General features: G+C 72.9%; 60 protein-coding genes and 1 riboswitch (1 of these 61 only partly in view). Of the genes, 34 read left to right on the forward strand and 26 right to left on the reverse strand.

Annotation, left to right across the window (positions count from 1 at the left end; all coding sequences use genetic code 11):
* The 5 genes from GA0070616_RS14850 to GA0070616_RS14870 form a co-directional block, all read left to right on the forward strand.
* A protein-coding gene (locus GA0070616_RS14850; RefSeq protein WP_091082279.1) for a bifunctional glycosyltransferase/CDP-glycerol:glycerophosphate glycerophosphotransferase crosses the window boundary here: on the forward strand, positions 1-425 show its 3' end. It extends 1768 nt beyond the left edge of the window; the window shows 425 of its 2193 coding nt (coding positions 1769-2193); its start codon lies beyond the left edge, outside the window; it ends in the stop codon at positions 423-425.
* Positions 426-557: 132 nt separating this feature from the next.
* Positions 558-1862, forward strand: coding sequence for an ABC transporter ATP-binding protein (locus tag GA0070616_RS14855; protein WP_091090808.1), 1305 nt, complete (start codon positions 558-560; stop codon positions 1860-1862).
* A 150-nt stretch (positions 1863-2012) separates the two neighbouring features.
* The gene (locus tag GA0070616_RS14860) at positions 2013-2480 is read left to right on the forward strand and encodes a DUF4442 domain-containing protein (protein ID WP_091082282.1); all 468 of its coding nucleotides are present in this window, start codon (positions 2013-2015) and stop codon (positions 2478-2480) included.
* A 59-nt stretch (positions 2481-2539) separates the two neighbouring features.
* The gene (locus tag GA0070616_RS14865; protein WP_091082285.1) at positions 2540-3292 is read left to right on the forward strand and encodes a beta-phosphoglucomutase family hydrolase; all 753 of its coding nucleotides are present in this window, start codon (positions 2540-2542) and stop codon (positions 3290-3292) included.
* Positions 3289-5661: a glycoside hydrolase family 65 protein gene (locus tag GA0070616_RS14870; RefSeq protein WP_091082288.1), complete on the forward strand. Its 2373-nt coding sequence runs from the start codon at positions 3289-3291 to the stop codon at positions 5659-5661. Before GA0070616_RS14865 ends, GA0070616_RS14870 begins: the two co-directional genes overlap by 4 nt.
* Positions 5662-5729: 68 nt before the next feature.
* Here the strand turns inward: GA0070616_RS14870 and GA0070616_RS14875 are convergent, their stop codons facing one another.
* Positions 5730-5909: a hypothetical protein gene (locus GA0070616_RS14875; protein ID WP_091082291.1), complete on the reverse strand. Its 180-nt coding sequence runs from the start codon at positions 5907-5909 to the stop codon at positions 5730-5732.
* A gap of 195 nt (positions 5910-6104) precedes the next feature.
* Between GA0070616_RS14875 and GA0070616_RS14880 the strand changes: the two genes are divergently transcribed.
* Positions 6105-6773: a dienelactone hydrolase family protein gene (locus GA0070616_RS14880; protein ID WP_091082294.1), complete on the forward strand. Its 669-nt coding sequence runs from the start codon at positions 6105-6107 to the stop codon at positions 6771-6773.
* Between the two features lie 16 nt (positions 6774-6789).
* Here GA0070616_RS14880 and GA0070616_RS14885 read toward each other — a convergent pair whose 3' ends face one another.
* Positions 6790-7947, reverse strand: coding sequence for an AI-2E family transporter (locus GA0070616_RS14885; RefSeq protein WP_091082296.1), 1158 nt, complete (start codon positions 7945-7947; stop codon positions 6790-6792).
* A 175-nt stretch (positions 7948-8122) separates the two neighbouring features.
* Between GA0070616_RS14885 and GA0070616_RS14890 the strand changes: the two genes are divergently transcribed.
* From GA0070616_RS14890 to GA0070616_RS14935, 10 genes are all read left to right on the forward strand, one after another.
* Entirely contained in the window at positions 8123-8305 is a 183-nt protein-coding gene (locus tag GA0070616_RS14890; protein WP_091082299.1) for an antitoxin, read from the forward strand.
* Positions 8306-8487: 182 nt separating this feature from the next.
* A complete protein-coding gene (locus GA0070616_RS14895) occupies positions 8488-9693 on the forward strand; it encodes a cytochrome P450 (protein ID WP_245712774.1) in 1206 nt (401 codons plus the stop codon).
* Positions 9690-9917, forward strand: a complete 228-nt coding sequence (locus tag GA0070616_RS14900; RefSeq protein ID WP_091082302.1) for a ferredoxin — start codon at positions 9690-9692, stop codon at positions 9915-9917. Before GA0070616_RS14895 ends, GA0070616_RS14900 begins: the two co-directional genes overlap by 4 nt.
* 224 nt (positions 9918-10141) lie before the next feature.
* Entirely contained in the window at positions 10142-11398 is a 1257-nt protein-coding gene (locus GA0070616_RS14905) for a cyanophycinase (RefSeq protein ID WP_091082305.1), read from the forward strand.
* A gap of 158 nt (positions 11399-11556) precedes the next feature.
* A complete protein-coding gene (locus GA0070616_RS14910; RefSeq protein ID WP_091082309.1) occupies positions 11557-12999 on the forward strand; it encodes a pre-peptidase C-terminal domain-containing protein in 1443 nt (480 codons plus the stop codon).
* Between the two features lie 94 nt (positions 13000-13093).
* Positions 13094-14011 (forward strand): MurR/RpiR family transcriptional regulator, encoded by a 918-nt coding sequence (locus tag GA0070616_RS14915; protein WP_245712775.1) that lies wholly within the window; start codon positions 13094-13096, stop codon positions 14009-14011.
* 92 nt (positions 14012-14103) lie between these two features.
* The gene (locus GA0070616_RS14920; RefSeq protein WP_091082312.1) at positions 14104-15045 is read left to right on the forward strand and encodes a transporter substrate-binding domain-containing protein; all 942 of its coding nucleotides are present in this window, start codon (positions 14104-14106) and stop codon (positions 15043-15045) included.
* Between the two features lie 110 nt (positions 15046-15155).
* Positions 15156-16010, forward strand: a complete 855-nt coding sequence (locus tag GA0070616_RS14925; RefSeq protein WP_091082315.1) for an amino acid ABC transporter permease — start codon at positions 15156-15158, stop codon at positions 16008-16010.
* On the forward strand, positions 16007-16813 hold the full coding sequence (locus GA0070616_RS14930) for an amino acid ABC transporter ATP-binding protein (protein WP_091082318.1): 807 nt from the start codon (positions 16007-16009) through the stop codon (positions 16811-16813). Before GA0070616_RS14925 ends, GA0070616_RS14930 begins: the two co-directional genes overlap by 4 nt.
* Complete coding sequence (locus GA0070616_RS14935) at positions 16813-17985, forward strand: M20/M25/M40 family metallo-hydrolase (protein WP_091082320.1); 1173 nt, start codon at positions 16813-16815, stop codon at positions 17983-17985. Before GA0070616_RS14930 ends, GA0070616_RS14935 begins: the two co-directional genes overlap by 1 nt.
* Positions 17986-18003: 18 nt before the next feature.
* On the opposite strand, the gene GA0070616_RS14940 is transcribed toward GA0070616_RS14935, so the two are convergent.
* From GA0070616_RS14940 to GA0070616_RS14965, 6 genes are all read right to left on the reverse strand, one after another.
* The gene (locus GA0070616_RS14940) at positions 18004-18681 is read right to left on the reverse strand and encodes a C39 family peptidase (RefSeq protein WP_425412949.1); all 678 of its coding nucleotides are present in this window, start codon (positions 18679-18681) and stop codon (positions 18004-18006) included.
* A gap of 355 nt (positions 18682-19036) precedes the next feature.
* Positions 19037-19444 (reverse strand): pyridoxamine 5'-phosphate oxidase family protein, encoded by a 408-nt coding sequence (locus tag GA0070616_RS14945; RefSeq protein WP_091082325.1) that lies wholly within the window; start codon positions 19442-19444, stop codon positions 19037-19039.
* The gene (locus tag GA0070616_RS14950) at positions 19434-19745 is read right to left on the reverse strand and encodes a DUF1232 domain-containing protein (RefSeq protein WP_091082327.1); all 312 of its coding nucleotides are present in this window, start codon (positions 19743-19745) and stop codon (positions 19434-19436) included. Before GA0070616_RS14950 ends, GA0070616_RS14945 begins: the two co-directional genes overlap by 11 nt.
* Positions 19746-19923: 178 nt before the next feature.
* Positions 19924-20778, reverse strand: a complete 855-nt coding sequence (locus GA0070616_RS14955) for a hypothetical protein (RefSeq protein ID WP_091090818.1) — start codon at positions 20776-20778, stop codon at positions 19924-19926.
* A gap of 133 nt (positions 20779-20911) precedes the next feature.
* Positions 20912-21370, reverse strand: a complete 459-nt coding sequence (locus GA0070616_RS14960; protein ID WP_139128899.1) for a hypothetical protein — start codon at positions 21368-21370, stop codon at positions 20912-20914.
* 241 nt (positions 21371-21611) lie between these two features.
* A complete protein-coding gene (locus GA0070616_RS14965; RefSeq protein WP_091082332.1) occupies positions 21612-21986 on the reverse strand; it encodes a helix-turn-helix transcriptional regulator in 375 nt (124 codons plus the stop codon).
* A gap of 211 nt (positions 21987-22197) precedes the next feature.
* Here GA0070616_RS14965 and GA0070616_RS14970 point away from each other — a divergent pair, with 211 nt between their 5' ends.
* Positions 22198-22902: a carbonic anhydrase gene (locus GA0070616_RS14970; RefSeq protein ID WP_091082335.1), complete on the forward strand. Its 705-nt coding sequence runs from the start codon at positions 22198-22200 to the stop codon at positions 22900-22902.
* A 73-nt stretch (positions 22903-22975) separates the two neighbouring features.
* On the opposite strand, the gene GA0070616_RS14975 is transcribed toward GA0070616_RS14970, so the two are convergent.
* Both GA0070616_RS14975 and GA0070616_RS14980 read right to left on the reverse strand, forming a co-directional pair.
* The gene (locus tag GA0070616_RS14975) at positions 22976-23989 is read right to left on the reverse strand and encodes a coiled-coil domain-containing protein (protein ID WP_091082337.1); all 1014 of its coding nucleotides are present in this window, start codon (positions 23987-23989) and stop codon (positions 22976-22978) included.
* Between the two features lie 4 nt (positions 23990-23993).
* Positions 23994-24124, reverse strand: a riboswitch (cyclic di-AMP (ydaO/yuaA leader).
* A gap of 166 nt (positions 24125-24290) precedes the next feature.
* Positions 24291-25637, reverse strand: coding sequence for a YibE/F family protein (locus GA0070616_RS14980; protein ID WP_091082340.1), 1347 nt, complete (start codon positions 25635-25637; stop codon positions 24291-24293).
* 465 nt (positions 25638-26102) lie between these two features.
* Between GA0070616_RS14980 and GA0070616_RS14985 the strand changes: the two genes are divergently transcribed.
* The 3 genes from GA0070616_RS14985 (at position 26103) to GA0070616_RS14995 (ending at position 27581) form a co-directional block, all read left to right on the forward strand.
* Complete coding sequence (locus GA0070616_RS14985; RefSeq protein WP_175440080.1) at positions 26103-26621, forward strand: hypothetical protein; 519 nt, start codon at positions 26103-26105, stop codon at positions 26619-26621.
* A 76-nt stretch (positions 26622-26697) separates the two neighbouring features.
* Positions 26698-27333, forward strand: a complete 636-nt coding sequence (locus GA0070616_RS14990; RefSeq protein WP_091082345.1) for a DUF305 domain-containing protein — start codon at positions 26698-26700, stop codon at positions 27331-27333.
* A 74-nt stretch (positions 27334-27407) separates the two neighbouring features.
* On the forward strand, positions 27408-27581 hold the full coding sequence (locus GA0070616_RS14995) for a CsbD family protein (RefSeq protein ID WP_091082348.1): 174 nt from the start codon (positions 27408-27410) through the stop codon (positions 27579-27581).
* A gap of 158 nt (positions 27582-27739) precedes the next feature.
* On the opposite strand, the gene GA0070616_RS15000 is transcribed toward GA0070616_RS14995, so the two are convergent.
* The 5 genes from GA0070616_RS15000 to GA0070616_RS15020 all read right to left on the reverse strand — a co-directional run bounded on the left by GA0070616_RS15000 (position 27740) and on the right by GA0070616_RS15020 (position 32474).
* Positions 27740-28984, reverse strand: a complete 1245-nt coding sequence (locus GA0070616_RS15000; protein WP_091082351.1) for a DUF2786 domain-containing protein — start codon at positions 28982-28984, stop codon at positions 27740-27742.
* 30 nt (positions 28985-29014) lie between these two features.
* Positions 29015-29977 (reverse strand): anti-sigma factor RsbA family regulatory protein, encoded by a 963-nt coding sequence (locus GA0070616_RS15005; protein WP_091082354.1) that lies wholly within the window; start codon positions 29975-29977, stop codon positions 29015-29017.
* Positions 29974-30807 (reverse strand): MEDS domain-containing protein, encoded by an 834-nt coding sequence (locus GA0070616_RS15010; protein WP_245712776.1) that lies wholly within the window; start codon positions 30805-30807, stop codon positions 29974-29976. The genes GA0070616_RS15005 and GA0070616_RS15010 overlap by 4 nt, the downstream gene beginning before the upstream one ends.
* Positions 30808-30936: 129 nt before the next feature.
* Positions 30937-31197, reverse strand: a complete 261-nt coding sequence (locus GA0070616_RS15015) for a type B 50S ribosomal protein L31 (protein ID WP_091082358.1) — start codon at positions 31195-31197, stop codon at positions 30937-30939.
* Entirely contained in the window at positions 31194-32474 is a 1281-nt protein-coding gene (locus GA0070616_RS15020) for a CobW family GTP-binding protein (protein ID WP_091082361.1), read from the reverse strand. Before GA0070616_RS15020 ends, GA0070616_RS15015 begins: the two co-directional genes overlap by 4 nt.
* A 78-nt stretch (positions 32475-32552) precedes the next feature.
* On the opposite strand from GA0070616_RS15020, the gene rpmB reads away from it, so the two are divergent.
* Genes rpmB through rpsN form a run of 3 tightly spaced genes read left to right on the forward strand, consistent with a single transcriptional unit; the run spans position 32553 to position 33262 of the window.
* Positions 32553-32789, forward strand: coding sequence for a 50S ribosomal protein L28 (rpmB, locus tag GA0070616_RS15025; protein WP_091082364.1), 237 nt, complete (start codon positions 32553-32555; stop codon positions 32787-32789).
* Positions 32789-32956, forward strand: coding sequence for a 50S ribosomal protein L33 (gene rpmG / locus GA0070616_RS15030; RefSeq protein ID WP_013287204.1), 168 nt, complete (start codon positions 32789-32791; stop codon positions 32954-32956). The genes rpmB and rpmG overlap by 1 nt, the downstream gene beginning before the upstream one ends.
* Positions 32957-33262, forward strand: a complete 306-nt coding sequence (gene rpsN / locus GA0070616_RS15035) for a 30S ribosomal protein S14 (protein WP_091082367.1) — start codon at positions 32957-32959, stop codon at positions 33260-33262.
* Between the two features lie 16 nt (positions 33263-33278).
* On the opposite strand, the gene GA0070616_RS15040 is transcribed toward rpsN, so the two are convergent.
* The 7 genes from GA0070616_RS15040 to GA0070616_RS15070 all read right to left on the reverse strand — a co-directional run bounded on the left by GA0070616_RS15040 (position 33279) and on the right by GA0070616_RS15070 (position 41371).
* Entirely contained in the window at positions 33279-34106 is an 828-nt protein-coding gene (locus GA0070616_RS15040; RefSeq protein WP_091082369.1) for a zf-HC2 domain-containing protein, read from the reverse strand.
* A 63-nt stretch (positions 34107-34169) separates the two neighbouring features.
* The gene (locus GA0070616_RS15045) at positions 34170-34796 is read right to left on the reverse strand and encodes a universal stress protein (protein ID WP_091082372.1); all 627 of its coding nucleotides are present in this window, start codon (positions 34794-34796) and stop codon (positions 34170-34172) included.
* A gap of 237 nt (positions 34797-35033) precedes the next feature.
* Positions 35034-36617 (reverse strand): polyketide antibiotic transporter, encoded by a 1584-nt coding sequence (locus tag GA0070616_RS15050; RefSeq protein ID WP_091082374.1) that lies wholly within the window; start codon positions 36615-36617, stop codon positions 35034-35036.
* Positions 36614-37501 (reverse strand): ABC transporter ATP-binding protein, encoded by an 888-nt coding sequence (locus tag GA0070616_RS15055; RefSeq protein WP_217628196.1) that lies wholly within the window; start codon positions 37499-37501, stop codon positions 36614-36616. Before GA0070616_RS15055 ends, GA0070616_RS15050 begins: the two co-directional genes overlap by 4 nt.
* 94 nt (positions 37502-37595) lie before the next feature.
* Positions 37596-38276 (reverse strand): potassium channel family protein, encoded by a 681-nt coding sequence (locus GA0070616_RS15060; protein WP_175440081.1) that lies wholly within the window; start codon positions 38274-38276, stop codon positions 37596-37598.
* The gene (locus GA0070616_RS15065; RefSeq protein ID WP_245712777.1) at positions 38269-39636 is read right to left on the reverse strand and encodes a TrkH family potassium uptake protein; all 1368 of its coding nucleotides are present in this window, start codon (positions 39634-39636) and stop codon (positions 38269-38271) included. Before GA0070616_RS15065 ends, GA0070616_RS15060 begins: the two co-directional genes overlap by 8 nt.
* A 124-nt stretch (positions 39637-39760) precedes the next feature.
* Positions 39761-41371 carry a potassium/proton antiporter gene (locus tag GA0070616_RS15070; protein ID WP_091090833.1) on the reverse strand — a complete coding sequence of 537 codons (1611 nt, stop codon included), beginning with the start codon at positions 41369-41371 and terminating at the stop codon, positions 39761-39763.
* A 225-nt stretch (positions 41372-41596) separates the two neighbouring features.
* On the opposite strand from GA0070616_RS15070, the gene GA0070616_RS15075 reads away from it, so the two are divergent.
* On the forward strand, positions 41597-41932 hold the full coding sequence (locus GA0070616_RS15075; protein WP_091082377.1) for a YnfA family protein: 336 nt from the start codon (positions 41597-41599) through the stop codon (positions 41930-41932).
* Positions 41933-41966: 34 nt separating this feature from the next.
* Here the strand turns inward: GA0070616_RS15075 and GA0070616_RS15080 are convergent, their stop codons facing one another.
* Complete coding sequence (locus tag GA0070616_RS15080; protein WP_091082379.1) at positions 41967-42344, reverse strand: ArsR/SmtB family transcription factor; 378 nt, start codon at positions 42342-42344, stop codon at positions 41967-41969.
* A 228-nt stretch (positions 42345-42572) separates the two neighbouring features.
* On the opposite strand from GA0070616_RS15080, the gene GA0070616_RS15085 reads away from it, so the two are divergent.
* The 7 genes from GA0070616_RS15085 (at position 42573) to GA0070616_RS15105 (ending at position 47539) form a co-directional block, all read left to right on the forward strand.
* The gene (locus GA0070616_RS15085) at positions 42573-43070 is read left to right on the forward strand and encodes a GNAT family N-acetyltransferase (RefSeq protein ID WP_091090836.1); all 498 of its coding nucleotides are present in this window, start codon (positions 42573-42575) and stop codon (positions 43068-43070) included.
* Positions 43071-43161: 91 nt separating this feature from the next.
* On the forward strand, positions 43162-44574 hold the full coding sequence (locus tag GA0070616_RS15090) for an FAD-dependent oxidoreductase (protein ID WP_091082382.1): 1413 nt from the start codon (positions 43162-43164) through the stop codon (positions 44572-44574).
* Positions 44575-44802: 228 nt separating this feature from the next.
* Positions 44803-45222 (forward strand): lipopolysaccharide assembly protein LapA domain-containing protein, encoded by a 420-nt coding sequence (locus tag GA0070616_RS15095; RefSeq protein ID WP_175440082.1) that lies wholly within the window; start codon positions 44803-44805, stop codon positions 45220-45222.
* Entirely contained in the window at positions 45219-45776 is a 558-nt protein-coding gene (locus GA0070616_RS15100) for a DUF5994 family protein (protein WP_139128900.1), read from the forward strand. The genes GA0070616_RS15095 and GA0070616_RS15100 overlap by 4 nt, the downstream gene beginning before the upstream one ends.
* Before the next feature lie 148 nt (positions 45777-45924).
* A complete protein-coding gene (locus GA0070616_RS28145; RefSeq protein ID WP_175440083.1) occupies positions 45925-46098 on the forward strand; it encodes a hypothetical protein in 174 nt (57 codons plus the stop codon).
* A gap of 180 nt (positions 46099-46278) precedes the next feature.
* Positions 46279-46437, forward strand: a complete 159-nt coding sequence (locus GA0070616_RS28150) for a hypothetical protein (RefSeq protein WP_175440084.1) — start codon at positions 46279-46281, stop codon at positions 46435-46437.
* A gap of 28 nt (positions 46438-46465) precedes the next feature.
* Positions 46466-47539 (forward strand): fatty acid desaturase family protein, encoded by a 1074-nt coding sequence (locus tag GA0070616_RS15105; RefSeq protein ID WP_091082388.1) that lies wholly within the window; start codon positions 46466-46468, stop codon positions 47537-47539.
* A gap of 4 nt (positions 47540-47543) precedes the next feature.
* On the opposite strand, the gene GA0070616_RS15110 is transcribed toward GA0070616_RS15105, so the two are convergent.
* Positions 47544-48989 carry a D-glucuronyl C5-epimerase family protein gene (locus tag GA0070616_RS15110; protein WP_175440085.1) on the reverse strand — a complete coding sequence of 482 codons (1446 nt, stop codon included), beginning with the start codon at positions 48987-48989 and terminating at the stop codon, positions 47544-47546.
* 598 nt (positions 48990-49587) lie between these two features.
* On the opposite strand from GA0070616_RS15110, the gene GA0070616_RS15115 reads away from it, so the two are divergent.
* The 3 genes from GA0070616_RS15115 to GA0070616_RS15125 are packed head-to-tail and all read left to right on the forward strand — an operon-like array spanning position 49588 to position 52684.
* Positions 49588-50787: an ATP-grasp domain-containing protein gene (locus GA0070616_RS15115; RefSeq protein WP_091082392.1), complete on the forward strand. Its 1200-nt coding sequence runs from the start codon at positions 49588-49590 to the stop codon at positions 50785-50787.
* On the forward strand, positions 50784-52094 hold the full coding sequence (locus GA0070616_RS15120; protein ID WP_091082394.1) for an MFS transporter: 1311 nt from the start codon (positions 50784-50786) through the stop codon (positions 52092-52094). Before GA0070616_RS15115 ends, GA0070616_RS15120 begins: the two co-directional genes overlap by 4 nt.
* 53 nt (positions 52095-52147) lie before the next feature.
* Positions 52148-52684 (forward strand): YbaK/EbsC family protein, encoded by a 537-nt coding sequence (locus tag GA0070616_RS15125; RefSeq protein ID WP_091082397.1) that lies wholly within the window; start codon positions 52148-52150, stop codon positions 52682-52684.
* A gap of 48 nt (positions 52685-52732) precedes the next feature.
* On the opposite strand, the gene GA0070616_RS15130 is transcribed toward GA0070616_RS15125, so the two are convergent.
* Both GA0070616_RS15130 and GA0070616_RS15135 read right to left on the reverse strand, forming a co-directional pair.
* Complete coding sequence (locus tag GA0070616_RS15130) at positions 52733-53569, reverse strand: inositol monophosphatase family protein (protein ID WP_091090838.1); 837 nt, start codon at positions 53567-53569, stop codon at positions 52733-52735.
* A gap of 225 nt (positions 53570-53794) precedes the next feature.
* Positions 53795-54568: an SDR family NAD(P)-dependent oxidoreductase gene (locus tag GA0070616_RS15135; RefSeq protein WP_217628198.1), complete on the reverse strand. Its 774-nt coding sequence runs from the start codon at positions 54566-54568 to the stop codon at positions 53795-53797.
* Positions 54569-54741: the final 173 nt, after the last annotated feature.

A 54741-nucleotide genomic window follows, 5' to 3' on the forward strand; every position in this document is an offset into this window, starting at 1 on the left:
ACTACTTCCACGACCGGGACCGGCGGCGCCCCGCCGACCGGGACCGGATCCACGACGTCAGCGCCCACCTCCGGGTCGAGGATCTGTACCTGGCAGCGGACGTGCTGGTCACGGACTACTCGTCGGCGATGTTCGACTACGCGGTGCTGGACCGGCCGATCGTCGTCTACGCCCCCGACTGGGACGCCTACCGGCTGGCCCGGGGGGTCTACTTCGACGTGACGGCCGAGCCGCCGGGTGCGGTGGCGCGGACCTTCGCGGAGTTGCTCGACATCTTCGCGTCGGACGCGGTCGCGGACGACGGCGCGGAGCGGGCGCGTGCCCGGTTCCGGGCGCGGTTCTGCGCGCTGGACGACGGGCATGCCGCCGAGCGGGTCGTCCGGCGGGTGTTCCTTACCGACGAGGGACGATTTGCACTCGTTTGAGCTGACTGCCCGGTTCGAGGGTGTGTAATAGGTCTGTCACGAGCCGAACATGGCACGTTTACCCGATGTGCTGACCACATGATGCTGGTCACAGTCATTCGGGGTTCGGTCGAGGAGCTGGGGGAGGAGACGGTGACCACCGTCGCGCTCAAAGACGTCACGAAGGTTTTCAGAGACGGCACGCTGGCAGTTGACAAAGTTAATCTCGATGTGAACGACGGCGAGTTCATGGTGTTGCTCGGCCCGTCGGGCTGTGGCAAGTCGACCGTGCTGCGCATGGTCGCGGGGTTGGAGGACCCGACCTCGGGGGCGGTGATGCTGGACGGCGAGCTGGCCAACGACCTGCCGCCCAGGGAGCGGAAGATCGCGATGGTCTTCCAGGACTTCGCGCTCTATCCGCACATGACCGTCGGCGACAACATCGGGTTCCCGCTCAAGCTGGCGGGTGTGGAGCAGACCCCGCGCGGCGAGCGGATCGCCGACGTGGCCAGCGCCCTGGGCATCGGCGACGTGCTCGGCCGCCGGCCGAGCCAGCTCTCCGGCGGCCAGCGCCAGCGCGTGGCGATGGGCCGGGCGATCGTCCGCCGACCGGGTCTGTTCCTGATGGACGAGCCGCTGTCCAACCTCGACAGCGGCCTGCGGGCGGAGCTGCGCGCGGAGATCTCCGGGCTCACCCGCGAGCTGGGCGTCACCACCATCTACGTCACCCACGACCAGGCCGAGGCGCTGACCATGGCCGACCGGGTGGCCATCATGCGCAAGGGCGTGCTCCAGGACGTGGGCACACCCACCCAGGTGTACGGCCGACCGGCCACCCTCTACGTCGCGGCGTTCCTGGGCAGCCCCCGGATGAACCTGCTGGAGGCGTCGGTCTACGTGCACCTGGACCGGTACATCACCCTGACCCTCGGTGATCAGGCGCTCTACCTGCCCTGGGACGACATCCGCAGCAGGGCCGTGGCCCACTACCACGGTGAGCGGATCGTGGTCGGCATGCGCGCGGAGGCGCTGACCCCGGTCGCGCCGGACGCCCCGGGCGACGTGCTGCACGGTCGCATCCGCTACCTGGAGCACCACGGCCACGAGTCCCTGGCGTTCCTCGACATCGGGGCGACCGCGGTGGTGGTCGACGAGATGGGCGCGCCCGCCGAGGGTGACGTCCCGCTGGGTCAGCGTGGCCTGCGCCGGTTCGGCCAGGTCATGCAGCGGTTCGCGGGGCGTGGCGGCAACGGCGGGGAACCGACGCCCGAACCGGCCGGCCGCACCAGCGTGCTGCCCGACCCGGGGCGACACCACCGCCGTCCGGCGGAACTGGCGGTACGTCTCGCACCGTACCCGGCGGTGGCGGCGGGTCACCCCCTCGCGGTGTCGGTACGCATGGACGCGCTGCACTTCTTCGACGAGCGCGGTGACCGTATCGACGTCGGCTGGCGCTGACCGGGCAGCCCGGGTGGCCGCCGACCGGGCCCAGGTGGGTTGCTGACGGCTGCCCGCCGCGCGGCTCGGTCGGCGCCCTGCTGTGCGGCCCGTGCCTGTGCGGCCCGCGGCTGCTTGCCGAGCAAGTTACCGGCTAGTAGCGTCGGCGGTATGACCATCGACTCGCGCCAGGTGGCCGCCGGCATGCTCCGGGCGGTGCCCTTCGCCCGCACGCTCGGATTCGAGTTCGTCGAGGTGGCCCCCGAGGCCGACGGCGGGGTGCGGGCCGTCGTTCGCCTGCCCGACTCCTCCGCCACCCACAATCACGTCGGTGGCCCCCACGCGGGCGCGATGTTCACCCTCGGCGAGACCGCCTCCGGCGCGGTGGTGATGGCCGCGTTCGGGCATCTTCTCGACCGGGTCACCCCGCTGGCCGTCCGCGCCGACATCGCGTACCGGAAGCTGGCCCTGGGGCCCGTGCTCGCCACCGCCCGACTCGGTCGGCCGCCCGCCGAGGTGATCGCCGAGTTGGACGCCGGGCAGCGTCCCGAGTTCGAGGTGCCGGTGGGGATCGCCACCGAGGACGGCACCGCCACCTCGGTCATGACCGTCGTCTGGACCCTGCGCCCGAACCGCTGACACCGGACCAGCATGTCGATCGGGGTTTGCCCGGCGGGTGGTCTGGTTAGATTCGTACGATGTTGGGCCTGCCTGCGCACGTGACCGCCTGTCTCTTCGACCTGGACGGGGTACTCACCCAGACCGCCCGGGTGCACAACGTCGCCTGGACCGCGACCTTCGACGAGTACCTGCGCCGCCGCGCCGCCGCCACCGGCGAGCCGTTCCGGCCGTTCGACCCCGGCTCGGACTACCACCGGTACGTCGACGGCCGGCAACGCGCCGACGGGGTGCGCACCTTCCTCGCCTCGCGGGGCATCGTGCTGCCCGAGGGCCATCCCGACGACCCGCCCGAGGCGGACACCGTGCACGGCCTCGGCAACCGCAAGAACGTGCTGCTTCTGTCGAGCATCCGCAGCGGCGGCGTCGACGTGTACCCGGGCTCCGTCACGTACCTCAAGGCGGTCGTCGCCGCCGGACTGCGCCGCGCGGTCGTCACCGCCAGCGCCAACGGGCGCGAGGTGATCGCCGCCGCCGGGCTCGAGCCGCTGTTGGAGGCCCGGATCGACGGCCTGGTCGCCCGCGCCGAGGGCCTGCGCGGCAAGCCCGAACCCGACACCTTCCTCGCCGGGGCGAAGGTCCTCGGCGTCGACCCGGCCGAGGCCGTCGTCTTCGAGGACGCCCTTGCGGGAGTGGCTGCCGGCCGGGCCGGCGGCTTCGGGTACGTCGTCGGGGTCGACCGGGCCGGTCAGGCCGACGAGCTGCTCGCCCACGGCGCGGACATCGTGGTCACCGACCTCGCCGACCTGCTCGACACGGGACGACCCGAGTGATCCGGGAACGCGCCTATCCCGTCGACCCGTGGCACGTCCGGGAGACCCGCCTCGACATGGACGTGCTCGCCCAGTCCGAGTCGGTGTTCGCGCTGTCCAACGGGCACGTCGGGCTGCGCGGCAACCTCGACGAGGGCGAGCCGCACGGCCTGCCCGGCACCTACCTGAACTCGTTCTACGAGCTGCGTCCCCTGCCGTACGCGGAAGCCGGCTTCGGTTTCCCCGAGTCCGGGCAGACCATCGTCAACGTCACCAACGGCAAGCTGATCCGGCTGCTCGTCGACGACGAACCCCTCGACGTGCGCTACGGCGAACTGCTCGCCCACGAGCGGATCCTCGACCTGCGCGCCGGCACCCTGCACCGGGAGCTGCACTGGCGTTCTCCGGCCGGCCGTGAGGTGAAGGTGCGCAGCACCCGGCTGGTCTCCTTCCGCCAGCGGTCCGTCGCCGCGATCAACTACGAGGTCGAGGTGGCCGACGGCGACCCGCTGCGCGTCATCGTGCAGTCCGAACTGGTGGCGAACGAGACGCTGCCCCCGCAGAGCCGGGACCCGCGCGTCGCCGCCGTGCTGGAGTCGCCGTTGCAGGCCGAGGAGGAGTTGACCACCGACGACGGAGGGCTGCTCATCCACCGCACCAAGGTCTCCGGCCTGCGGTTGGCCGCCGCGATGGAACACGAGGTGCAGGGTCCGTCGCACACGATCGAGTCCGAGGGGTACGAGGACTGGGTACGCACCACCGTGGCCTGCGTACTGCAGCCCGGTCAGACCCTGCGGGTCGTCAAGTACCTCACGTACGGCTGGTCCAGCCGCCGCTCCCTGCCGGCGCTGCGCGACCAGGTCGGCGCGGCCCTCGCCGCGGCGAAACTGGACGGCTGGGAGGGGCTGCGCCGCGAGCAGCGGGAGTACCTGGACGAGTTCTGGGACGCCGCCGACGTGGTGGTCGAGGGCGACCCCGAGGTGCAGCAGGCCGTCCGGTTCGGGCTGTTCCACGTCCTGCAGGCCGGCACCCGCGCGGAACGGCGGCCCATCTCCGCCAAGGGGCTCACCGGCCCCGGGTACGACGGGCACGCCTTTTGGGACACCGAGATGTTCGTGCTGCCGGTACTCACCTACACCCACCCCACTGCGGTGCGCGACGCCCTGCACTGGCGGTACTCCACGCTCGCGCAGGCCCAGGAGCGGGCGGAGACGCTCAACCTGGCGGGCGCGGCCTTCCCGTGGCGCACCATCGAGGGGCCCGAGTCGTCGGGTTACTGGCCGGCCGGCACCGCCGCGTTCCACATCGCCGCCGACATCGCCGACGCCCTGCGCCGGTACGTCCTGGTCACCGGCGACACGCAGCTGATGCGGGACATCGGGCTGGAGCTGCTGGTGGAGACCGCCCGGCTGTGGCGGGCCATCGGGCACCACGACCGGCACGGCCGGTTCCACATCGACGGGGTGACCGGCCCCGACGAGTACACCGCCGTCAAGAACGACAACATCTACACCAACCTGATGGCCCAGCGGAACCTGCTCGCCGCCGCCGACGCCGTCCGCCACTACCGGGACGAGGCGTACCACCTGAGGGTCACCGACGAGGAGGCCGCCGAGTGGCGCGACGCCGCGGCGGCCATGCACGTCCCGTACGACGACGAGGTCGACGTGCACCAGCAGGTGGAGGGGTTCACCCGGCTCCAGGAGTGGGACTTCGCGAACACCCCTGCGGAGAAGTATCCCCTGTTGCTGCACTTCCCGTACTTCGAGCTGTACCGCAAGCAGGTGGTCAAGCAGGCCGATCTGGTGCTGGCCATGCACTGGCGGGGCGACGCCTTCACGCTCGAGGAGAAGCGCCGCAACTTCCTCTACTACGAGCGGCGCACCGTGCGGGACTCGTCGCTGTCCGCCTGCACCCAGGCGGTGCTGGCCGCTGAGGTGGGCTACCTGGAACTGGCGCACAGCTACCTGCGCGAGGCCGCGTTGATGGATCTTCACGACCTCAACGAGAACACCCGCGACGGCGTACACATGGCCTCGCTCGCCGGGGCGTGGATCGCCCTGGTCGCCGGCTTCGGTGGGCTCCGCGACCACGACGGGCTGATGACGTTCGCACCCCGGCTACCGACCCGGTTCGGTCGGCTGGAGTTCTCGTTGCAGTGGTGCGGGCTGCGGCTGCGGGTCGACGTCCACCCGCAGCACACGACGTACGCGTTGCGGCACGGCAGCGCCGGGGACGCGGTGGAGCTGCGGCACCACGGCACCCTGGTCAAGGTGGCCTGGGACGCGCCGGTGACCCTGCCGAACCCGCCCGTCGAGCCCGACATCCCCCCGGTGGAGCAGCCACCCGGCCGCGCGCCGTTGCTCCGTCCCCCCGACCTGCGCACCTGACGGCGCTGGCGGCGACCGCCGACCCGGCACAGGGTCGGCGGTCGCGTCGTCCGTCGGTGCGGCGGCGGTCAGATCGGGCGGCCCTGGGAGGGGCGGCCCGCCGCGTCCCGGGGTGCCATCGCCCGCGGATCGTCCGCGGTACGCGCCTGGGCCGCCTCGTCCGCCCAGTCCCGGTCGCGCTCGGTGTCCTGTTCCTGCCGCCCGCGTTCGGCGGTCTGCTGTCGGGAGTCTCGCTGCTGCTGCGCCATGGGCGGTCCTCGCGATCTGCTCGGGGCGCGCCGGTCGCGCCGGTCCTACGGTCGTCCGACGCCTACCCGGGGCCCCGCCCGACAAACGGCCCCGCCCGCCCGGTCGGCGCAGGAGGCCGGTCGCGTGGGGCGGGCCGGTCGGGGTATCCGGCCGGCACGGGCCGGCCGGTCGGCCGGCGTTACGGAGGTGGGGAGATGGACGTGCGCAGCAGTGCGGTGTCGATCCCGGCGGGCCAGGTCGAACTGCCCGCCGATCTGCTCGTCCCGGCGCGTCCCACCGGCGTGGTGCTCTTCGCGCACGGCAGTGGCAGTTCCCGGCACAGCCCCCGCAACGTGGCGGTGGCGCACGTGCTCAACGGAAGCGGGCTCGGCACGGTGCTGGTCGACCTGCTGACCCCGGCGGAGGACGAGGTGGATGCGGTGACCGTTGAGCTGCGCTTCGACATCGGGCTGCTCGCCGGGCGGCTCGCGGGGATCGTGGACTGGCTGGATGCCGCGCGTCCGGCGGGACCGGTGCCCGTCGGCCTGTTCGGGGCGAGCACCGGTGCCGCCGCCGCCCTGGTCGCCGCCGCCAGTCGGCCGGCGCAGGTGGGGGCGGTGGTGTCCCGGGGCGGCCGACCCGATCTCGCCGGCGCCGCGCTCGGGCAGGTGCGCGCCCCCACCCTGCTGCTCGTCGGTGGCCTCGACGATCAGGTGATCACGCTGAACGAGCAGGCCAGGGCGGAGCTTCCCGGAGCGGTCGAGCTGCGGATCGTGCCGGACGCGACGCACCTCTTCGAGGAACCGGGCGCCCTGGACCAGGTGGCCGAGCAGGCCGCCGACTGGTTCACCACCCACCTGCACCCCCACCCCGCCCCGGCGTGACCAGGACGGGAGCCGTTCAGGACGGTGAGGGAACCGGGTCGGGCGGGGTGGGCTCGGGTGGGGTGGGTGCGGTGCGGGCCTGCTCCCGCTGGCGTTGCACGGAGTCGATGACCCGCCACACCACCGCCGTGATCGGCACCGCCACGAAGGCACCCGCGATCCCCGCGATCAGCGTGCCGGCGGTGACCGCCACCAGGATCACCGCGGGATGCAGCCGCACCTGGCGTTTCATGATCAGCGGTTCGAGCAGGTTGCCCTCCATCTGCTGCACGGCGATCACGGCAGCCAGGGTGAGCAGGGCGGTGGTCGGCCCGTTCGCGGCCAGCGCCACCAGCACCGCCACCGCGCCCGTGACGGTCGCCCCGATGATCGGCACGAACGCGCCGATGAAGACGATCAGGGCTAACGGGAACGCCAGTGGCACGCCGAGCAGCACCAGGGCCAGCCCGATGCCGACCGCGTCGATCGCGGCGATCATCATCGTGCCCCGGCTGTACGAGCCGAGGGTGTGCCAGCCGGTCCGGCCCGCCTCGGCGGTCACCTCGCGGTTCGGGCCGGTCGCCCGGCGCAGCACCCAGTGCCACATGGACCGCCCGTCCTTGAGGAGGAAGAACAGCAGCACCAGGGAGAGCAACGCCGCCCCGAACCCCTCGATGACGGAGCGCGCGCTGGCGACCGGGTCCACCGAACCCTGCCCCGTCGCCTCCCGGACCCGGCTGAGCAGCCGGTCGAGCTGCTCGTCGGTCACCGGCAGGGTGGAGGTCACGAAGTCACGGGTGCGTTCCAGGCCCTGTTGCAGTTCCCGGCCCAGCTCCTCGAACTGGCTCGCGGTGAGATTCCACACCAGCGCGCCCGCCCCGGTCAGGAAACCCAGCAGCAGCAGGACGGTGAGCAGCGCCGCGAGGGCGGCCGGCAGGCGCAGGCGACGCAGCGCGAGCTGCACCGGGTCGAGCAGGGCGGTCAGGAAGATGGTCGCCGCCAGCGCCACGGCCAGCGGAGCCAGCAGCACCGCGATCTTGCCCAGCAGGTAGAGGCCAGCCACGATCACCACCAGGCAGGCGCTCCAGACCACTGCGGAGCGCACCAGCCAGGGCAGTGCCGTCCACGTCTGCCGGGGACCCGCGCCCCGGTCCGTCGTGTCGGTGGGCGTCTGCCCGGTATCGCCTGCGACCACGTCAGCCCTCCTCGATGTCGGGCGGGTCGTACCCGGTCGGCGTCCCGCCGACACCCGTTTCCACGCTAGGTGTCCGGGCACGCCCCCGTAGAGCGATCCGTCCGGCCCGTCGGAGTTTGTGCCGCTGGGGTGGGGGAACCCCAGTGCAGGTGACCCGGCACTGAGGGAGGACGTCATGAGCAACTTCATGGACAAGGCCAAGGATCTCGCCGACAAGCACGACAAGCAGGTCGACCAGGGGCTGGAGCGGGCCGGTGACATGGCCGGAAAGCGCACCGGCGGCAAGTACGACCAGCACATCGACAAGGGCGTGAACCAGGCCCAGACGCGCACCGGTGAGGGCGACCAGGTGCGCTGACACCGAGATCGTCCGTCCCGGGTCGCCCCGACGGGTGCCCGGGACCGTCCGTTGTCGACGGTCACCCCTGGTCAGCATCCGTCACTCTCGCTACCATCCGCAGTCGGGACCTGACTCTTCGTCGGTTCGATCGAGCGGCCGGCACCGCCCTTCGGCGGCGTCGTGACGAGAGGACATCATCGGTGACCGAAGCGCCCGAGGCGACGATCCCGCAGCGCTACCCGTTCAGTGATCCCGACCGGCTCATGCTCGACCCGCGCTACGCGCAGTTGCGCCGCGAAGAACCCCTGACCCGGGTCCGGATGCCGTTCGGCGAGCCGACCTGGCTGGCCACCCGCCACGCCGACGTGCGTACGGTGCTCGGCGACCCCCGGTTCAGCCGGGCGGCCGCCGTCGGGCGCGACGAACCCCGGAGCACGCCGCAGCAGCTCGACGGGGGCATCCTGTCCATGGATCCGCCGGACCACACCCGGCTGCGACGGCTGGTGGCCAAGGCGTTCACCGCCCGGCGGGTGGAGGAGCTGCGTCCGCGCACCCGGGCGCTGGCCGAGGAACTGGTCGACGGCATGCTCGCCGCCGGCCCGCCCGCCGACCTGGTCGCGCACGTCGCCACCCCACTGCCGATCCGGGTGATCTGCGAGCTGCTCGGTGTGCCCGTGGCCGACCAGGACCGCTTCCACACCTGGTCGGAGGCGATCGTCTCCACCACCTCGCTGCCACCGGAGCAGATCCAGCACTACATCGGCAGCCTGTACGCGTACATGGGCGAGCTGATCGCCCGGCGACGGGTCGAGCCGACCGACGACCTGCTCGGCGCGATGGTCCGGGCGCGGGACGCCGACGACCGGCTCAGCGAGGAGGAGGTCGTCCAGCTCGCGGCGGGGTTGCTCGCCGCCGGCCACGAGACCACCGTCACGCAGATCCCCAACATGGTGTACGTGCTGCTCAACCACCCCGACCAGTGGGACCGGTTGCGCACTGAACCGGCGCTGGTGCCCGGTGCGGTCGAGGAACTGATGCGCTTCATCCCCCTCGGCGCGGGCGCGGCCTTCGCCCGGTACGCCCTGGAGGACGTGGAGTTGGGTGGGGTGCTGGTCCGTGCCGGTGAGCCCGTGGTCGTCTCCATCCCGTCCGCCAACCGGGACGAGTCGGTGTTCGCCGAGGCCGACCGGCTCGACCTGACCCGGGCCGCCAACCCGCACCTGGGGTTCGGGCACGGTGTGCACCACTGCGTCGGCGCGCAACTGGCCCGGATGGAACTCCAGGTCGTGCTGGAGACGTTGACCGTACGGGCGCCGCGGCTTCGGCTGGCCGTGCCCGAGGCGGAGTTGACCTGGAAGAGCGGACTGCTGGTGCGGGGCCTCGTCGCGCTGCCGGTGGCCTGGTGAGCGGCGACTGGCGGGTGCACGTCGACGCCACCCGCTGCATCGGGGCCGGGATCTGCGCCGGCATCGCACCGGAGCACTTCGCCCTCGACGACGGGCTGTCCCACCCGTTGGTCGAGCGGGTCGCGCCCGACGACGTCCTGCTGGACGCCGCCGACTCCTGCCCGATGGAGGCGGTGATCGTGTCCGAGGCCGACTCGATGCGCCGGATCGCCCCGGAGGACTGAGCGCCCCGCCGGCGATGGCGCGCTGCGGCGAGGCGGTGCGCCCGCCGCGGGTTACGGCAGGTGGCGGTGTCCCGGGCTGCGGACGCAGCGACCTGCCGCAGGTCGCGGCGCCCTCAGTTGCCCTGCCGTGTGGTGGCATGCGAGGCCGACGGGCGTTGTCGGGCGTACCCGGGTGCCGTACGCTCACGTCGGCCCGCCCTCACGGTTTCCAGTGAGGAGCAGTCATGCCCTTGAACCGCCTGCTGACCTTCGGGGTCGGTGCCGTCACGGCGGTCGCGCTGAGCGTGCCCGTGGCCGCGGTCCCCGCCTCGGCGACACCGTCGCACCACCGTTCCGGCGGGAGCCTGGTGCTCGTCGGCGGCGCGCTGGCCGACGACAACGCGCAGATCTACGGCGAGATCATCCGGCTCGCCGGCGGGCCCGGCCGGGCCCGGATCGGGATCTTCACGGCGGCGGCTCCGGTGCCGTCGGAGGACCCGGACGCCGGAACCCCGGACTGCAACAACAGTGTCTGCAACGGCGACTACTACGCGGACCTCTTCGAGGGCTTCGGGGCCGCCGACGCGCAGTGGATCCCGATCGACCTGGACAACCCGGAGAAGGCCGACGATCCGGCTGTGGTGCGGCAGATCAACTCCATGACGGGCTTCTTCTTCGGCGGCGGCGACCAGTACCGGTACGTCACCACCATGACGCGGGGCAGGGCGCAACGGGACTCGGCGGCCCTGGCGGCCGTGCGGCGCAAGCTGCGGGCCGGGGCGGTGGTCGCCGGCACCAGTGCGGGCGCGCAGATCATGGCGGGCCGCGACATGATCACGGGCGGTTCGGTGGACCCCGGCCTGCGGGACGGGGCGAAGCCCGGCTACTTCGACGACGCGGGGGTGCTGGGGTACCTGCCGAAGGGCGGGTTCGGCTTCTTCCGCGACGGGCTGCTGGACACCCACTTCTCCCGCCGTGGTCGGGAGGCCCGCTCGATCCGCCTGGCGGCGGACACGGGGAACCGGCGGGTCTTCGGGCTGGACGAGAACACGGCGCTGCGGGTGACCGGTGTGGGCGCCGGACGGCAGTCGCTGGCGGTGCTCGGCCAGCGCGGCGTGACGGTGCTCGACCTGCGCCGGGCTCGGGTCACCGGCTCCGACGTGTGGGGCATCGAGGGGGTGCGGTGGACCCGTCTCACCGACGGGGACCGCTACCGCTCGGAGCGGTGGCAGCCGGTGTTCGCCCCGAACAAGCAGCGCGTGGCCGGTGCCGACGGGCCGTGCGGGGTCACGCCGTCGGAGGACGTCTTCTACAACTACGAGCTGGTCGGCCTGGCCGAGGGCCTGATCGATCACACCGGTTGCGCATCGGTGGCCGGGGTTTCCTGGGAGAACGAGCCGCAGTGGGCGGCGGAGCTGACCCGGGGGCGTGGTTTCGCGGCGTACCGGGCCGGCGGTTCGACCTCGTTCACGAACGTGGTGATCCGCATCGGCGTCGCCTGACACGGCGTGGCCGCCTGACACGGCGTGTCCCGGGCCCGGTGGCGTTGCGTCGCCGGGCCCGGTCACGTCATCAAGATGTAACAGGAGTTACGTATTGAGCAGCGAACTCAATGGATGTAACGTCTGTTTCATTGATTCGTGGCCCCTCGGAGGTGCCCATGTCCCCTTCTCGAAACTCTCTTCGCAGCCGGCTCGCGGTGGTGACGGTCGCCGCGACCGTGGCCGCTCTGGCCCCCGTCGGCACGACCGCCGCACACGCCCAGGTCATCCGTGACCGGCAGGGCAGCTCGTCCGACGTCAGCCGGGCGACGTGGTCCGGCCCCGCGTACACGTTCAACGGCTCGGGCGGCGTCGTGCCCGCCACCATGACCCAGGCGATCGACGCGATCCGGGGCGGCAGCGGCTCCATCGACGTCGCGGTGATCGCCGGGTCCGACGGCGGCACCCCCGAGTGCGACGACATCATGGACCTGTCCGGGGTGAACTCCTGCACCACGCTCACCCTGACCTCGGCCAACGACGGCAACAACAGCCAGGTCAACACGGACGTCCGCAACGCCGAGTTCGTCTACTTCGCGGGCGGGGACCAGTGCCGGTACGTGGCCTGGAAGGGCACCGCGCTGGAGGCGTCCGTCGAGTCCGTGGTGGCCAAGGGCGGCGGGGTCGGCGGCGGTAGCGCCGGGCACCACATCAACAGCGACATCGTGTACGACGCCTGCGACGGCAGCGCCACCTCCTCGATCGCCCTGAACAACCCGTACGACCGGTCGATGACCTTCACCACCGGCATGTTCCGCTGGCCGAACTACGCCAACACGATCAACGACTCGCACTTCGTGGCGCGGGACCGGATGGGCCGCACGATGGCCTTCGTGGCGCGGGCCATCAAGGACGGCCGGACCAGCGGCGGCGCGGCCTGGGGTGTCGGGGTCGAGGAGGGTGGCTCCCTCTTCGTGAACAGGAACGGCCTGGCCACGCTCAGCGGGACCAGCGCGTACGTGGTCCTCGGCGACCACCAGCCCGAAGTGGCCGTATCCCGGCAGCCGTTGACCTACTCCAACTTCAAGATCTGGCGGCTGGGCAACGGGCAGACCTACGACTTCGCCAACCGCCCCACCTGCGGGTACTACCTGCGCAGTGTGACCAACGGGGTGCCCAGCGGGAACCTCTACAGCGGCACCCCGGTCACCGACTGCTCGACCAACCCGCCGCCCCCGCCGCCCGGTGGCGGATCGAGCTACGCCGAGGTCGAGCCGAACGACTCCCGTAACTCCGCCAACGACGTGACGGGCAACAGCTACCCGCTGACCGTCACCGGTGACATGAAGAGCAGCAGCGACCGGGACTACTTCAAGGTGACCGTCGCCAGCGGACAGACGCTGACCGTGAACTGCGCGATCCCGAGCGCGTACGACGCCGACCTCTACCTGCTGAGCTCCAACGGCAGCACGGTGACCCGGTCGGTCAATGACGGTGCGGGGGTCGACGAGTCCGCGTCCCTGACCCGGACGGCGTCGGGCTCGGCAACCTACCACGTCGACGTCGAGGCGTATTCCGGCTCCGGCACTGCCGACTACTCCTGCACGGTCACCAAGTCCTGACCCGCGATCTCCGACGGAGGGAGTGGCCGCCAGTCGGGCGGCCACTCCCTCCGGGCCCGGCAGCGTCCCGCCCGGCGGCGGCTAGGCTCAGCCCGTGCCGAGCACCCGTTCCGCCGACGAGCCCGACCCGCGGTCCGCGCCGGACCCTGTCGATCCGGCCGGCATGGGGGTGGCCGCGCTGGTCCGTCGCCGGCTCGGCGAGTGCAGTCCGGCCGAGCGTCGGGTGGCGCGGGCGCTGCTCGCCTCGTACCCGGCCGCCGGTCTGGGCACCGTAGCCTCCCTCGCGGAGAAGGCCGAGGTGAGTGCCCCGACCGTGCTGCGCTTTCTGAGCCGGCTCGGCTTCGGTGGCTACCCCGAGTTCCAGTGCGCCCTGCGCGACGAGTTGGCCGAGCGGGAGACCTCGCCGCTGACCGCCTACCGGGCGGCGGAGCGCACCGGGGCTCCACCGGCCGGGGCGCTGGCCCGCGCCGTGGCGAGCCTTCCCGAGGCGGTCGCCGGCACCCTTGCCGAGGTGCCGCAGGGCGAGCTGGACGCGGCGGCCCGCCTCTTCGCTGACCAGCAGTTGCGGGTCACGGTGGCCGGCGGGCGGTTCTCGGGGCTGCTGGCCCACTACCTGGTGCTGCACCTGATGCAGGTGCGCGGCGGCAGCCGACTGCTCCCGCCGACCCCGGTCGAGCGCACGGACATGCTGGTCGACGTGGGCCGGCGGGACCTGTTCGCCCTGTTCGACTTCCGGCGGTACGAGGAGCCGACGCTGACCCTGGCCAGGGAGGTGACCGCCCGGGGGGCCCGGGTGGTGCTGTTCACCGACCGGTGGTTGTCGCCGGTGGCCGGGCTGGCCGAGGTGGTGCTGCCCAGCCGGGTCGAGTCGCCGTCCCCGTACGACAGCTTCGTGCCGGCGTTGGCGCTGGTGGAGACGCTGGTGGCGGCCGTGATCGATCGGCTGGGCCCGGTCGCCGGCGGTCGACTCAAGGCAATGGAGCAGGCCCGGCAGGAGTTCGGTACAGGCTGAGCCGTGCGTTACAGCAAACTGTAACCTCGCCGAGATCGTAACCTACGTTACAGTCCGGGGGCTGGTTCGTCTGGCCCCCGGAAGGACACCCCATGCGCATCCGTCAGCTCGCCCTGGCCGCCTCGGCCACGGCCCTGCTCGCCGTCGCCGGCTGCGGCGACACCGCCACGACCGCCGACTCCGCCGACACCCCGCCGTCGGTGACCGTCACCGTCGAGGGCGTCGGTGAGGTCACCACCGACGCCGAACTCGCCAGGCAGGTCCCCGCCGTCGTGCGGGAGCGCGGCACGATCACCGTTGCCACCAACGCCCCCTACGAGCCGTTCATCGACTTCAAGACCGAGGGCCGCACCGACGAGTTCGTCGGGCTCGACCACGACCTGTTCACCGCCGCCTCCGCGCGGCTGGGCCTCCGGGCCACCTTCACCCAGCAGCCCTTCGACGGACTCGTTCCCGGCCTCCAGGCCGCCAAGTACGACGCCATCGCCGGCGGCATCACTGACAAGAAGGAACGCCAGCAGGTCGCTACCTTCGTCGACTACTCCGCCTCCGGCACCGGCTTCCTCGTCGCCCCCGGCAACCCGCTCGGCGTGCGGACCGTGGCCGACCTGTGCGGGCGCGCCGTGGCCGTGCAGAAGGCCAGCAACCAGGCCAAAAACCTCGCCGAGTACAGCAGGACCAACTGCGCCGGCCGGGCCGTCGAGGTCAAGGAGTATCCGGAGAACCCGCAGGCGGTGCAGGCACTGATCGCCGGCAACGTCCAGGCCGTCGCCGCCACCCAGGTCAACCTCGTGGACATCGCCCCCACGCTCGGCGGCAGGGCCGAGCTGGTCACCGACCCGGCCGCCCCGAACGGCTGGCTGGCCAGCCCGAACGGCTTCGGGTTCCTCAGGAGCAACAAGGAACTGGCCGAGGCGTACCGCGCTGCCGTGCAGTCGCTCATCGACGACGGCACGTACACGAAGATCCTCGCGCGGTGGAAGCAGGAACCGATCGGCCTCGCCACCGCCACCATCGACCAGGCCATCGACTGACCCCGGCGGCGGCGACCCCCTGAACCGCGGTCGTCGGACGTCGCGTCGCACCCGTGAGGGCGGGCCCGACGGACGTCCGGCGACCGCCGCACCCCGGCAGGAGACACTCAATGACGAGCGACACCGAGACCGTACGGGTGGTGCCCGTACGCCACTACGGGCGCTGGCTGACCGCGCTACTCGTGGTCGGCCTGGCCGCCCTGTTCATCCGGGCGTTGCTGGCCAGCCCCAACCTGGAACCCGCCACGATCGGCGAGTACCTGTTCAAGGACTACATCCTCGACGGCGTGGTCACCACTCTCTGGCTGACCCTGCTGGCCATGGTGGTCGGCACCACCGGCGGGGTGCTGCTCGCCGTGATGCGGCTGTCCGCCAACCCGGTGCTACGCGGTGTCGCCTGGGCCTTCATCTGGGTCTTCCGGGGCACCCCGCTGCTCGTGCAGATCATCTTCTTCGGCTTCCTCGGGGCGTTGTTCCCCCGACTCACCCTGACCGTGCCGTTCACCGACACCGTCCTGTTCGACCAGCCCACCAGCGTCGTCGTCACCGGCACCGTCGCCGCCGTGCTGGCCCTGTCGCTCAACGAGATGGCGTACGCCGCCGAGGTGATCCGGGGCGGCATCCTCGCCGTCGACGCCGGGCAGACCGAGGCCGCCGCCGCGCTCGGCATGAGCCCCACCCTCACCCTGCGCCGGGTGGTGCTGCCCCAGGCCATGCGGGTGATCATCCCACCGATGGGCAACGAGACGATCACCATGCTCAAGTCCACCGCTCTGGTGTCCATCATCGCCGGACGCGACCTGATGACCGCGGTGCAGACCGTCTACCAGGGCAACTACAAGGTCATCCCGCTGCTGGTGGTGGCCGCCCTCTGGTACCTCGCCCTGGTCAGCCTGCTCTCGGCCGGCCAGTGGTTCGTCGAGCGGCGATTCGGCCGCGGCTTCGCCCGGGGAGGAGTCCGATGACCGCCACGCAGCAGGGCAACATACCCGCCGCACCCGCCACCAGCCCGCCCATGATCCGGGCCGAGGGGGTGACGAAGCGGTTCGGCGCCGTCGAGGTGCTCAAGGGTATCGACCTCACCGTCGCCCCCGGCGAGGTCGCCTGCCTGCTGGGCCCCTCCGGCTCCGGCAAGTCCACCTTCCTGCGCTGCATCAACCACCTGGAGCGCATCGACGGCGGTCAGCTCTGGGTCGACGGTGACCTCGTCGGCTACCGCCGGCATCGCGACCGGCTCTACGAACTCAAGGCCCGCGAGGTGGCCCGCCGCCGCCGCGACATCGGTATGGTGTTCCAGCGGTTCAACCTGTTCCCCCACCTGACCGCCCTGGGCAACGTGATCGAGGCACCGGTACGCGTGCTCGGCACGCCCCGCGACCGGGCCCGCGCCGAGGCGATCCGGCTGCTGGAGCGGGTCGGGCTGGCCGAGAAGGCGGACAGCTACCCCGGTCAGCTTTCCGGCGGCCAGCAGCAGCGGGTGGCGATCGCCCGTGCCCTGGCCATGCACCCCAAGCTGATGCTCTTCGACGAGCCCACCTCGGCACTCGACCCCGAACTGGTCGGGGACGTGCTCGACGTCATGAAGGGGCTCGCCGCCGACGGCATGACCATGGTCGTGGTCACCCACGAGATGGGCTTCGCCCGCGAGGTCGCCGACACCGTGGCCTTCCTCGACGGGGGAGTGGTCGTGGAGACCGGCCCGCCCGGCGAGGTGCTCGGTGACCCGAAGCACGAGCGCACCCGCGCCTTCCTGGACAAGGTGCTCTGATGGCCGACAGCGCGCGACTGCTCGCCGCCGCCGGCGACCGGCTGACCGCGTATAACGAGCGGCTGGCCCGGCTCGTCGGCATCGACTCCGGCTCCGGCCAGGTCGACGGGCTGCGCGAGGTCGCCGACCTGGTGCAGACCTGGTGCCTGGCCGCCGGCATGGCCGTCGAGCGGGAACCCGTCGCCGACCCCACCGGCACCCCACTGGGGGACGTGCTGGTGGCGCGCCGCCGGGGCCGGGGCACCCGCCGCGTCCTGCTCGCGGGGCACCTCGACACCGTCTTTCCGCCCGGCACCGCCGCCGCCCGGCCGTTCCGGGTGCACGACGGCCGCGCGTACGGGCCGGGGGTCAGCGACGACAAGGGCGGCGTGCTGGCCGGCCTCGCCGCCGTCGAGGTGCTGGCCGCGCTGGCTGCCGAGGAGTACGGCGAGCTGCTGCTCGTCTGCACCCCCGACGAGGAGATCGGATCCACCGGAAGCCGGCCGCTGCTGCGTGCTCTCGGCGCCGACGCCGACGTGGCGCTGTGCCTGGAGTGCGCCCGCGACAACGGCGACCTGGTCTCGGCGCGCAAGGGTGTGGCAGACCTGGAGGTGATCCTGCGCGGCCGGGCCGCGCATGCCGGAATCGAACCCGAACGTGGGGCCAACGCGCTGCTCGCCGCCGCCCGGCTGACCATCGCCTTCGACGCGCTCAACGGCCGGTGGCCCGGGGTCACCGTCAACGTGGGCGTGCTGGAGGCCGGTGGCCGCCCCAATGTGGTGGCCGACCGAGCCCGCCTGCTCGTCGACCTGCGGGCCTGGCGCATCGGCGAATACGAGGCGGCCCTCGCCGAGATCCGCCGGCTCGTCGCCGCGCCGACGGTCGCCGGGGTACGCGCCGAGTTGACCGTGCACGCCCCCACCCCGCCGTGGGAGCCGGGGCCGGCCGACCGGAGGCTGGCTGAACTGGCCGCGAAGGTGGGCGCCGGACTGGGCGTACCCGTCACACACACCGCGACCGGCGGCTGCGCCGACGCGAACCTACTGGCCGAGGTCGGTGCGGCGGTGCTGGACGGGCTCGGTCCGATCGGCGGCAACGACCACAGCCCGACGGAGTGGCTGGACCTGGACTCCGTCGTACCCCGGACCGCCCTGCTCGCCGGCCTCATCGACGCCGTCAGTCGGGCGGACTGAGCCCGGCCGGCGCGTCGATCAGGCGGAGTAGCCGCGCTCGGCGATCCAGTTGGCGACCTTCTCCAGCGTCATCCAGTACCCGCCCTTTGGGGCGGCCGGGTCGGCGATGCGCACCAGGTCACCGCCGTCGCGGTAGCCCACCAGGGTCAGGTAGTGCCCGCCCTCGTACGAGTGCGGGTCGCCCTCGGTGTCGACCGCGGTGCCCTTGACGTTGGCCACCACCGGGCGGTCGACGTCCAGGGCGTCCAGCAGGTGGGCGCGCAGCCGGTCCACCTGCGCCGGCTTGGCCACCGGGTCGCGGATCTCCACGGTCTCGTAGCCGCCGCCGGTCAGCTCGTTGAGCACCCGCGTGATGTCCAGGGCCGAGTCGGTGCCCGCCTCGTCGGTGCCGAGGCGCTTCGCCAGCTCGTCCTGCGACAGCGCCTTGCCCTGCGAGGACAACGCGATCCGGGTCGCGGCCGGGCCGCAGTAGTAGAAGTTCGGTTGGGCCTGGTACTCGACGCCCAGCGTCCGCTCAGCCAGCCGGTTCCGCCCCCGGTCGACGGCACCGACCTGGCCCGTCAGGGCGGCCGGCTGGGCGGACGCGACCGGGGCGCCGCCCGGCGCGACCGTGGCGACGTCGGCGGGCGCCGTCTGGGCGACCGCCGCCGGACCGGCGATGCAGCCGCCGGCCACCAGCAGACCGGCGACGGACATGCCGCTTCTGTGCGCGATTGGGGTCATCGGTCGGGCTCCAATCGGGTCGGCACCCCGGGGGGAGGCGCGGGCGCGGGAAGGCGCTCGGCTCAGGGATCCGACCGGCGGGCCATCGGCGGTCGGGGTTTCAGGAGGGGGGAACGGGTGAGGAGCGGGGAACATTCCGGCAGGCTGACACCCAGCCGTCGAGATCTTGGTACGCGGCAGCCCTTCCAGAGGCACTTTCGTACCAAGATCTCGGCGGATCGCGCGCTCTGACGAGGGGCGGCCTTCTTGCCGGCGCCCGCATCACGAACAGGTGCAACGACCTCGACGGCGGCGGGATTCCACCCCGGGTCGGGGCACCGCCCGCCCGTCAGAGGCTGCCGAGGAGGCGGGTGACGGTGATCTCGATGACCACTCTGTCGGGATTGGGACGCGGTGTCCGGTATCGCTCGGCGTATCGGCGCTCGGCCTCGGCCACGGCCTTCGCAGCGGAACTGACCACCGCCCGGCCCTCGATCGTGAGCCACCGGCGGCCGTCGACGTGGCAGACCGCCACCGGGGCACCCTGCGCGCCGGCGTCGGCGACGTGCCGGGCCTTGCGGGAACCGCCCCCGGTGATGACCCGGGCCAGACCGGCCTCCGGGTCGTAGGTGACGCCGACGGGTACCACGTGCGGGGTGCCGTCGGCGCGCATCGTGGTCAGGGTGGCCAGGTGCCGTTCGCGGCAGAAGGCGACGACGCGCTCGTCGTGCGGTGCCAACCGGTGGTCACCGGCCATCTGGGGACCTTTCCGAGGCCAGGGACGCGGCCGACCGGCGACGGTGGGCCAACCGGGTGAGGTAGATCAGCGCGGCCGCCAGCACACCCATGTCGTCCAGGTAGACCGGATCCGGCAGCAGGTCGACCGGCAGGACGGCGTACGCCAGCGCGCCGTAGAAGGCGACCTTGCCGCCACCACCCAGCGGACCGAGCATCCGTCGGGCGCGGATCACCCGTACGGCCAGCACGGCGGCGCCGACGAGCGTGACCGCCGCCACGACGCCGACGACGGCCACGACGATCCACGCGTCCCGCGACATGCCGTCACCGTAGCCCAGCCGGCCGCGCCGGGCCCGGCGGCGTCCTGGGCGTCACTGACTCCCGTGCTCCGCGCCACCGCTGCCCCGCGGGTGTACAGGCCCCGCGATTCTCGGGCCGCGCGGCCCTGGGCGGAAGTCCGGCAGCCCTGTGCGGGAGTCCGGCAAGCCGGCGCGGCAGTCAGAAGGCCGGTACGGCCGCGCGCCCCCGCGCCCCGGCCGGGACCTCCCGCGTGACGACGGGGACCTCCCGCGTGACGACGGGGACCTCCCGCGTGACGACGGGGACCTCCCGCGTCGGCTCCAAGATCGCGGGGGCGGCCAGCGGGAGCACGGAGTCGACCTCCTCGACCAGGGCACCGGCGGCGGCGCGCGCCTCCTCGCGCAGGCTGCGTGCAGCCGCGGCGGCCAGCTCGGCGGTACGCCAGGCGTCCTGCTCCCGCTGCCGGGCGGCCCGCTGCCGGGCCGACAGGTGGTCGCGTACGGCGCGACGCAGCACCAGTTCCTGCTCGACCGGGTGCAGTCGGGGATCCCACCCGGCTCGGTGCGCGAACACGTCGCTGAGCTGTTCCTCGGACAGCTCCCGCCGCCAGTACGCGGCCAGCGCCGCCTGGTGCAGCCAGCGCTCGCGGTCGGCGTACTCGGCGGGGGTCCGGCCGGTGCGCGGCAGCGGCATGCCGGCGGCACCGGAGAGGCGGTCGACCTCCGCCTCGGCCGCCTCGTACGCCCGCCAGCTCTCCTCGGCCTCCTCCTGTGCGGCGAGCCATTCGGCCCGTCGCCGCCGCGCCGTCTCTGCGGCCCGGTCGGCGGCCACGCCGACCTCGCGGGCGTAGCGCTCCCGGTCCTCGTCCTCTTCCGCGAACTCCAGCCGACTGGGCATCGCCGCGTCGCGGATGCGGGCCCCCACTTCGAAGCGGAACCGGCCGGGGCGCAGCAGCAACACCACGAGGGCGGCGGCGACGACGCCGAGCAGGCTCAGCCAGATCACGGCGGCGCGGGGAACGTCGAGCAGGACGGAGGAGAGGACGGTACGCATCAGCAACACCTCGCAGTCGAAGGGGGATCGACGGTGGTGGGCGGAAAGCGGCCGGGGAGGGATCCGGCCGTCGGGGACGGGCGCGGTTGCCGGGGCGGCGATCCGGCGCAGGGCGCGGGTCGGGCCTACCGGGTCAGACGGCGGGCGGACCGCGCCGGGCGGGCACCCCACGGCCGGAGATGCCGGCGGGCGTGCCGGCACGCGCGGCGGCGACGGTACGCGGGGACGCGCCCCCGGTCGTCGCAGCGGCCTGGAGCGTGGCGGCCGGACCGGGCCGGTCGGCGGTAGGCGCTGCCGGGGTGGGCTCGGCGGCCCGCAGCGTCGCGGTGGGCCCCACGGCCGGTCGCGTCGGAGTGGACTCGCCGACCCGCGACGTCAGGATGAGCGGGCGGCCCTGGGGTGCCTCGTCGGCCCCGACCGGGTTGACGGAAGGCCCACCGGTGACGACGGGGATCGTCGTCGGGGCGGCCGACGCGTGGGAGGGGGCGACCAGGCCGCCGAGGCCGACCGCGAGCACCAGAGCCGTCACCGCGAGGCGGGTCAGGTTCCGGAGCGCGCGTGGCGTCGTCAGCACACCAGGCAGTGTCAGCACGCGCGGCAGTGTCAGCACCCGCGGCAGTGTCGTCGCGCCCGGCGTTGTCATCGCGCGCGGCGTCCACCCGGATGGACGGACGGACGCAATGGACGGCACCCACCCAACCTATCGCCCGCGACGGTCGACCGCAGTGCGCGTGGCGGTCCGGATCGGGTGACCGCCGCCACGTTCGTGCTATGTGGACATGGATCGCCAGTGGTGTCGGTGTCGCCCGTGTCCGCCTCCCGGCCCCCGAAGGTCAGCGCTCGGTGCCCCGTGGACCGCCGGTGTCCCGCGACTCGCCGGTGGCGTGCGGGTCGGCGGGGGCCGGCGGCTCCTCGGTGAACAGGGCGAGCAGCGCCCCGACCTGGTGGTCCGCCTCGGCGGGGTGGCGGAACCGCCCGGTCGGGTTGAGCGTGTACTCGTTGCGCCGCCCCACCCGGGTGCGGCGCAGGTAGCCACCGGCCTCCAGGTCGGCCACGATCGCCTGGGCGGCGCGCTCGGTGACGCCCACCTCGTCTGCGACGTCCCGCAACCGCGCGGTGGGGTTGCGGGCGATGGCGAGCAGGACGTGTGCGTGGTTGGTGAGGAACGTCCAGTTCCGGGTGCGGCCGTTTTCGTCGTTGGTCGCCATGTCGTCATCGTATGGCCCGTGCTTCGGCTTTTTCCTGCCGCATCCCGCCCGAACGGGGCAGCCGCCGAGCCGACGGGCAACGATCCGGAAACATATGAAGTGCGTATCACGTATCTCTTGACGTGCCTCACCGTGCGTGTGACTGTGGGGACAGCCCGCGTCCAGCGTCGGCCGGGACTGACAGGTCACGTCGACAGACGAGGTGAGCCGGATGGACCTACCCGGATCGCCGGGCACGCAGCCCGGACCCGAACGCGAGTCCGTCGGGGCGTCCGACGCCCCGACCACACCGAGTCGTGCGCTGGCCGAACTGCGGGCCGGTAACCGCCGGTTCGTCACGGGCACCCCTCGCCACCCCAACCAGGACGCCGTCCACCGCACGGCCGTCGCCGACGGGCAGCACCCCTTCGCGGTGATCGTCGGCTGCTCGGACTCCCGGCTGGCCGCCGAGATCATCTTCGACCGGGGGCTCGGCGACCTGTTCGTCGTCCGTACCGCGGGTCACACCATCGGCCCCGAGGTGCTGGGCAGCGTCGAGTACGCCGTGACCGTCCTGGGAACGCCATTGGTGGTGGTGCTCGGTCACGACTCGTGCGGTGCCGTCCAGGCGGCCCGAGCGGCGCTCACCACCGGCACGACCCCGGCCGGCCACCTGCGGGCCGTCGTCGACGCCGTGGTGCCCAGCCTGCACCGGGCGCAGGCGCAGGGCGTGACGGACCTGGACGGGATCGTCGACATCCACATCGCGCAGACCGTCGAGGCGATGCTGGGCGCGTCCGCCGTGCTCGCCGCCGAGGTGACCGCCGGCCGTTGCGCCGTGGTCGGCATGTCGTACCGGCTGGCGGCCGGCGAGGTACGCGCCGTCGCGGGCGAACCGGTCGACCTCGCGGTCGAGCCGGCCGGCGCGGTCGCCTGAGCCGACCCCGACACGGATCGAGGGCCGCCCCACCGGTCGGTGGGGCGGCCCTCGCCGGGTCTGCGCGCCGTGCTCAGAGCAGTGACACGTGCACGTGGTCGGTGTGGTTCGACGGCCCGCTGTACGACGACCAGCCGGTCGCCGGGAACCAGATCTGCCGGTTCCAGATCACGTAGTAGACGCCCAGCCGGTCGGCGTTGCGCACCAGGAAGGCCGCCAGGTTGTTGCCGTAGATCCGGGTGTCGTCGTTGTACCAGGGCCGGAAGCCGCTGTTCTGCAACGACCAGTCGCAGGCCCGGCCCTTCGGGTGCTCCCACGGGCCACCGGGGCGGTAGCAGCCGACGAACCGCTTGAAACCGGCCTTCCGCACCTCGTTGTACATGTGCAGGGTGCGCGGGGTGATGCAGCCCGAGGTGGTGGGGTCGTTCTTGCTGCACGACTCGGCCCGCCAGTCGCCGTCCGCGCTGCGCCCCGGTGCGACGGCGGCGACCGGCGAGGTGGCGTCGACCTTGCCGCCCGTGACGCTGTAGCCACCCACCAGATTCAGTGACTTCTCCGCGTCGCGCTTCTTGCGGGCGATCTCGTTGGTCAGCTTCTGCTGCTCGCGAACCTCGGCGTCGAGGGCCAGCTTGGCCTGCTCCGCCCGGTTCCTGGCCTCGTTGACCCGCGCCAGCCGCTTGGCGTTGACCAGGTTCAGCTCGTCGAGGGCGGAGGCCCGCTCGACGAACGAGTCGGGGGCGGTGCTCTGCAGCAGCATGGCCACCGCGCCGACCCGGCCCGTCCGGTACGACTGCGCGGCGATCTCCCTCACCTGCGGGGCCAGCGCGTCCAGGTCGGCCTGCGCGCGGCTCACCTCCAGGGCGAACTCCAGCTGGCGCTTCTTGGACTTCTCCAGCCTGCTCTTGGCCTTGCTGAAGTCCCGGTTCGTCGCCTCGATCAGCTCGTTGAGCATCGGCGGGTCGTCGTCGTGCTGCTGGGGCTTGGGAGGGGTGGGCTCGGCCGACGCCGGGAGAGGGCCGGCGAAGACGGCGAAGGCGGCGAACACGGCCACCACAGGCGTCAACCAGCGGCGTAGGGGTGCCGTCACTGTGATCCCTTCCATCGACCGCCGACCGGGTTAGCTGACGGGTTCGGGACGGAAGCGGCCCCTACCGCTGGCGCGGATTCACCCCACGTACCTGGTTCCCCGGCTCGCCTCGCGGCGATTGGGCGGTGGCACCGCAGGCGCCGGAGTGCGCCTTCGGCGGTGACCGGCAGCGAGGTTACCGGACGGTCCCCCGAGGGATCTACGTCCCGATGCCGACTAAATGCGTCATTTCGTAATCGCGGTGGGTGACCAGTGACGTGGTTATCAGCCTCACCCGTCGGGACGGTCACGCTGAGGAGTGTCACCATGCGGTGTCCGTGCTCCTGTCCGGATCGGGCCACCCGGATCGGGTGGCGGTGGACGTGGGGGTGCCGCGTGGGGCGCTGAGCGCCCGCAGCGCCTCGGCCCGGCCCGTGCCCGGCCGGGGAACCTCGGGAGAGGGCGGTGCCTCGTCGGTGGCGGCCCGGTCCCGGCCCGCCCGGGTGACCACGGCGGCCAGGGCCGTCGTCAGGGGAACGGCGGCGATCAGCCCGAGCGTCGCCACGGTGCTGCGTACGATCTCCTGCGCCAGGAACTCGCTGGTCAGGATCTGGCCCACCGCGCGGGAGTCCGCGGTGAGCAGGAGCAGCAGCGGCAGCGAGGCGCCCGCGTACGCCAGCACGATGGTGTTGACCACCGAGGCGACGTGGGCCCGCCCGACCCGCGTCGCGGCCTGGTAGAGCTGGCGCCGGGAGTAGCCGGGGTTGGCGTGGGCCAGTTCGCTCACCGTGGCGGCCTGGGTCACCGTGACGTCGTCGAGCACGCCCAGCGAGCCGATGATGATGCCGGCCAGCAGCAGGCCGTGCAGGTCGACGTCGGCCTGGAAGAAGGACAGCGTCGTGGCGTCCTCGGTGCCGAACCCGGTGAGGTGGGTGGCCGCCGTGGCGGCGAGGCCGAGCAGCCCGGTCAGCACCAGGCTCGCCAGTGTCCCCAGTACCGCCACGGAGGTCTGCCCCGACACGCCGTGGGTCAGGTAGAGCACCACGAACATGATCAGTGCGGCGCCGACGACGGCGACCAGCAGCGGCGACTGGCCGGCGCTGATCGCGGGCAGCACGAAGGTGAGCAGGATGGCGAAGCTGGCCGCCAGTCCGGCCAGTGCGGCCAGGCCGCGCCACCGCCCGAAGGCCACGATCGCGGCGGCGAACAGCACCCCGAGCCAGATCAGCGGGGTGCCGCGCTGGTGTGCGGCGATGTGGTAGCTGCTCACCGTCGGGTCGGCCGGATCGGTCAGCGTGACCAGGACGATCTCGTCGCCCACCTCGACCCGGGGAGCGCCGGGCCCGGTCGGGATCGATGTCTCGACCTGCTGTCCGGCGTCGGGGCCGTCGTCCACCCGCACCGTGACCGTGCCGCACGGCCCCTGGCTGCCCGCCGGGGTGCCCTCCGGGGACTCCGGGGTCGGCGGGCAGGGCTCGGTGACCACCCGGGTGACCGTGCCGTGGTGGCGTGGCGCGTCCTGCCCCGGGTCGGGTCGGGGGGCGTCGCGGGGCCACAGCACCAGGGCGGCGACCAGGGTGGCGACAACGAGGGGGAGCACCGTCGCGACGAGTACCCGCCGCACCCCGGGCGGGGTCGGCGGGGCGTGACGGCTGTGGTCGGCGCCCATGCGGTGTCTCCCAACGAGTTCAGAGCGGAGTACGTGTCGGCGGGCCGTTCCGGTTCAGCACGACCGGAACGGGGCCGTGGCGGCCGACCGGGACTCTCCGGCCGTGACGATGTGACCACGCGCCGCGACGGGAGGGGGTGGCCGGGAGCCGCCGCCGACGGCCGTCGGCGGGCTGGGGGGCCGGCGGCGTACGCGGGCCGCACTGGTGTGGTCTCGGCGGGCCATCGCTGCGAATGGTAGCCACCCCGCTATCGGACCGCAGGTGGCGAGGCACGCGGTGGCGACGCGCCGGGGCCCGTCGGCCGGCTGGTCCACTCACCGGTGGCGCGTACCCCGCCGGTCTCCGCCTCGGCGGCGGCCGAGCCGTCCAGGGTCGCACTGGTCCGGCGTCACCGGCCGGGTACGTTCGGTGACGAACCGTCGCCCCTGCGCTGGTGGGGCCGGTCCGCCGGTTACCGTTATCGGGTGTGGACGATGGCGGCGGCGCAGCGGTGGGTTCGACCACTGCTGCTGGCCGGCACCCTCGTCGGCCTCACCGCGATGCACACCATCGGCCACGACGCGCACGCCGCGGCGAGCGACCACCACAAGCATTCCGTGGCGCACGCCGCCGCGATCCCGGCGGCCGTCGGTGACCTGACGCCGCCCTCGGTGGCCCCCGCCACGGCGGACCGGCCCCACCCCGCCATCCACGACCGCGGCGCGGGGACGGACCTCGGGACCGGCGGCACGCGCGCCGGACACCCCGAGGCGGCCTCCCCGGCCGGCGGGGGCGACGGGAACGGCGACCTGCCCGGCTGGGGGGCCTGCCTGGCGGTGCTGGGTGCGCTGGCGGTGCCGCTGCTGCTCGCTGTGCTGATCACGGCCCGCCGGTCACCCGCCGCCGTGTCCACCGGCCGCCGCGGCCGGGTCGGCCCGGTGCCCCGCGCGCCGCCCAGCCCGGTGGGCCTCCGCATCGCCACGGTGTCGGTGCTGCGTAGATAGGACGCCCCGACGCGGATCCACCCGGTCCGCGTCCCCTCGTCCTACCCATGTTCCGATACCCGGAAGGCAGTCCACGATGATCCGTACCACCGTGCGCCGCGCCCTGCTGGCCGGCGCGGCCCTGACCGTCGCCCTGACCCTGTCCGCCTGCGGCGGCGACGACCACGACTCCCCGATGCACGACACGGCCGGCTCCGGCACGACCACCGCCCCGGCCGACGGCGGACCCACCGCCGGCGCCGCGCCGTTCGGTGACGCCGACGTGATGTTCGCCCAGATGATGATCCCGCACCACCAGCAGGCGGTCGAGATGGCCGACCTGGCCGCGACGCGGGCCGCCGACCCGGAGGTGAAGAGTCTCGCCGCGGATATCAAGGCGGCCCAGGGGCCGGAGATCGATGCCATGTCGGGCTGGCTGACCACCTGGGGACGGCCGGTCCCGTCGCCCGGCGCCGAGATGCCGCACATGGACCACGCGATGCCCGGCATGATGTCCGACGCCGACATGGCCGGGCTGACCAAGGCGTCCGGCCGGGACTTCGACCGGAAGTTCCTGACCATGATGATCGCCCACCACGAGGGCGCCATCGAGATGGCGCGGAGCGAGACGGCGACCGGCACCAGTCCGGAGGCGAAGGCGATGGCACAGCAGATCGCCACCAGCCAGCAGAAGGAGATCGCCCTGATGCGGGGCATCCTCGACCGGCTCTGAGGCTGGACGGTTGGGGGCCGGCGTGGAGGGTACGTACCTGACGTAGCGGAACCCGCCGACCACCGGAGGATGACATGGGCATCGACGACAAGATCGGTAACACGACCGAGGACACCACCGGCAAGGTCAAGGAGGGCGTCGGCCGCGCCACCGACAACGAGCGCCTGGAGGCCGAGGGTCGCAACGACCAGACCGGCGCCAAGCTCAAGCAGGCCGGCGAGAAGATCAAGGACGCCTTCAAGAGCTGATCGTCAAGCAGGAGACGACCGCCGGGTCGGCCCCGTGGCCGGCCCGGCGGTCGCCGTCCGCGTGCCGGTGACCCGGCGGGCCTCGGTGCGTCGTCCGCGTGCCGGTGACCGGCGGGCCTCGGTCCGTCGTCCGCCTGCCGGTGAGCGGTCCGGGACGGTCAGCCGCGGCGGTCCAGGCGCGGTGGCGGCCGGTGCGCGCGTCCCGGGGCCAGCGAGGCCCGGTCCGCGGCGGCGGTGCCCGACGACCAGCCCTCGGCGTCCCGTACGGACAGCCGGTGCCGGGTGACCCCGGGGAACAGCGTGTCGAGGCGTTCCCGTACCGCCTCCGACCGTGCGGCGAGCACCGGCAGCAGCCGCTCGGGCCCCGCCGCCGCGGCGGTCTCGCGGTCGACCGACTCGGTGGCCGACCGCAGCCGCTCCCCGATGCGCAGGGCGAAGGCGTTCAGGAACGACTCGTCCCATCCCCGGGTGCGCCGACCACCGGACCGGCGCTCACCCCGGCCGCGCAGCATCGCCGTGGTGGCCTGGACGAGCAGCGACGTGTATAGCAGCTCGACCGCCTCCAGGTCGGCGGGCCAGCCCAGCACGGTGGTGAAGCCGAGGTCGTCGGACCACACCGCCTCGCACCGGTTCGCGGCCGCCACCTCCTGCACCAGCAGGGCCTTCGCGCCCGCGTACGGGGGATCGGTGCCGAGCCGCACTCCGCCGGGCCGGTCACCCGGCTCCGCGTCGGTGGACAGCAGCGCCTGGTCGATGCTGTGCCGGGCGATCAACTCCTGCGCCTTGCCGGTGAGCGCCTCCGCCTCGGCGGGAAAGGTGGTCGACTCCGCCTTGGCCAGCAGCGCCCGGACCCGGTCGAGCATGCGGGACGCCCCGGTCGGGGAACGACGCCCCCGGTCGGCGGTCGCACCGGCCGTGCCCGGCGGCGGGCGGAGCACCGCGATCGGCGGCAGCCCCTCCACCAGCGCCAGCACGTCGACGACCTCCCGCAGCGCGGTCACCCGGTCCAGCCCCTGCCGGTGCGCCCAGGCACCGAGCTGGCGGTCGTCGTCGGCCCACCACACGTGCGCGTCCAGGTCGGCGAGTTGCGCGTCCCACCAGGTCGGCACCGCGTCGGGCAGGGTGCGTCGGTGCGTGGCGAGCACGTCCACCACCAGGGCGGCGGCCCGAGCGCCGAGCCGGCGCCCGGCCAGTCGGGTCAGGTCGACCGGCTGCCAGCCGCGCGTCGCGAGCCGCCCGACGACCCGCGCCAGCCGGCGGGCGAGGGCAGCTTCGACCGCCGCCGCGCCGTTCTGCACCCCCGCGCCGACCACGAGCCGGTCCCGCTGCCGTTCGGCGAGCCGTACGTCGGTGCCGCGCACCGCCGCGAGCACCTCGTCGACGAGTTCGTCGGCGCCTGGCACTGCCACTCCTCCTCGGTCCGCGACCGGGGTTCAGGCCGCGCGGGGCGGCTGCCCGGCGGTGAGGCGCAACGTCCAGCCATCGGCGTCGCGCCAGTGCGTGACGTGGTCGCAGGACTGGTGGGTGATCCACAGGCCCAGGCCGCCGATGGAGCCGTCGGATGCCGGCAGCAGCCCCGCGTAGGGGTCCGTCGGCCCGTCGCCCGCGTCGTTGACGGTGGCGACGATGCGGTCGTCGCCCGCCCAGATCCGCAGCCGCACCGGGGCCTTGCCGTGCCGCAACCCGTTGGTGACGGTCTCGCTGACCGCGACCGTGAAGTCGTCGGCGTCGTCGGGTGACAGCAGTCCCCGGTCGACGGCGCGGACGGCGGCGCGGGCCTGCGCGGCGGTCGGGTCGGTCAGCTCGACCACCGGCGGTGACGCCTGGATCGGATCGGCCGGGACGGCCCGCTCCTCGCGCAGGTACGCCTCCGGCGCCGTGTACGACGCGCTCGGCAGGTGCCGCCCGTCGACGGTGGCGAACCGGGGGTGGGTGCGGGCGACGTCGGTGAGCACCGCGCGGGGCGTACGCCGGGTGTCGTAGGCGCACACGCTCCACAGCGGCCACTCGTCGTACGCGTGGTTGACCGCAGCCTCGTACCGGGCCCACCAGTCCCAGGTGGAGCCGAGGGCGAGCGGCGGCACCTCACCCATGATCCGGACCTGTGCCGCGCCGGCGGCCACCCGCTCGGCCAGCAGGTGCCGGTAGAGCCGGATCGCCGCGGCCGGTCGGGCGTACACCTGCCCGCCGCTCATGACCTCGACGCCGCAGCGGGCGGGCAGCGCGGAGCGGACCAGGTCGCCGGTGCGCTCGCCCAGCGCCAGGATCGTCGGCTCGCCGGCCGCCACCCCGTCCAGCAGGAACGGCACCGCGACGGCGACCAGCTCCTCGTCGGAGTCGTAGTGGACGGCCTCGTGGAAGTGGCCGGGCAGCCCGGCGGCGGGACCCGTCCTCACCGGACCAGCTCCACCCGCAGGCCGGGCAGGTCGAGCAGCGCGGCCAGCCGGGCGGCGGCGGCGTGTGAGGTGCGCAGCACGGCGGTCGCGCCGCGGCGGCGGGCGTACTCGCGCAGGTGCACCAGTGAGCGGTGGTCGAGGAAGTGCAGGTCGGCGGCGTGCAGCACCAGTTCGCCGTCGGTCGGTTCGAGATCGGCGCGTTCGAGCGTGGTGCGGAAGAGCTGGTGGGTGGTCAGGTCCAACTCACCGGCGAGGGTGGCGTGGCCCTGGCCGGGCGGTGCGGCGTACAGGCGGAAGAGCAGGGACTCGACGTTGTGCTGCGGGTGCAGGCAGGCCAGCTCGGCGACGGCCCGGTCACCCAGCTCGGCCCGTCGGTACGCGCACATGGCCTCGAAGGGCTCCTGGCGCATGGCCCGGTCGATGCGGTGCTCGTAGCGGGCGAAGGCGTCCCGCCGGGCGGGGGTACGCACCAGCGGCGTGGCATCGGCCACCACGCGCAGCCCGGAGTAGCCGGCGGCCAGCGCCTCCCGGGTGGCGAGCAGGTAGGCGGCGACCTGGTTGGTGTGGTCGACCACCGCGTCGGTGGCGTAGGCGCTGCCCAGGGCGATCACCTCGGCGGCACCGTCGCGCAGCGCGTCGGTGAAGCCGGGCGCGGCGTGCAGCCGTTCGAGGACCGGCTCGGGCCGGTCGGGCGTGACGAACCAGACGCGCCGGCCGGCGGTCAGGCCGGCGCGGAGGAACTGCTCGGCGCGGGCGTGGAACTCGGCGGGGTCGTCGTACGCCCAGCACAGGTGACCGTACGGCCCACCCGGCCGTTCCTGGTCACTCACGCTGCCCACCGCATGTGGCCAGTGTAGGCCGCCCCCGGGCCTCCGGGCCTGCGCCGTAGTCGTCGCGGTTCGCTGCCTCTCCTCGTGCCACGTCGCCCGGTCGGGAACCGGCCCCGCCGGACGCCGGGGTCAGCGGCCGGTGGGGCGGTGCCGTGCGTACTTGTTGCGGAACTTCTCCACCCGACCGGCGGTGTCGAGGAGCCGCTGCCTGCCGGTCCAGAACGGGTGGCTCGCGCTGGAGATCTGCACGTCGATCACCGGGTACGTCCTGCCGTCGGTCCACTCGACCGTCTCGTCGCTGGTGGCGGTGGACCGGGTGAGGAAGGCGAAGTCGGCCCCCTTGTCGCGGTAGACCACGTGTGCGTAGCGGGGGTGGATGTCGGGCTTCACGGGAGGTCGGCTCCGTCGGATTCGGGCTCTGCGATCGGGAAGCAGCCGGCGAACGGATCGGTCAGTTCCCGCCACGCCTGCTCGCCCTCGGCCAGTTCGGCGTCGGTGAGCAGGCAGCGGGTCAGGGTGCGGTGCAGGTCGACCGGGTCGACGTCCAGGCCGATGAAGACGAGGTGCTGATGCCTGTCGCCGTAGTACGGGTCCCACTCCAGGGCGGCGGCCAGTCGGCGCTGGTCGCAGACGTGGTCCCACTGCGGATCGGGCAGGGCGGCCAGCCACCGGCCCAGCGAGCCCATCGCCAGCCCGCCCCCGGCGAACTCCCACGCCACCACCGTGTCCGGCTGGCTGGCCAGCCAGATGTGGCCACGGGAGCGGATGCTGTCGGCGTTGACCTCCTCCAGCACGTCGTGCAGCCGCTGCGGGTGGAAGGGCCGCCGGGCGCGGAAGACGGTGGACACCACGCCGCAGTCGGGCTGTGGCTCGTGCACGCCGAGCGCGTACCCCTGCAACGCCCGGTTGAGCACCCCCGGCGTCTCGGGCCGGTGGCGGTGGGTGCCGCGCAGCTGCCGGGTGAGCGCGTACGCGTCGACCAGGTCCGCGTCCACCCGGAACTGGGCGGACCAGGGAGCCATCCGGTGCAGCAGCACCCCCAGCCGGCTGGTGTCGTACGCGCCCTCGCGGGACCGTCCCCACAGCACGAGGGTGTCGGCGTACTCGATCTGTCGGACCACGACGTCGGCGAGCGCGCGGTCGTCGTTGTCGGCGGCGTGGATGCCCAGGGTCTTCAGGTCGTCGGTGCTGGCCAGCGCGTCGAGCAGGTGCTCCGCGTCGACCACGGTCACGTACGAGTCGATCCGGATCAGGTCGGTGAGGGGGGTGCCGTCCACCGGGCAGTGCGCGCAGACGGCGGCGACCGACTCGGGTTCGACCACCTCGGGCAGCATCAGCACCAGGTCACTGCCGGGGTGTCGGCGGGCGAGCCGGACGAGGGTGGGCAGGACGTCCTCGCGAAGGGTGCAGGAGGCGCAGGCGTGGGTCAGGGTGACCTGTTCGTCCTCCACGATGCCGTCGCCGTTGCGCACCACCCGGCGCACCACGCCTTCTTGCAGACCGCTGAGGTCGTGCCGGACCAGCAGCAGCGCGGGGTCGGCGGCGAGCAGGGCGCGGGCGGCGGCGAAGGTTGCGGCGGGCCAGAAGCCCGACAGCACGGTCAGGGACGGTCGGGTGTCGGCGTCCGTCGCGGTGGCGTCGGCGGGTGCCGATGGGGACGACGGCATGTCAGTTCCTCTCCGTTGGTAATGAAAACCGTTGTCATTATAGGATGGCCTGGAACCCGTCGTTCAAGGGAGCACCCAATGTCCAGACGTTGTGACGTCACCGGCGCGCAGCCGAGCTTCGGCAACGCCGTGTCCCACTCCCACCGCCGCACCCGCCGCCGGTGGAACCCGAACCTCCAGAGCCACCGCTACTGGCTGCCGTCGGAGCGGCGCTGGATCCGCCTCACCCTGACCGCGAAGGCGCTGAAGACCGTGGACCGCAGGGGCATCGAGAAGGCGGTCGCGGAACTGCGTGGCCGGGGGGTGAAGGTCTGATGGCCAGGCAGACCGACGTCCGTCCGATCGTGCGGCTGCGTAGCACCGCCGGCACCGGCTACACGTACGTCACCCGCAAGAACCGCCGCAACGACCCCGACCGGCTGGTGCTGCGCAAGTACGACCCGGTGGTACGCCGGCACGTCGAGTTCCGCGAGGCCCGCTGAATGGCCAGGAAGAGCGTGGTCAACCGGCAGACCCGCCGGAGCGAACTCGTCACCCGGCACGCCGTGCGGCGGGCGGGGCTGAAACGACTCGTCGCCCACCCGGACACCGAGCCCGCAGGGCGTCAGGACGCGGTTCGGCGGCTCGCCCGGCTGCCGCGCGACTCCAGCCCGGTGCGGCTGCGCTCCCGGGACCAGATCGACGGCCGCCCCCGTGGCGTGCTGACCCGGTTCGGACTGTCCCGCGTGCGGTTCCGCGAGCTGGCCCTGCGCGGCGAGCTGCCCGGGATCCGGAAGGCGTCCCGGTGACCTGACCGGCCGGGGGTCAGGCGGCGTGGCGGGACGGGGGGCGGGACACCCGGGCCGTGGGTGGCGGCAGCAGCCGCAGCGGCGCCGGTGTCGCCTCGTCGACCTCGTCGGACCGCAGCCGCCAGCGGGACTGCTCCGGTCGGCCGTGGCCGTCGGGGTCGCCGGTGCGCGGCCCCGACCGGGCGAGCAGCACGGTGATCAGGTAACCGACCAGCAGGAACCCGTGGCTGACCAGCCGTTCCACGGCCACCTGGGAGGCGACCAGATCGTTGACCGACAGCAGCACGAGGGTGGCGACGAACGCGCCGAGCATGGGCAGCAGCCCCGACGGCGACGTACGGCGCAGCGCCACGAACAGGAAGCCGGCGCCCACCGCGACGTTCCACGCGGCCGACTCGTGCCACAGGTGCTGGCCGGTCGCGTGCCCGTACCCGGTGACCGCGCCCCGCCCGACCTGGGCCAGCCCCAGGACGAGCTGCACCGCCCCGAGCAGCCCCAACGCCGCTCGTAGGCCGGTCACCATCCGGCCCCCGCCGGCCGGCTCCCGGCGGCTTCCCGATCCGGGCGACAGCCGCGCCGCGAGCGCGGACAGTCGGCGGGCCGTCCGTTGCGTCCGCCCCCGACGAGCGGGCGGCGGGGCGGCGGCGAGGATCGCCCCGGTCAGGTCGGGCAGGTCGGCGACCAGCCGGGTCCGCGCCCGACGGGTCACCCGGGCCGCCTCGTCGAGCCACCTCCGGCAGCCGCCGCAGACATCCAGGTGGGTGGCGGCGACCCGCTGCTCGTGCGGGCTCGTCTCACCGTCCAGCTGCGCCGACAGGATCTCCCGCCACTGCTCACACCCCATGTACCGGTAGTCGCTCGCCGGCCCGCCCTGGTTCCCGCCGGCCGGACGACGACGTCGACGCGATCAGCGGTCGGCCAGGCTGCTGAGCAGGACCGCCCGGGGAGAACGGTGCGCCAGCTCCTGCGCGACGCTGCCCAGCAGGCGGTCACTGACCCCGTGCCCGTGCCGGCCGACCACCAGCAGGTCGACGTCGTGATCGTCGGCGACGGTCAGCAGCGCGTCGACCGGGTGACCGGCGACGATCAGGGTCGTCGGTCGGGGCAGTGCCCGGGGCAGGGCCGTGACCCGTTCGTCGAGCAGCCGGCGCGCCTGCGCGTGTTCCTCCCGCGACTCGTCCTCGGTCAGGTCGACGCTGGTGACCGTGGCCAGCACCAGTTCGCTGACACTGCCGGCCAGGGTGCGGGCGACGGCGTGCAGCGCTCGGTCGGAGTGCGTCGAGCCGTCCACGCCGACCAGTACCCGCAGTCCCCTGCCGGTCGGCACGGCCGGCTGGGACCGGACGTCGAGCTGCCGCGTCCGGGCCTTGCCGCGCTCGACGGCGATCGGCACGAAGAGGGGGCCGAGTAGCCCGCCGACCAGGTACCACAGCAGGTTCCGGTGCCCGCCGCGGGTGACGAAGACAGCCGCGCAGCCGAGACCGACCGCCAGCCACAGCACCACCACGAGGGCCGCGAACCACCAGTCAGCCACGGCGGGCCCGCCGTGCGCTCGGGCCGCCCGGAACGGTCGGGTGCGGTCGGGTCATGTGCAGGCGACTACCCAGCCAGGCGGCGGGTATCCCGACCGTCCCGGCGGCACCGGAGGACAGGCGGCAGGTCGCTGTCGGGAAGCGGGCCGCAAGCCGCACCGGAGGGCAAACCAGACCCGTGGTGCCCGCCGCGGAGGCCAAGCTACCTGGCGTGACGGCCGCCGCCGGCCACCGAACGGTCAGCCCCGCAGGTCACGCCGGTGGTAACCCCACCAGCCGAGGGCGGCGACCGCCACCGCCACCCCGGCCATGGCCAGCGACGCGGGCCAGTTCGGCCCGGTCGAGGGAACGGCGGCCAGGTGGGCGAAGGGGGACAGTCGGCCCACCTCGGGCTGGCCCGCGCTCTCGGCCGTGACCTTGAGCAGGAACCCGCCGGCACCGGGCAGCGCGCCCACGGCCGCGACGGCGCGGGGCGTCCACCCCAGGGCGAGCACCGCCGCACCCAGGGCGAGCAGGACGACCGGCAGCACGTTCCACGCTCCCGCGAGGGCGGCGGGCAGCGACAGCCCCGCGTCGACGATCGTCGCCCCCAGCCAGGTCAGGGTGCCGGCGGCGGTGAGCAGCACGGCCGCCCCGGCGAGAGCGGCGACGACCTCGGCGGCGAGCAGCCGCCCCCGGCGCAGCGGCTGGGCGTGCAGCGAGGTCAACCGGCGGTCGGCCTCGGCCGCGCCGAAGTCGGCCAGCCGGAGGGCCGCGAAGATCCCGACGGGGACGGCGAGCAGCGCGAACAGGGTCGCCGCGTACCCCCGCACGGTCACCAGACCGGCGAAGCCGGCCTCCGCGGCGGCCTCGGCGAACAGGGGATTGTCGGCGAGGAAAGCCGTCAGCGACTCCGCGAGCAGCCCGATCAGCAGGAAGTACGCGCCGATCCCGGCCGCCCAGCCGGTGAGGGGACGCAGCAGCCGCCGGAGGGCGAACGCCTCCACCGAGCCGAGCAGCCAGCGGCGGGGCGGACGGCTGGTGGTCGGCGCGAGGAGCCCGGCGCGCAGATCACGCCGCCCCGCCAGCACCAGGGCCAGGGCGGCGACGGCGGCCGTGCCGGCACCCAGCACCAGCAGCGGCGCCACCCGGTCGTCCAGGTAGGGGCGGGTCAGGGCCAGCAGGCCGTACGGGGACAGCCAGCGCAGCCACCCCAGGGCGCCGATCCCGTCGCCGACCATCCGCAGCAGCAGCGCCACGCCGAGCACCGCGGTCGCGGCCCCGGTCGCCCCGGCGCGGGTGGGCAGGACCTGGGCGGTGAGCAGGGCGACCGCGACGCCGAACGCCCCGGCGAGGGCGAGCCCGGCACCGTGCAGCGCCGCGCCGGTCAGCGGGGTGCCGCTCAGCGCGAGTGCCCCGGTGACGGCCGTGCCGCTGCCCGCCACGGCGACCGTCAGGACGCCGAGTTGCCGGCGGATCACCGCCGACGGGGTGAGTCGACCGGCCAGCAGCAGGTCCCACCGCCCGGCGTCCTCCTCGCCACGGCTGATCCTGGTGGCCGCCAGCATTCCCCACACCGAGAGCAGCACCGCGAGGACGGTGCCGGTACGCCAGACGGTGAAGCCGCCGGCGGTGTCGAGAGCGACCGGCTCGCCGAACAGGGTCCGGATCGCCGGGTTCGCGGCGAGGGCGGCCAGCGCGGCGGCGCCCTCCGCACCGCCGAGCGCGCTGTGATAGGTGGTGACGACGAGCGCGGACATGCCGGCGGTGACCGCCAGCACGACGAGGGTGCCCCGGCGGACCTGACGGACCGTCAGCCGGGTGACGGCACGGCCGGGGTTCACCGGCCCTCCGCCCCGTAGTAGTCCAGGAAGATCTGCTCCAGGGTGGGTTCCCGGACGGCCAGCGTGACCACCTCCGCCGTGGCCAGGGCCCGCAGGGCGGGGCCGGGCGGGCCGGTGAGGGTGAACCGCACGGCGTCGCCGTCGACCTCGACGCTGTCGACCCCCTCGACGGCGTCGAGGTCCGGCAGCGGGCCGGTGATCCGGGCCAGCACCTCGGTGCGGTGCAACCGTCGCAGGTCGGGCACGGTGGCGACGTCCACCAGGCGGCCCGCGCGCAGGATCGCCACCCGGTCGCAGACGGCCTCCACCTCGGCCAACTGGTGGGAGGAGAGGAAGACCGTCCGGCCCTCGGCGCGGGCCTCGGCGACGGCCCGGCGGAACTCGCGTTCCATCAGCGGGTCCAGGCCGCTCGTCGGCTCGTCGAGCACGAGCAGGGGTGCGCGGGTGGCGAACGCCGCGACCAGGGCCACCTTCTGCCGGTTGCCGGTCGAGTACGTGCGGGCCGGCTTCGACGGGTCGAGGGCGAAGCGTTCGACCAGTTCGGCACGGTAGCCGCGGTCGACGCCCGGGCCGGTCGCTCCGAGCAGTTCCAGGATCTCCGCCCCGGTGAGCTGTGGCCAGAGCGCCACGTCCGCCGGCACGTACGCGGTGCGCCGGTGCGCGGCGACGACGTCGGCGGCGTCGGTGTCGAAGAGGAACGCCCGGCCGGCGGTGGGACGGGCCAGCCCGAGCAGCAGCCGGATGGTGGTGGACTTGCCCGCGCCGTTGGGGCCGAGGAAGCCGAACACCTCTCCGGCGGGCACGGTCAGGTCGAGGGAGTCGAGGGCGAGCAGCGGCCCGTAGCGTTTGGTCAGGCTTTCGGTGCGGATGGCGGGGTGGTCCACGGGAGCCTCCGGGGTAGGCGGATCACGACTGCCGACCAGGCTTCCCGGCACACCACCGGAAACCGTAGCCCCGGGACGCAACACCCGGGCGGGGCTACTCCGTGGCGGCGAAGCGCTCCACGGCGTCGATCGCGCCGACGACGAGGATCAGGTCGCCGTAGTTCAGCACCGTGTCGGGGGTGGCGTAGGTGAAGCCGGGTTGCCGGCCCGCCATCGCGGCCTGCGGTTTGACCGCGACCACGGTGACGTCCCACCGGCTGCGCAGCTTCGAGTCGCGCAGCGGAATCCCGACGACGTCGCGGGGCGGCTTGGTCTTGATCACGGCGAAGTCGGCGTCCACCTCGACGTAGTCGAGGATCCGCCCGGACAGCAGGTGCGCCACCCGCTCGCCCATGTCGTGCTCGGGGGCGACCACGTGGTGGGCCCCCACCCGTTCGAGGATCTTGCCGTGCTGTTCGCTGATCGCCTTGGCCCAGATATCGGCGATGCCCAGCTCCGACAGCAGGGAGGTGGTGAGGATGCTGGCCTGGATGTCGGTGCCGATCGCCACCACGGCCCGGTTGAACTCGGCGACGCCGAGCTGCCGAAGCGCCTCGATGTCGGTGGTGTCGGCGGTGATGACATGGGGGATCTGCCCGACCATCGACTGGACGAGCTTCGGTCGGTTGTCGATGCCGAGCACCTCGGTGCCCCGTTCGACCAGTTCCCGGGCGAGCGCACTGCCGAAGCGGCCCAGCCCGATCACCACCACCGGTTCGGTCTGCAGTTCAGCCAACGATCGTCCTCTCCTCGGGCAGTTCGAAGCGGCGGTCCCGGTCCCGCAGCGCGAGCGCGGACGCCAGGGTGAGGGGGCCGATCCGGCCGGCGAACATGAGTACGACCAGCAGCAGGTCGGCCTCCGGAGGAAGGCTACCGGTGATTCCCGTGGACAGGCCGACGGTGGCGAACGCGGACACCACCTCGAACAGCACCACGTCCAGCGAGTACGAGGTGATGGCCAGCAGGACGGCCGTGGCGCCGACCACCGCCCCGACGCTGAGCAGGGCGATCGCCAGCGCCTGCCGTTGGTTGCTGGTGGGTACGCGCCGCCGGCCGACGTTGACGTCGGTCTCGCCGCGCATCTCGGACCAGAGCACGAACGCGAGCAGCCCGAAGGTGGTGACCTTGATGCCGCCGGCGGTGCCGGCGCTGCCCCCGCCGATGAACATGAGCACGTCGCTGGCGAGCAGGCTCTCCGGCCGCAGCGCACCGATGTCGATGCTGTTGAACCCGGCCGTGCGGGTCATCGTCGAGGCGAAGAAGCCGGCCAGCAGCTTCTCCGGCCCGTCGAGCGGACCGAAGGTCTCCGGGTTGGAGAACTCCGCCAGGGTGAACACGACGGTGCCGAAGGCCAACAGGGCCACGGTCATCGCGACGGTGATCCGGGTCATCACCGACCAGGTGGCCGGGCGGCGCCAGGCGCGGGCCAGCTCGAACACCACCGGGAAGCCCAGACCGCCGAGGATGACGGCGGCGGCCACGGTCAGGTTGATCCACGGATCGGTGACGTAGCCGACCAGACTGTCCGCGCGGGTGGAGAAGCCGGCGTTGTTGAACGCGGAGACGGCGTGGAACACACCGTCGTAGAGGGCCGCACCGAACGACTCGTCGTACCGGGTGGCGAAGCGGACGGCCAGCACCGTGGCCACCACCGCCTCGGTGGTCAGGCTGAACAGCACGATCCGGCGGACCACCCCGCGGACGTCGTCCAGGCTGAGGCTCTTGGTCTCGGCCTGGGCGAGGAACCGTGCCCGCACCCCGAGGCGGCGGGACAGCAGCACGGTGAACAGGGTGGCCAGGGTCATGATCCCGAGCCCGCCGGCCTGGATGAGCAGCAGGATCACAGCCTGCCCGAAGCCGGACCAGTAGGTGCCGGTGTCGACGGTGACCAGGCCGGTCACGCAGACCGCCGAGGTGGCGGTGAACAGCGCGTCCACCAGGTCGGCCCGCTCACCGGACCGGGTCGCCGCCGGAAGGGACAGCAGTCCCGTCCCGACGGCGACCGCGGCCGCGAAGCCGGCGGCGATGACCTGCGCCGGGTGCCGGAACCGGTCACTGCGCCGTTGCCAGGCGGGCCTACGGGTCAGCGACGGCACGGCACCTCGTCGGTGGCGTGGCCGTCGGCTCGGCGGCTCGGGCTGGGCACGACGGCGATCATCGCACGGTGTTCCGGGGCAGGACGTGGGCGGGCGGGAATCCCCGCAGGGCGGCACCCCCGGGTCAGTGCGGTGACCCGACCAGTTCGGACGTCTGCCCGGCCGCCGCGTCCGGTGGTCGGGCGGCCGGCGGCGGCACGTCCGTCGGGGGGCGTGGTGGTCTCCGCTGCGCCGGCCGGTCCGGGTCGCCGGCTTCGCCGCGCCAGTGCGCCAGGCGTCCGGCGCGGGTCACCGCCCGCAGCCGCCGCTCCGCCCGGTCCCGGACGTGCGGCGTGGTGACCACCAGCAGTTGGTCCCCCCGGCGCAGCCGGGTGTCCGGCTCGGGCACGAAGGCGGTGCCGTCCCGCACCACCAGCGTGATCGCCGCCGGTGGTGGCAGCCGCAGTTCCCGCACGTGCACGCCGTGCATCCGGGATTCCGCGTCGACGGTCAGGTGCAGCAGGTCGGCGTCGATGGCGTCCAGCGGAGCCGACTCCACCTGGAGTTCCGGTCCCAGGCCGGCGGGGCTGAGCCGCAGCCGGCGGGCCAGCCACGGCAGGACCGGAGCCTGGAGCATGGTGAAGACCACGACCAGCACGAACACGATGTTGAACAGTTGGTCACTGCCGGCGACCCCGGCCACCACCGGGATGGTGGCCAGCACGATCGGCACCGCCCCGCGCAGGCCGGCCCAGGACAGCAGCGCCTGTTCCCGCAGCGGGATGCGGAACGGCAGCAGTGCGACCAGCACCGACACGGGTCGGGCGAGCAGCAGCAGCACCGAGCCGACGGCCAGGGCGGGCAGGATCGCGCCGGGCAGCTCCCGTGGCGTGGCCAGCAGACCGAGCATGACGAACAGCCCGATCTGCGCGATCCAGCCGAGGCCCTCCGCCACCGACACGGTGGCCCGCCGGTGTGCCAGCCGGGCGTTGCCCAGGATCAGCGCGGCCAGGTAGGCGGCGAGGAAGCCGCTGGCCTGGGCCAGCCCGGCGGCGGCGAACGCGAGGATGCCGCAGGCGAACGTGGCGATCGGGTACAGGCCGGAGGCGGGCAGGATGAGCCGGCGCAGGAACCACACCCCGGCGCCGCCGACGGCGAGGCCCACCAGGCCGCCCGTGGTGAGCTGGTAGACCATCTGCCCGAGCAGTTCCAGCGGGCCGGCCGCGTCGAGGGTCGCGGCGCTGAACGCCAGCACCAGGATGACGGTGGGGGCGTCGTTGAGACCCGACTCGGCCTCCACCAGCCCGGCCAGCCGGCGTGGCAGTGGCAGCGTCCGCAACACCGAGAACACCGCCGCCGCGTCGGTCGACGACACCACCGCGCCGAGCAGCAGCGCGAGCTGCCACGACACGCCCAGCAGCAGGTGCGCGCCCAGCGCGGTCACCCCGACGCTCACCAGCACGCCGACGGTGGCGAGGGCCGCCGCGGGGGCCAGCACGGGGCGGATGTCGGAGAACCGGGTCGTCAGTCCACCCTCGACCAGGATCACCGCGAGCGCCGCCGTGCCGATCGCCTGGGCCGCCGCGGCGTCGTCGAACCGCAGGCCCAGGCCGTTCTCCCCGAGCAGCAACCCCACTCCGAGGTACGCCAGCAGCACCGGCAGCCCGACCCGCGTGGCCACCCGGGCGGCCGTCACGCTCACCAGCGCCACCCCGGCGCCGGCGATCATCAGCAGATAGACCTGTTGCAACGTCATCGACGGTCCCCGGTCGGTGTCGTCCGCCCTCGGCACATGCGCGTACGCCCCTCTCCTCGACCGGAAGACCGGGTGGCCGCCCCCCACGGGTCAGGAACCCGAGGCCCGTCCGGCCCCGACGGGTCGGACGGTGCGGTTCCCGGCGCACCCCCGTGATCACGTTACCCGGACGGCGGGTCCTGAGTGCTCAGCGTGACAGCTCCTGGATGCGGTACGGTCCGGCGGATGTCCGTCGTGCGTTCCCTGCTGCTGTTCGCCCTCGCCGCACTGGCGGAGATCGGCGGCGCGTGGCTGGTCTGGCAGGGCTGGCGTGAACACCGTGGCCTGTGGTTCGTGGCGGCGGGGGTGATCGCGCTCGGCGCCTACGGCTTCGTGGCCACCTTCCAGCCCGACCCGAACTTCGGGCGGGTGCTGGCCGCGTACGGCGGGGTGTTCGTCGCCGGTTCGCTGGCCTGGGGCGTCCTGGTCGACGGCTTCCGGCCGGACCGGTGGGACCTCACCGGCGCGGCGATCTGCCTGCTCGGCGTCGCCGTCATCATGTACGCCCCGCGCGGCGCCTGACCGCCGTCCCGCCCGGTCGGCGGGTGGGCGCGACTCACTCGCCCCCGGTCGGGGCGACGGTGAGCAGAGCGGCGAGCTGACGCAGGATCGCCGGGCGGGCCCGGTAGTACACCCACGTCCCGCGTCGTTCGGCGTCGACCAGGCCGGCCTCGCGCAGCGTGCGGAGGTGGTGCGAGATGGTCGGCCCGGTCAGGTCGAACGCGGGGGTCAGGTCGCAGACGCACGCCTCGCCGCCCTCGGCGGAGGCGATCATCGACATCAGCCGCAGTCGCACCGGGTCGCCGAGCGCCTTGAACGCCGGCGCGAGCACCGCTGCGGTCTCGGCCGGTACGCGGCGCTCCGCCAGGGGCGGACAGCACGGCGTGTCGGCCGTCAGGTCGATCCGGACGGACGGCGCGCCTTGTTTCGACATTCCTCTAGGTTGACAGCCTTCCAGGTGACGTGCAACTGTCTGTTTCGACAAGGGTCGAGACAGGGGCTCGGACTGGTGACCGGTGACCGGTGATCTGCGATCAAGAGGTGCGGTGATGGACGGGGGTGCGGTGGTGGACGAGCTTCCCGACCGGGCGGCAACCCGGACGTGCGCCTCGTGGCGGTGGGCGCTGGCGGGTTCGGCCCGGATCCCGGACGGAGCGCGCTGATGGCCGATCTCACCGTCCGCCCCATGACGGCCGACGACGCCGGGCGGGTACTGGCGATCTACCAGGCCGGCCTCGACGGCGGCGATGCCAGCTTCGCGACCACCGCGCCGACCTGGGCGGCATTCGACGCCGACAAGCTTCCCGGGCACCGGTTCGTCGTGGTCGACGGTGACGCCACCGTCGTCGGGTGGATCGCCGCCTCGCCGACCTCGACCCGCGCGGTCTACGCCGGCGTGGTGGAGCACTCCGTCTACGTCGACCCCGCCGCCCGGGGGCGCGGCGCCGCCCGACTGCTGCTCGACGCGCTGATCGCCGCCACCGAGGCGGCCGGCATCTGGACCATCCAGTCGGGCGTCTTTCCCGAGAACACCGCCAGCCTGGCCCTGCACGAGCGGGCCGGGTTCCGGGTGATCGGCGTCCGCGAACGGGTGGGCCGACACCACGGGCGATGGCGCGACGTCGTGCTGCTGGAACGCCGCAGCCCGGTGATCGACTGAGCCGCAGCCCGGTGATCGGCTGAGTTTGCCGGGCGCCGTGGCCCCGTACACCCTTTTGATTCGACGAACGTCAAGACAGAGGAGTTGTCTGATGAATCCCATGGACGCCCTGCCCGTCGTGGTGATCGGTGCCGGTCCGGTGGGTCTGGCCGCCGCCGCGCACCTGCACGAGCGCAACCTGCCCTTCACCGTGCTCGAAGCTGGGGCCACCCCCGCTTCGGCGGTACGGCAGTGGGGCCACGTACGGGTGTTCTCCCCGTGGCGCTACGACATCGACCCCGCAGCCCGCCGGCTCCTCGACGACGCCGGCTGGGTCGCGCCCGACCCGGAGGCCCTGCCCACCGGCACCGAACTGGCCACCAGGTACCTCCAGCCCCTCGCGGAGCTACCGCAGCTCAAGCCCCACCTGCGCTGTGGTGCCCGGGTCGAGGCGATCTCCCGCCTCGGGCTGGACCGGCTCCGCAGCGCCGGCCGGGAGAGCACGCCGTTCCTCGTTCGTCTCGCCGACGGCGAGGAGATCCTGGCCAGGGCGGTCATCGACGCCTCCGGCACGTGGCGCACCCCGAACGTGCTGGGCGCCTCCGGCCTGCCCGCCCGGGGTGAGACCGCAGCCGCCGCGTACCTGGAGCACGCCCTGCCGGACGTGCTCGGCGCCGACCGGGACCGGTTCGCCGGGCGGCACACCCTCGTCGTCGGTGCGGGCCACTCGGCCGCCAACACGCTGCTCTCCCTCGCGGAACTGGCCGCCGACGAGCCGGGAACCCAGGTCACCTGGGCGATCCGGGGCACCTCGCCGACACGTACCTACGGCGGCGGTGACGCCGACGCCCTCCCGGCGCGTGGTGCTCTCGGTTCCCGGCTGCGGGCCCACGTCGACGCCGGCCGGATCCGGCTGCTCACCGGCTTCTCCGTGTACGCCCTCACTCCCGCCGACGGCCGGGTGACCGTGGTCGTCCGGCACGCCAACCATGGCGAGGAGGCGGTCAGTGTCGACCGCGTCGTCGCGGCCACCGGATTCCGGCCCGACCACTCCGTCGCCGCCGAGCTGCGTCTCGACCTCGACCCCGTCATGGGTGCCACCCGCGCCCTCGCGCCACTGATCGATCCCAACGAGCACTCCTGTGGCACCGTTCCCCCGCACGGGGTCGACGAACTGGCCCACCCGGAGGTCGGCTACTACGCCGTCGGCATGAAGAGCTACGGCCGGGCGCCCACCTTCCTCATGGCCACCGGCTACGAGCAGGTCCGCTCCGTCGTCGCCGCCCTCGCCGGGGACTGGGAGGCCGCCCGCGACGTCCAGCTCGACCTGCCCGAGACCGGCGTCTGCAACAGCAACCCCGACGACTCCGCCACCGGGGACAACTGCTGCGGCCCGGCCCCGACCGCCGAGCCGGTCGGCCGTGGGCTGGCCACCGGCATCGGCGGCGGCCTGCTGTCGGCACCGTTGGAACTGGTCGCTGCCGACGCCTCCACCGGCGGGGCCGGAGGTTGCTGCGGCGCCTGACGTGACGGCAGGTGGCCGTTCCCCCGTGGGAGGCGGCCACCTGCGGTCACCCGCTGAACCTCTTCGACATCCGGGTGTTGACCGAGCGAACGGGTTCGTCAGGATCGGCTATTCCGACATCCGGACGGGCGGCACAGCTCGGCGGAGGAGTAGGCTGAGGACGTCGCCCCGGACCCAGGCGGCTCCGGTTCGCGTTGTTCGCGAACCGCCGTCGAAATGAGGTCCACGATGGTCAGATCCGGCTCTGCCCGCTCCACCGACGCACGGTCCGGCCCCGAGATCAACGGGAGGCCCCGCCCGGCACCGCGGGCCCGCTCCGGGGATTCGCTGATCGCGTTCGCGGCATCCGCCCTGGTGTTGCTGCTGCTCCTGATCTTCATCCTGCAGAACGGCCAACGTACGGACGTGCACTTCTTCGGCGCACACGGGCAACTGCCGATGGGCGTCGCGCTGCTGCTCGCCGCAGTGTTCGGCGTGCTGCTGGTGACCGTGCACGTGACCCTGCGGCGCATCTTCGCACTGCGGTCGTCGACCAGTCGGCACCGCACCCCCGCCGATCCCACCCGGCCCGGCCCGGCCGCCACCCCCACCGGTCCGGCCGCCAGCCGAACCGGGCCGGAGGCCGGGATGCCGGAGGCGCGGTCATGATGCGCTCTGCCGAGGACCGCATGACCTGGGTGTGCACCCCGGAGCCGCCGGCGGCACGCCTGCGGCTGACCGACCCGCCCTCCCACCGTGCGATGCTCGATGGTGGCTGGTGGCCCACCTCCCGTGACCCCGTGCGCGAACTGTGCAGTCTGGTCACCGCGCTGACCGCCCGACGCTCAGGCGTGATCGAACGGATCATGCTGCATCGGGCGGCCTGGGACAGGCATCCGTGCCGGATCGGCGTCGCCGGCACGGTGGTGCGGGTGGGCTGGTTCACCACCCTCGGGCCCGAGTTGGCGATCATCACCGGCCGGCGGGAGTTGCGGATCGACCTGGCCGTGATAGCGCCCGACGCCACGTTCGCCGCGGCGACGGCGGCCATGGTCGCGGCCTCGCGCACCGCCAACACGGTCCGCGCCGCCGACCTTCTCCGTATCCCGCCCGGCCCGCGCCCCCGGCCGCCGGTGGGGCCTGGCGACGACGTCACCGGCGGGGAGAGCGAGGGCGGCCACCCGCAGCATGATCCACACCCCACAGCGCCGGTCCCGGCCTGATCGCTCCACCTCGGGTCCGGGCCGGCAGGCGCGGGGTCCGGGACTTCGGTTCGAAGCCCCGGGCCCCGAGGCCGTCACCCGCAAGGGGCGCGTCCACACCGCCGTCCGTGAGCACGACCGCTGCGGACGGCCTCACCAGGGAGCAGCCATGAAGATCGCCAGGCACCGGATCGTCAACGTCCTCCGCGAACGCGGTCAGCCGGCCAGAGCCGACTGGGTCGAGCGCGAACTACCGGAGCGGGTGAACCCCGACGAGCACGTCGGGCTGCTCGCCACCCTTCGACTCGATCCGGCCGATCTCGCCGACGTGCCGTCGCCGTGAGGGTGGCCCCTGCCGGGCCCGTGCCGCGGCCGGGGCCGACACGATGGCGGCGGGTGGGTCGGACCTGTCGGGCCGGGCAATAACCCCGAACCGCCGTGGCGGGCGCGGTGGATCACCGAAACTGAACGTGAAGGCGGCGGGACAACCAGCCGGCGACTGCCGGCAGGGAGGAAGTGCACCGTGGGTTCCCTGGGCCAGCGGATCAAGGGCATGCTCGACAACCAACGGGGACGTGACCTGGCACGACGACGCCGGCGCCGCACGGGCGACTCCGGTAACCAGCAGAAGCTCCAGCAGTTCGTGGCCCGGGTGACCGATTGGTCGGGGCGGCGGCGCTGAGCCGGCCGTCGAAACCAGCGAAGGCGGCATCGTGAGCGACACCAGTCTTGGCGCAGACCGTCAACGGGGCAGTGACTACGCCGACCTGTCCCGGCAGGTCCGGGCAGCGGGCCTCCTCGACCGCCGGCGAGGCTACTACGCGGTACGCATCGGCCTCGTCGTCGGAGCCTACGCCGGACTGTGGATCCTGTTCGTCCGGCTGGGCGAATCATGGTGGCAGCTCGGCGTCGCCGTGGCCCTGGCGGTCGTACTCGCGCAGGCCGGGTTCCTCGGCCACGACGCCGGACACCGGCAGGTCGCCCGCTCGCGCCGGGCGAACGACCTGATCGGCACCGTGCTCGGCAACCTGCTGACCGGGATCAGCTATGGCTGGTGGGTGGACAAGCACAACCGGCACCACGCCAACCCGAACACCGAGGGCAAGGACCCCGACATCACCGTGGAACCCCTGGCCTTCACCGTCGACCAGGCACGCAGCCGGCGTGGCCTCGGCGCGCTGGTCGTACGTCACCAGGCGTACCTGTTCTTCCCGCTGCTCCTGCTGGAAGGCCTGCACCTGCACGCCAACAGCGTGAAAGCGCTCTTCGGTACGCGCCGTCGCGTGCGCCGCCCCGTCGAAGCGGGACTGCTGGCCCTGCACCTGGGCGGCTACCTCGCCGCCGTGTTCCTGGTCCTGACCCCCGCGCAGGCGGTCGCGTTCATCGTCGTGAACCAGGGCCTGTTCGGCCTCTACCTCGGCTGCTCCTTCGCTCCCAACCACAAGGGGATGCCCATCCTCGACGCGGACGACACCGTCGACTACCTGCGACGGCAGGTCCTCACCTCCCGCAACGTGCGGGGCGGGCGACTGATCGACGCGCTGCTCGGCGGCCTGAACTACCAGATCGAACACCACCTGTTCCCGAGCATGCCGTGCCCCAACCTGCGCCGGGCGCGCCCACTCGTCCGGCGGTACTGCGCCGAGCACGGCATCGACTACCACGAGACGACGCTGATCCGCTCCTTCGCCGAGACGCTGCGCCACCTGCGCGACATCGGCGCCGGCGAGCCGCGCACGGACCCCGGATCGCCAGTTCCACACCGGCCCGGGTCCGCCCGCTGACCGGTCACGGCGCCGGGGTCAGCCCGTCGACCGCCGGTAGCCAGAACCCGGCGTACACCCCCGCGGTGATCTGGTAGCTGAGCCGCCCGTTCACCCAGGCACTCGCGCCGAACGGGGCGGCGGAAGCCCGGGGGAAGGTGAACGTCCTGGTCTCGCTGACCGCCCAGGCCGAGTCGTACCGGTGCCCGACGTACGTGCCCGGAGCGAACCCCAACGTCCGCGCAGGGGTGTAGGTGTGTTGCTCCACCGCGCCCAGCAGCTCCCGCCTTCCGGGTTCCTCCGGCACGAGGAACCCGGCCAGGGGCCCGTTGGTCACGCGGTAGTGAATGCCTCGCCCGCGGATGCGGATGCGTTGGTCGCTGTGGGCGTTGGACTGCCGGGACAGGGTCAGCGTCCGCAGCCCGACGATGCTGCCCCCGGGGGTGAACCGGTAGCCGACATGGGTGCCGGCCGAGAACACGACGGTGCCGGACACCGCCGGCGCCGGGTAGTCCTCCCGGAAGAGGTCGGCCAGGCCGGCGAACACCGGCGCCTGGCTCATCTCGTACGTTTCGAGCAACTGGCGGATGTGGATCGGGTGGTAGTCGGCGTTGCTGTGGAGACAGCCGATCGAGTAGCGGCTGATCCACTGCGGGGCGCGGAAGGACACGGCCGCGTAGCGGCGTACCGTCGTGGCGGCCCCGTCGAAGATCGCGACCGCCCGTGGGTCCGCGGTGACCCGCCAGTAGTCGTAGACGCCGTACAGGGCGAAGACCAGGCCGTTGAGGACCCGCTCCCCGGTGACCCCCGGCGTCACCGGGTACTCCTCCAACCACAGGTAGCCCAGGTAGTCCACCCAGCTCACCCAGGGCAGTCCCGGCGTCGGCGGCAGCAGCAGGCTCTGGAACGTCCTGTCCGCCGCCGTGCGCCACTTGTGGTCGCCGGTGACGGCGTGCAGCCGGGAGAACAGGCTCAGCAGTTGGCCCTGGGCCATCGCGCTGTACCACGTCGCACGGATCCCGGGCATCTGCGCGCACCGGGGGAAGTCGAAGGCGTACGGATACCACCAGGCGCCCCGTGACTCGACCTTGCGGTCGAGGTTGCGCTGCGCCTGGGCGAGGGCCCGGTTCAGGAAGAGGGCATCGCGGTTGGCCAGGTAGGTGCGCAGGTTGCTCAGGCCCCACTGTGCCTGGGCGACGGGGTGGTCGTAGGTGACGCCGTTGTACCGGAACAGCCGGACGCCCTGTTCGTCGTGCGGGTGGGGATCCACGCGGGGCGCGAGCGGCGTGTCGTTGTACGGCAGCGCGGCATCGGACATGGGATGCGGACGAAAGCCGGCCCGCGCGAAGGTCGGCAGCGCCTCGTGCTGGCCCTGTGCCGCCTCCACCGGGGCCGCCCGAACGGGTAGCACCGCGCCGGCGATCAGCACGGCGACCAGCGACAACCAGGCTCTCGGTCCAGGTGCTCGCATGCCCACCATCTAAGGCTCAAATGGGAACATACCGATTAAGATTGTTATTTCGTCAGTAAAGAGACACCCGGACGGCCGACGCGGCGTGCCGGCCATGATCAGGCGCTGGCACCCCACCGCCATGATCACCTGATGGAAACACGACAGCGTACGGGCTCCCCAACCGGCGTTGCGCGTGCGACGCTCGACGGTGCAGGTGGCCCGAGTTGACGGGTACGCCGACCTGGCGGAATTGGCGATCACGCGGTGCCCTGTCGATGACAACATACTGCGCGAGAATCCGTGTGTATCGGCGACGAAACGACCATCCCGGCGCTGTCCGCAACTGATGTTGCGCCACGGTCAGGTTCGCTCCAACGGGGGGAGTTGCTGACCGACCTCTGTGGACCTGGCGGCCTTCAAGATCTGTAGGTCGACTGCTAGCATCCCCACGGCTTGCCGAGGCGCGGCGAGGCGGGGCGAGGTTGGAGAAGACGTGAGCAACGCATCCGTTCTGTTGATCGGCGCTGACCCCTACGTTCTGCGTGCCTGCGAACGTCATGGCGTCGAGCCCGTGTTGCTCTGCAATTCTGGCGCATACGATTCCGGTCGTATTCGGATGCCCGAGGGGGGCACCCTCATTCGGGTCGACGACGTGACCAACGTCGAGGATCTGCTCGCCGCGTTGCACCGCGAGGGCCTGGCCGACCGGCGGTTCGACGCCATCCAGACCACCTGGGAGTTCGCGGTGGTGACCGCTGCCGCGCTCGGCGCCGTCCTCGGCTGCCGGGTCATCGAACCGGCCACGGCGTTGCGGATGCGCGACAAGTCCCTGCAGAAGGCCCGGCTACGGGCGGCGGGCGTGCCGGTGGCCCGGTCGGTCGTCGTGCCGGACATCTTCGACGTCAGCGACGTGCCCTGGGAGTTCGAACGCGCGGTCCTGAAGCCGATCGCCGGCGGCGGCACCACGTCCACCAGCGTGGTGGGCGACCGGAAGGATCTGGAGAAGGTCAGCCGGGAGCGCCGCGAGGAGCGGGAGACCAGCCGAACCTTCCTGCTGGAGGAGTTCGTCCCCGGTGACGAGTGGATGGCCGAGGGTGTGGTCTTCGACGGTGAGGTGCTGTTCTTCGGCCTCGGTGTCTACAGCGAGCCGTGCCTGGACGCGATCACCGGCCAGCGGCCCATCTCGCTACGGCGGCTGGACACCGTCCAGGAAGCCGAGGCGTACCAGCGCGCCGAGCCGGTCGTACGGGATTCGATCGCCGCCCTCGGGCTGCGGGACGGCGTGTTCCACATGGAGCTGTTCCACGACCCGGCGACCGGGAGGGTGGTCTTCAGCGAGTGCGCCGCGCGTCGCGGTGGCGCGATGACCCAGGAACAGGTGCACGCCAAGTTCAACGTGGACCTCGCCGAGGCGGCCCTGCTCTGCGCGCTCGGGCGACAGCCGAAGCTGGATGTCAGGCTGCACCCGAAGGTGGTCGGCTGCGCCGGCCTCTACGGCCCGGCCGGTGTCGTCATCGACTATCCGACCGCGGACGAACTGCTGCAACAGCCCGACGTGGCGTTCGCGCAGATGTGGGTTCCGCCGGGAGCGAACCTGAACACGCGCTTCTCGGCCTCGGCGGACATGCTCGGTGCGGTGCTCCTCGTCACCGAGACCGTCAAGGACTTCGACGAGCGGGTGCCGCAGGTGCGCGAGTGGTTCCAGGACCGGCTGGTGGTGGCGGAGCCGAACCTGACCTCCGGGCAGCGGTGGGCGTGGCAGGGCAGGCGCTCGCCGGAGCGTATGCACCGGGACTGGCTCTACGAGGGGGCATGAGCAACCTGGCGGACCAGGCGCCGCCTCCCGTGCAGCCGGCCGGTGAGGGCCCCGGGCCACGGCCGGTACGGTCGCTCCGCGAACGCGTACGCGCCGTTCTCGCCGGTGCGCTGCCGCCGCGGGGTCCGCAGCGGTTGCTGGCGGGATCGGTGTTCTCGGTGACGGTCGGTGGCGGGTTGCTGCTGGGCAGCAGCACCCTCTACCTGACCCGCACCATCGGCATGTCGGCGGGCCAGGTCGGCGCGGGGCTGACGATCGGTGCCGTGGTCGGGTTGGCGGCCGGCCCCCTGGCCGGGCACATCGCCGATCGCCGGGGGCCCCGCGAGGTGCACATCGCCACCATGCTCTGCGGGGCGGTGGCGACCGCCGGCTTCGTCGTCGTCCGCTCGGTCTGGGCGTTGGCGCTGGTGTCGCTGTTGACCACGTTGGTGGGTGTCGCGGCGGTCGCCAGCCGCGCCCCACTCATCCGGGCCGTGGCCGGTGATCGCACCACCTGGTACCTGTCCTACCAGCGGGCGATCTCGAACGCGGGGGTCATGCTGGGTGTCCTGATCGCCACGATCGGTATCCAGCTCGACTCCGGGCCGGTCTACGTCACCCTGATCCTGCTCAGTGCCGTGACCTTCGTCGTGTCCACCGCCGTGCTGTTCCGGCTGCCGCACGTCCGGCCGCTGGCCGTCGAGCCCACCCAGCATCGCTGGGTGGCGTTCACCGACCGCCCGTACCTGACGATCGCGCTGGTCAACGGCGCACTGTCGGTGCATCTCGCCATCCCCACCTTCGCGCTGCCGCTGTGGATCGCCAACGAGACGTCGGTGCCGCGCGCGGCGATCACCGGATTCATGCTGCTCAACGGCGTGTTGATCGTCGCCCTCCAGGTGCGGGTCAGCCGGGGCGTCGTCGATCCCGGGGCGGCCGGTCGACGGATGCGGTGGGCCGGTGTCGCCCTGTTGCTGTCCCTCGCGCTCATCGGCGCCATGGCGAGCCTGCCCACCTGGATCGCGCTTCTGGCCCTGTGCGCCGCCACCGTGGTGTACACCTTCGGTGAACTGTGGCACGCCGCCGCCTCGTTCGAACTGGCGTTCGGGCTGGCGGTGCCGCACGCACAGGGGCAGTACGCGGGAGCTTTCGGCCTCGGCCAGGGCGCGGCGAACGCCGCTGCCCCCGCGATCCTGGCAGTCTTCTGTCTCAACTACGGGCTGCCGGGCTGGGTGGCGCTCGGCGGGCTGCTGATGGGGCTCGGTCTGTTGACTCCGCTCGTGGTGCGGTGGGCTCAGCACAACCGGCTCGCGGTCAGCCCGGCGTAGCGGGGCAACGCCCACCCGACCGCCGACGAGCGACAACAGGAACGGAACCGGCGATGAACTCCGAGGACATGTTCCATCGGCTGACCACGTTGCTCAAGGAACGGGGTGTCGAATACCAGGTCATCGCGCATGAGCCGGAGGGGGTCACCGAAACGGTGAGCCGCCTGCGTGGACACGACCCCCGGCAGGCCGCCAAGTGCATCATCGTGCTGGTCAAGGTGGGCAAGAAGACCAAGCGTTACGTCGCCGCGGTCATTCCCGGCGACCGACGGGTCTGTTTCGACAAGGTGAAGGCCCTGTACGACGGCACGTACGCCGGCTTCGCGTCGCGGGAGGTGGCCGAGAGCCTCGCCGGAACGCCGGTCGGGACCATCCCGCCGTTCTCGTTCGACGAGCGCATGGAGCTTCTCGTCGATCCGGAGCTGCTCCAGTTTCCGGAGGTGTTCTTCAACGCGGCGCGGTTCGACCGCACCATCGCGCTGGCCACCGGGGACTATCTCGCCACGGCGAAGCCCCGCGTCGAGTCGATCACGCAGGTGGCGGAGTCCGGGCTCTCCCCGGCGCCGGTCAACCGCGAACCGGCCGGGTAGCGGCCACCGATCGGCGCCCCCACCCGGCCGGTTCGGCGCTGCGCCGGTTCAGCGCCGCGCACCGGCTTCGTGCCCGGCCAGCTCGGGCTCGCGACGCAGGCCCATCCCGGGGGAGAGCAGTTCGAGCGCGGCGCGGTGCAGCTCCGGGTCACCGGCGGCGACGATCCGTCCGTCGGTCTCCAGACCGAGTTCGGCGCCGGACCACTGACTGACCACGCCGCCCGCTCCACTGATCACCGCGGCGGGTGCGAAGACGTCGTACGTCTTCAGGCCGCTGTCGACGGCGAGGTCGGTCCGGCCGCTCGCCAGCGCTCCGTAGGCGTAGGAACTGGCACCGTACAGCGTGTACCGAACCTGCTGCCGGATCCGGGCCAGGGCCGCGTACTCGGCGGGCTGGAAGAAGTCGGGATTCGAGCACGTCGCCAGGGCGGCGCGCAGGTCGGGGCAGCGCCGGGTGCGGACGGCGACACCGTTGCGTTCCGCGAAGTGGCCGTGCACGCCCACCCAGCGGTCACCGGTCGCCGGGAAGTCGAGGATCCCGATCCACGGCTTGCCGAACCGGCTGGCGGCGATCAGTGTCCCGAACACCGGGATGCCGGCGACGAAGGGTGCGGTGCCGTCGACCGGGTCCAGGATCCAGACGACGTCCGCGTCCAGGCCGTGCGAACCGTACTCCTCTCCCATGACCCCGTGGCCCGGGCGACTCCTCTCGATGAGTTCCCGTAGTCGCGCTTCGATGGCCCGATCCACCTCGGTCACGAAGGTGTTGTCGTTCTTGACGTCGACACTGGTCGGTCCGGCTGCCGCCGCCCCGAGCAGCCGACGGCTCTCGTCTGCGAGTCGTTGCGCGAAGCGCACTTGTTCCAGGGTGAACGTGTCAATCATCGGCACCGGGTATTCGAGAGGTGGTTTCGGACGGCCGCCGCTGCCGGTCGTCGTCGGACCGGCGGCCCGCCTCACAGGGCAGGTGTCACCCTAGCCCTCCGGACGCCACATGATCGTCCCCGTGCCCCGCTCCCCGTGCCCCGGTCCCCGTGCCCGCGTCCCCGGTCCCCGTGCCCGCGTCCCCCGGGTCCTCGCCCGCTACCGGGCCGGGGGCGGCTCGCCGCGTCACGTCGACGACAGTCCACCGTCGACGAAGAGAGTCTGCCCGGTCACGTAGGCCGAGGCGTCGCTGGCCAGGAAGACCGCGATCCCCGCCAGGTCCTCCGGCTGGCTGTTCCGACCGATCATGGTGCGCCGGGCCATGGCCTCGGCCCGTGCCGGGTCGCTGAAGACCGCCTCGGTCAACGGCGTGGGCACGAAGCCCGGCGCGATCGCGTTGACGCACACCCCCCGGTGGGACCAGGCCTCCGCCTGGGAGCGGGTCAACCCGGCGAGGGCGGCTTTGGAGACCCCGTACGCGCCGCTGTCGCCGAAGGCCCGGATCGACTGCTGGGACGCGATGTGGATGATCCGTCCCCACCCGTTGGCGGCCATCGCGGGCCCGAGCCGCTGCCCGAGGACGAAGGGGGCATCGAGGTTCAACCTCATCGTGCGGTCCCAGTCCTGTTCGGTCAGTTGGTCGAGGTGTGGTCGGAGGTTGATCCCGGCGGCGTTGACCAGGATGTCCGGAGTGCCGTGCCGCTCAAGCAGGATGTCGACAACCCGATGGGTGCCGGCCCGGTCGCCGAGGTCGCCGCTGATCCAGTCGGCTGTGCCACCGGCTCCGTGCAGCGCCGTCACCGCCTCCCGCAGGGGCGCCGCGCGACGGGCCACGAGCACCACCCGCGCACCGGCGCGGCACAGCGAATCGGCGATCGACCGCCCGATACCCGAGCTTCCCCCGGTCACGACCGCCGTACGCCCCCGCAGGGAGAACAGGACACTGAGAAACGCCTCCACGGTACGTTCCCTTTCCACCATCGCCGGCGGCACGGGGTACGCCGCCGGTCACTTTCGCCTAGCAGGCATCCGCAGGTCGACGCGTGGATTCTACGGTGGGCGGCTCTCCGATCTCATGGCCGTCGGAAACCGCGCAGCCCTGTTGTCGGTAACGGGCGTCGTGACCTCGACGA

Source organism: Micromonospora nigra, from assembly GCF_900091585.1.
GTDB lineage: Bacteria > Actinomycetota > Actinomycetes > Mycobacteriales > Micromonosporaceae > Micromonospora > Micromonospora nigra.

Excerpts from the sequence above, each read along its gene's own strand:
- GA0070616_RS14860 (WP_091082282.1), top strand. The coding sequence starts at position 2,013 with ATGACCATCGACTCGCGCCAGGTGGCCGCCGGCATGCTCCGGGCGGTG.
- GA0070616_RS14865 (WP_091082285.1), top strand. The coding sequence starts at position 2,540 with ATGTTGGGCCTGCCTGCGCACGTGACCGCCTGTCTCTTCGACCTGGAC.
- GA0070616_RS14875 (WP_091082291.1), bottom strand. The coding sequence starts at position 5,909 with ATGGCGCAGCAGCAGCGAGACTCCCGACAGCAGACCGCCGAACGCGGG.
- GA0070616_RS14880 (WP_091082294.1), top strand. The coding sequence starts at position 6,105 with ATGGACGTGCGCAGCAGTGCGGTGTCGATCCCGGCGGGCCAGGTCGAA.
- GA0070616_RS14890 (WP_091082299.1), top strand. The coding sequence starts at position 8,123 with ATGAGCAACTTCATGGACAAGGCCAAGGATCTCGCCGACAAGCACGAC.
- GA0070616_RS14905 (WP_091082305.1), top strand. The coding sequence starts at position 10,142 with ATGCCCTTGAACCGCCTGCTGACCTTCGGGGTCGGTGCCGTCACGGCG.
- GA0070616_RS14910 (WP_091082309.1), top strand. The coding sequence starts at position 11,557 with ATGTCCCCTTCTCGAAACTCTCTTCGCAGCCGGCTCGCGGTGGTGACG.
- GA0070616_RS14920 (WP_091082312.1), top strand. The coding sequence starts at position 14,104 with ATGCGCATCCGTCAGCTCGCCCTGGCCGCCTCGGCCACGGCCCTGCTC.
- GA0070616_RS14925 (WP_091082315.1), top strand. The coding sequence starts at position 15,156 with ATGACGAGCGACACCGAGACCGTACGGGTGGTGCCCGTACGCCACTAC.
- GA0070616_RS14930 (WP_091082318.1), top strand. The coding sequence starts at position 16,007 with ATGACCGCCACGCAGCAGGGCAACATACCCGCCGCACCCGCCACCAGC.
- GA0070616_RS14935 (WP_091082320.1), top strand. The coding sequence starts at position 16,813 with ATGGCCGACAGCGCGCGACTGCTCGCCGCCGCCGGCGACCGGCTGACC.
- GA0070616_RS14940 (WP_425412949.1), bottom strand. The coding sequence starts at position 18,681 with ATGTCCGTCGCCGGTCTGCTGGTGGCCGGCGGCTGCATCGCCGGTCCG.
- GA0070616_RS14945 (WP_091082325.1), bottom strand. The coding sequence starts at position 19,444 with ATGGCCGGTGACCACCGGTTGGCACCGCACGACGAGCGCGTCGTCGCC.
- GA0070616_RS14950 (WP_091082327.1), bottom strand. The coding sequence starts at position 19,745 with ATGTCGCGGGACGCGTGGATCGTCGTGGCCGTCGTCGGCGTCGTGGCG.
- GA0070616_RS14955 (WP_091090818.1), bottom strand. The coding sequence starts at position 20,778 with ATGCGTACCGTCCTCTCCTCCGTCCTGCTCGACGTTCCCCGCGCCGCC.
- GA0070616_RS14965 (WP_091082332.1), bottom strand. The coding sequence starts at position 21,986 with ATGGCGACCAACGACGAAAACGGCCGCACCCGGAACTGGACGTTCCTC.
- GA0070616_RS14970 (WP_091082335.1), top strand. The coding sequence starts at position 22,198 with ATGGACCTACCCGGATCGCCGGGCACGCAGCCCGGACCCGAACGCGAG.
- GA0070616_RS14980 (WP_091082340.1), bottom strand. The coding sequence starts at position 25,637 with ATGGGCGCCGACCACAGCCGTCACGCCCCGCCGACCCCGCCCGGGGTG.
- GA0070616_RS14990 (WP_091082345.1), top strand. The coding sequence starts at position 26,698 with ATGATCCGTACCACCGTGCGCCGCGCCCTGCTGGCCGGCGCGGCCCTG.
- GA0070616_RS14995 (WP_091082348.1), top strand. The coding sequence starts at position 27,408 with ATGGGCATCGACGACAAGATCGGTAACACGACCGAGGACACCACCGGC.
- GA0070616_RS15020 (WP_091082361.1), bottom strand. The coding sequence starts at position 32,474 with ATGCCGTCGTCCCCATCGGCACCCGCCGACGCCACCGCGACGGACGCC.
- rpmB (WP_091082364.1), top strand. The coding sequence starts at position 32,553 with ATGTCCAGACGTTGTGACGTCACCGGCGCGCAGCCGAGCTTCGGCAAC.
- rpmG (WP_013287204.1), top strand. The coding sequence starts at position 32,789 with ATGGCCAGGCAGACCGACGTCCGTCCGATCGTGCGGCTGCGTAGCACC.
- rpsN (WP_091082367.1), top strand. The coding sequence starts at position 32,957 with ATGGCCAGGAAGAGCGTGGTCAACCGGCAGACCCGCCGGAGCGAACTC.
- GA0070616_RS15040 (WP_091082369.1), bottom strand. The coding sequence starts at position 34,106 with ATGGGGTGTGAGCAGTGGCGGGAGATCCTGTCGGCGCAGCTGGACGGT.
- GA0070616_RS15070 (WP_091090833.1), bottom strand. The coding sequence starts at position 41,371 with ATGACGTTGCAACAGGTCTATCTGCTGATGATCGCCGGCGCCGGGGTG.
- GA0070616_RS15075 (WP_091082377.1), top strand. The coding sequence starts at position 41,597 with ATGTCCGTCGTGCGTTCCCTGCTGCTGTTCGCCCTCGCCGCACTGGCG.
- GA0070616_RS15080 (WP_091082379.1), bottom strand. The coding sequence starts at position 42,344 with ATGTCGAAACAAGGCGCGCCGTCCGTCCGGATCGACCTGACGGCCGAC.
- GA0070616_RS15085 (WP_091090836.1), top strand. The coding sequence starts at position 42,573 with ATGGCCGATCTCACCGTCCGCCCCATGACGGCCGACGACGCCGGGCGG.
- GA0070616_RS15090 (WP_091082382.1), top strand. The coding sequence starts at position 43,162 with ATGAATCCCATGGACGCCCTGCCCGTCGTGGTGATCGGTGCCGGTCCG.
- GA0070616_RS15095 (WP_175440082.1), top strand. The coding sequence starts at position 44,803 with ATGGTCAGATCCGGCTCTGCCCGCTCCACCGACGCACGGTCCGGCCCC.
- GA0070616_RS15100 (WP_139128900.1), top strand. The coding sequence starts at position 45,219 with ATGATGCGCTCTGCCGAGGACCGCATGACCTGGGTGTGCACCCCGGAG.
- GA0070616_RS28145 (WP_175440083.1), top strand. The coding sequence starts at position 45,925 with ATGAAGATCGCCAGGCACCGGATCGTCAACGTCCTCCGCGAACGCGGT.
- GA0070616_RS15110 (WP_175440085.1), bottom strand. The coding sequence starts at position 48,989 with ATGCGAGCACCTGGACCGAGAGCCTGGTTGTCGCTGGTCGCCGTGCTG.
- GA0070616_RS15115 (WP_091082392.1), top strand. The coding sequence starts at position 49,588 with ATGCCCGAGGGGGGCACCCTCATTCGGGTCGACGACGTGACCAACGTC.
- GA0070616_RS15120 (WP_091082394.1), top strand. The coding sequence starts at position 50,784 with ATGAGCAACCTGGCGGACCAGGCGCCGCCTCCCGTGCAGCCGGCCGGT.
- GA0070616_RS15125 (WP_091082397.1), top strand. The coding sequence starts at position 52,148 with ATGAACTCCGAGGACATGTTCCATCGGCTGACCACGTTGCTCAAGGAA.
- GA0070616_RS15130 (WP_091090838.1), bottom strand. The coding sequence starts at position 53,569 with ATGATTGACACGTTCACCCTGGAACAAGTGCGCTTCGCGCAACGACTC.